General features: G+C 31.0%; 43 protein-coding genes, 9 tRNA genes, 1 other RNA gene and 2 pseudogenes. 49 read left to right on the top strand and 6 right to left on the bottom strand.

Annotated elements, in window-relative coordinates; genetic code table 11:
• Positions 1-634: 634 nt before the first annotated feature.
• The 11 genes and pseudogenes from EGD97_RS10490 to EGD97_RS10540 all read left to right on the top strand — a co-directional run bounded on the left by EGD97_RS10490 (position 635) and on the right by EGD97_RS10540 (position 10,295).
• Positions 635-1,120 carry an HD domain-containing protein gene (locus EGD97_RS10490; protein WP_078683136.1) on the top strand — a complete coding sequence of 162 codons (486 nt, stop codon included), beginning with the start codon at positions 635-637 and terminating at the stop codon, positions 1,118-1,120.
• 78 nt (positions 1,121-1,198) lie between these two features.
• Complete coding sequence (locus EGD97_RS10495; RefSeq protein ID WP_078683135.1) at positions 1,199-1,714, top strand: transcription repressor NadR; 516 nt, start codon at positions 1,199-1,201, stop codon at positions 1,712-1,714.
• 333 nt (positions 1,715-2,047) lie between these two features.
• Entirely contained in the window at positions 2,048-3,214 is a 1,167-nt protein-coding gene (locus EGD97_RS10500; protein WP_078683134.1) for a DUF362 domain-containing protein, read from the top strand.
• A gap of 2 nt (positions 3,215-3,216) precedes the next feature.
• Entirely contained in the window at positions 3,217-5,928 is a 2,712-nt protein-coding gene (locus EGD97_RS10505) for a UPF0182 family protein (RefSeq protein ID WP_078683133.1), read from the top strand.
• A 137-nt stretch (positions 5,929-6,065) separates the two neighbouring features.
• Complete coding sequence (locus EGD97_RS10510; protein ID WP_127837294.1) at positions 6,066-7,457, top strand: NAD(P)/FAD-dependent oxidoreductase; 1,392 nt, start codon at positions 6,066-6,068, stop codon at positions 7,455-7,457.
• A 12-nt stretch (positions 7,458-7,469) separates the two neighbouring features.
• Positions 7,470-7,697, top strand: a pseudogene (locus tag EGD97_RS10515) (DUF1667 domain-containing protein); the annotation flags it as partial.
• Positions 7,698-7,708: 11 nt separating this feature from the next.
• Positions 7,709-8,983 carry a serine--tRNA ligase gene (gene serS, locus EGD97_RS10520; RefSeq protein ID WP_127837296.1) on the top strand — a complete coding sequence of 425 codons (1,275 nt, stop codon included), beginning with the start codon at positions 7,709-7,711 and terminating at the stop codon, positions 8,981-8,983.
• Positions 8,984-9,249: 266 nt separating this feature from the next.
• A tRNA-Ser gene (locus EGD97_RS10525) sits at positions 9,250-9,340 on the top strand.
• Positions 9,341-9,354: 14 nt separating this feature from the next.
• Positions 9,355-9,445, top strand: a tRNA-Ser gene (locus EGD97_RS10530).
• Between the two features lie 43 nt (positions 9,446-9,488).
• Positions 9,489-9,565: transfer RNA gene (locus EGD97_RS10535), tRNA-Arg, on the top strand.
• A gap of 283 nt (positions 9,566-9,848) precedes the next feature.
• On the top strand, positions 9,849-10,295 hold the full coding sequence (locus EGD97_RS10540) for a chemotaxis protein CheX (protein WP_078683131.1): 447 nt from the start codon (positions 9,849-9,851) through the stop codon (positions 10,293-10,295).
• A 33-nt stretch (positions 10,296-10,328) separates the two neighbouring features.
• On the opposite strand, the gene EGD97_RS10545 is transcribed toward EGD97_RS10540, so the two are convergent.
• Positions 10,329-11,237 carry a phosphatidylserine decarboxylase gene (locus EGD97_RS10545; protein ID WP_127837297.1) on the bottom strand — a complete coding sequence of 303 codons (909 nt, stop codon included), beginning with the start codon at positions 11,235-11,237 and terminating at the stop codon, positions 10,329-10,331.
• A gap of 253 nt (positions 11,238-11,490) precedes the next feature.
• On the opposite strand from EGD97_RS10545, the gene EGD97_RS10550 reads away from it, so the two are divergent.
• On the top strand, positions 11,491-12,348 hold the full coding sequence (locus EGD97_RS10550) for a MurR/RpiR family transcriptional regulator (RefSeq protein WP_127837298.1): 858 nt from the start codon (positions 11,491-11,493) through the stop codon (positions 12,346-12,348).
• Positions 12,349-12,357: 9 nt separating this feature from the next.
• Here the strand turns inward: EGD97_RS10550 and EGD97_RS10555 are convergent, their stop codons facing one another.
• Positions 12,358-13,746, bottom strand: coding sequence for a pyruvate carboxylase subunit B (locus tag EGD97_RS10555; protein ID WP_127837299.1), 1,389 nt, complete (start codon positions 13,744-13,746; stop codon positions 12,358-12,360).
• Between the two features lie 239 nt (positions 13,747-13,985).
• On the opposite strand from EGD97_RS10555, the gene EGD97_RS10560 reads away from it, so the two are divergent.
• From EGD97_RS10560 to EGD97_RS10580, 5 genes are all read left to right on the top strand, one after another.
• Positions 13,986-14,062 (top strand) — tRNA-Arg (locus EGD97_RS10560).
• A gap of 61 nt (positions 14,063-14,123) precedes the next feature.
• A complete protein-coding gene (locus EGD97_RS10565) occupies positions 14,124-15,317 on the top strand; it encodes an HD-GYP domain-containing protein (protein WP_127837300.1) in 1,194 nt (397 codons plus the stop codon).
• Between the two features lie 48 nt (positions 15,318-15,365).
• Complete coding sequence (locus EGD97_RS10570) at positions 15,366-15,815, top strand: nucleoside deaminase (RefSeq protein ID WP_127837301.1); 450 nt, start codon at positions 15,366-15,368, stop codon at positions 15,813-15,815.
• Between the two features lie 190 nt (positions 15,816-16,005).
• On the top strand, positions 16,006-16,506 hold the full coding sequence (locus EGD97_RS10575) for a hypothetical protein (RefSeq protein ID WP_127837302.1): 501 nt from the start codon (positions 16,006-16,008) through the stop codon (positions 16,504-16,506).
• Between the two features lie 165 nt (positions 16,507-16,671).
• Positions 16,672-16,760 (top strand) — tRNA-Ser (locus EGD97_RS10580).
• A gap of 139 nt (positions 16,761-16,899) precedes the next feature.
• On the opposite strand, the gene EGD97_RS10585 is transcribed toward EGD97_RS10580, so the two are convergent.
• The 3 genes from EGD97_RS10585 to EGD97_RS10595 all read right to left on the bottom strand — a co-directional run bounded on the left by EGD97_RS10585 (position 16,900) and on the right by EGD97_RS10595 (position 17,152).
• Positions 16,900-16,984 (bottom strand) — tRNA-Tyr (locus EGD97_RS10585).
• A 5-nt stretch (positions 16,985-16,989) separates the two neighbouring features.
• Positions 16,990-17,064: transfer RNA gene (locus EGD97_RS10590), tRNA-Thr, on the bottom strand.
• Between the two features lie 12 nt (positions 17,065-17,076).
• Positions 17,077-17,152 (bottom strand) — tRNA-Val (locus EGD97_RS10595).
• A gap of 331 nt (positions 17,153-17,483) precedes the next feature.
• On the opposite strand from EGD97_RS10595, the gene EGD97_RS10600 reads away from it, so the two are divergent.
• The 29 genes from EGD97_RS10600 (at position 17,484) to EGD97_RS10740 (ending at position 37,336) form a co-directional block, all read left to right on the top strand.
• Positions 17,484-17,574, top strand: a tRNA-Ser gene (locus EGD97_RS10600).
• A 10-nt stretch (positions 17,575-17,584) separates the two neighbouring features.
• Positions 17,585-17,850, top strand: an RNA gene (gene ffs, locus EGD97_RS10605) — signal recognition particle sRNA large type.
• A 190-nt stretch (positions 17,851-18,040) separates the two neighbouring features.
• On the top strand, positions 18,041-19,672 hold the full coding sequence (gene dnaX, locus EGD97_RS10610) for a DNA polymerase III subunit gamma/tau (protein ID WP_127837303.1): 1,632 nt from the start codon (positions 18,041-18,043) through the stop codon (positions 19,670-19,672).
• A 76-nt stretch (positions 19,673-19,748) separates the two neighbouring features.
• Complete coding sequence (locus tag EGD97_RS10615; RefSeq protein WP_127837304.1) at positions 19,749-20,093, top strand: YbaB/EbfC family nucleoid-associated protein; 345 nt, start codon at positions 19,749-19,751, stop codon at positions 20,091-20,093.
• 101 nt (positions 20,094-20,194) lie between these two features.
• The gene (recR, locus tag EGD97_RS10620; RefSeq protein WP_127837305.1) at positions 20,195-20,791 is read left to right on the top strand and encodes a recombination mediator RecR; all 597 of its coding nucleotides are present in this window, start codon (positions 20,195-20,197) and stop codon (positions 20,789-20,791) included.
• A 1,417-nt stretch (positions 20,792-22,208) separates the two neighbouring features.
• The gene (locus EGD97_RS10625) at positions 22,209-22,688 is read left to right on the top strand and encodes a GNAT family N-acetyltransferase (RefSeq protein ID WP_127837306.1); all 480 of its coding nucleotides are present in this window, start codon (positions 22,209-22,211) and stop codon (positions 22,686-22,688) included.
• Between the two features lie 81 nt (positions 22,689-22,769).
• The gene (locus EGD97_RS10630) at positions 22,770-23,582 is read left to right on the top strand and encodes a DUF4037 domain-containing protein (RefSeq protein WP_127837307.1); all 813 of its coding nucleotides are present in this window, start codon (positions 22,770-22,772) and stop codon (positions 23,580-23,582) included.
• Between the two features lie 135 nt (positions 23,583-23,717).
• Entirely contained in the window at positions 23,718-24,305 is a 588-nt protein-coding gene (locus EGD97_RS10635; RefSeq protein ID WP_127837308.1) for an MBL fold metallo-hydrolase, read from the top strand.
• A gap of 53 nt (positions 24,306-24,358) precedes the next feature.
• The gene (locus EGD97_RS10640) at positions 24,359-25,006 is read left to right on the top strand and encodes a LysE family transporter (RefSeq protein ID WP_127837309.1); all 648 of its coding nucleotides are present in this window, start codon (positions 24,359-24,361) and stop codon (positions 25,004-25,006) included.
• 79 nt (positions 25,007-25,085) lie between these two features.
• On the top strand, positions 25,086-25,925 hold the full coding sequence (locus EGD97_RS10645) for a hypothetical protein (RefSeq protein ID WP_127837310.1): 840 nt from the start codon (positions 25,086-25,088) through the stop codon (positions 25,923-25,925).
• Positions 25,926-26,020: 95 nt separating this feature from the next.
• A complete protein-coding gene (locus EGD97_RS10650) occupies positions 26,021-26,431 on the top strand; it encodes an ArsR/SmtB family transcription factor (protein WP_127837325.1) in 411 nt (136 codons plus the stop codon).
• Positions 26,432-26,585: 154 nt separating this feature from the next.
• The gene (arsB, locus tag EGD97_RS10655) at positions 26,586-27,662 is read left to right on the top strand and encodes an ACR3 family arsenite efflux transporter (protein WP_127837311.1); all 1,077 of its coding nucleotides are present in this window, start codon (positions 26,586-26,588) and stop codon (positions 27,660-27,662) included.
• Between the two features lie 5 nt (positions 27,663-27,667).
• The gene (locus EGD97_RS10660; RefSeq protein WP_073345735.1) at positions 27,668-28,069 is read left to right on the top strand and encodes an arsenate reductase ArsC; all 402 of its coding nucleotides are present in this window, start codon (positions 27,668-27,670) and stop codon (positions 28,067-28,069) included.
• Positions 28,070-28,295: 226 nt separating this feature from the next.
• The gene (locus tag EGD97_RS10665) at positions 28,296-28,637 is read left to right on the top strand and encodes an ArsR/SmtB family transcription factor (RefSeq protein WP_127837312.1); all 342 of its coding nucleotides are present in this window, start codon (positions 28,296-28,298) and stop codon (positions 28,635-28,637) included.
• Between the two features lie 15 nt (positions 28,638-28,652).
• Positions 28,653-29,669, top strand: coding sequence for a permease (locus EGD97_RS10670; RefSeq protein ID WP_127837313.1), 1,017 nt, complete (start codon positions 28,653-28,655; stop codon positions 29,667-29,669).
• Between the two features lie 77 nt (positions 29,670-29,746).
• A complete protein-coding gene (locus EGD97_RS10675) occupies positions 29,747-30,232 on the top strand; it encodes a permease (RefSeq protein ID WP_069195227.1) in 486 nt (161 codons plus the stop codon).
• A complete protein-coding gene (locus EGD97_RS10680) occupies positions 30,229-30,768 on the top strand; it encodes a permease (protein WP_127837314.1) in 540 nt (179 codons plus the stop codon). The genes EGD97_RS10675 and EGD97_RS10680 overlap by 4 nt, the downstream gene beginning before the upstream one ends.
• 14 nt (positions 30,769-30,782) lie before the next feature.
• Entirely contained in the window at positions 30,783-31,022 is a 240-nt protein-coding gene (locus EGD97_RS10685; RefSeq protein ID WP_127837315.1) for a 4Fe-4S dicluster domain-containing protein, read from the top strand.
• 21 nt (positions 31,023-31,043) lie between these two features.
• Positions 31,044-31,247 carry a 4Fe-4S dicluster domain-containing protein gene (locus EGD97_RS10690; RefSeq protein ID WP_041714807.1) on the top strand — a complete coding sequence of 68 codons (204 nt, stop codon included), beginning with the start codon at positions 31,044-31,046 and terminating at the stop codon, positions 31,245-31,247.
• Between the two features lie 32 nt (positions 31,248-31,279).
• Complete coding sequence (locus tag EGD97_RS10695) at positions 31,280-31,507, top strand: thioredoxin family protein (RefSeq protein ID WP_014253547.1); 228 nt, start codon at positions 31,280-31,282, stop codon at positions 31,505-31,507.
• Between the two features lie 207 nt (positions 31,508-31,714).
• Positions 31,715-32,254 (top strand): RNA polymerase sigma factor SigZ, encoded by a 540-nt coding sequence (sigZ, locus tag EGD97_RS10700; protein WP_228202016.1) that lies wholly within the window; start codon positions 31,715-31,717, stop codon positions 32,252-32,254.
• Between the two features lie 80 nt (positions 32,255-32,334).
• Positions 32,335-32,892 carry a DUF2703 domain-containing protein gene (locus tag EGD97_RS10705; RefSeq protein ID WP_205693986.1) on the top strand — a complete coding sequence of 186 codons (558 nt, stop codon included), beginning with the start codon at positions 32,335-32,337 and terminating at the stop codon, positions 32,890-32,892.
• A gap of 210 nt (positions 32,893-33,102) precedes the next feature.
• Entirely contained in the window at positions 33,103-33,936 is an 834-nt protein-coding gene (locus EGD97_RS10710; protein WP_127837318.1) for an Mrp/NBP35 family ATP-binding protein, read from the top strand.
• Between the two features lie 23 nt (positions 33,937-33,959).
• Positions 33,960-34,355, top strand: a complete 396-nt coding sequence (locus EGD97_RS10715; RefSeq protein ID WP_127837319.1) for a NifB/NifX family molybdenum-iron cluster-binding protein — start codon at positions 33,960-33,962, stop codon at positions 34,353-34,355.
• Between the two features lies 1 nt (position 34,356).
• Positions 34,357-35,187, top strand: coding sequence for a nucleotide-binding protein (locus EGD97_RS10720; protein ID WP_127837327.1), 831 nt, complete (start codon positions 34,357-34,359; stop codon positions 35,185-35,187).
• Positions 35,178-36,038, top strand: coding sequence for an ATP-binding protein (locus EGD97_RS10725; RefSeq protein WP_127837320.1), 861 nt, complete (start codon positions 35,178-35,180; stop codon positions 36,036-36,038). The genes EGD97_RS10720 and EGD97_RS10725 overlap by 10 nt, the downstream gene beginning before the upstream one ends.
• Positions 36,039-36,057: 19 nt before the next feature.
• Positions 36,058-36,414, top strand: a complete 357-nt coding sequence (locus EGD97_RS10730; protein WP_127837321.1) for a NifB/NifX family molybdenum-iron cluster-binding protein — start codon at positions 36,058-36,060, stop codon at positions 36,412-36,414.
• 17 nt (positions 36,415-36,431) lie between these two features.
• Complete coding sequence (locus EGD97_RS10735) at positions 36,432-36,917, top strand: Fur family transcriptional regulator (protein WP_127837322.1); 486 nt, start codon at positions 36,432-36,434, stop codon at positions 36,915-36,917.
• Positions 36,902-37,336 carry a DUF134 domain-containing protein gene (locus tag EGD97_RS10740; protein ID WP_034844118.1) on the top strand — a complete coding sequence of 145 codons (435 nt, stop codon included), beginning with the start codon at positions 36,902-36,904 and terminating at the stop codon, positions 37,334-37,336. The genes EGD97_RS10735 and EGD97_RS10740 overlap by 16 nt, the downstream gene beginning before the upstream one ends.
• 94 nt (positions 37,337-37,430) lie before the next feature.
• Here the strand turns inward: EGD97_RS10740 and EGD97_RS10745 are convergent, their stop codons facing one another.
• Positions 37,431-37,619, bottom strand: a complete 189-nt coding sequence (locus EGD97_RS10745) for a Uma2 family endonuclease (RefSeq protein WP_228202014.1) — start codon at positions 37,617-37,619, stop codon at positions 37,431-37,433.
• A 510-nt stretch (positions 37,620-38,129) separates the two neighbouring features.
• On the opposite strand from EGD97_RS10745, the gene EGD97_RS10750 reads away from it, so the two are divergent.
• From EGD97_RS10750 to EGD97_RS10760, 3 genes and pseudogenes are all read left to right on the top strand, one after another.
• Positions 38,130-39,839 (top strand): carbohydrate-binding domain-containing protein, encoded by a 1,710-nt coding sequence (locus tag EGD97_RS10750; protein WP_228202015.1) that lies wholly within the window; start codon positions 38,130-38,132, stop codon positions 39,837-39,839.
• A gap of 315 nt (positions 39,840-40,154) precedes the next feature.
• A pseudogene (locus EGD97_RS10755) lies at positions 40,155-40,274 on the top strand (N-acetylmuramoyl-L-alanine amidase family protein); the annotation flags it as partial.
• A 284-nt stretch (positions 40,275-40,558) separates the two neighbouring features.
• Positions 40,559-41,988, top strand: a 1,430-nt coding sequence (locus tag EGD97_RS10760; RefSeq protein ID WP_127837324.1) for a PAS domain S-box protein, incomplete at its 3' end; no start/stop codon positions are given.

The following is a 41,988-nucleotide window of genomic DNA, read 5'->3' on the forward strand; positions in this document are numbered from 1 at the left end:
TCAGCTGGGAGAGCACCTGCCTTGCACGCAGGGGGTCTAGGGTTCGAATCCCTATATCTCCACCAAAAGTAGTCTTTTAGACTGCTTTTTTTTATTTATTTTATATATTATTATTCTAGCTCATTTTTTTACTTTTGGGATAAGAGAATAGATAATTTTATATTTTTAACCATTTATAAAAAATGTAGAAAAATTTTTATAATATTAGCACCAGTTTTACTGGTGCTAATATTATTTTTATATGTAACTGGAACTTCTGATAATGCCCCCTCGGTCGGCAGCTGGAAAAAGCTAATATTATTTTTATATGTAACTGGAACACGCGGAAGTAGATTATGGGTTTTGCTGAGCTAATATTAATTTTTGTACAGCTATTAATATAAATGGTTGTATATAATGTTATACTTGATATTATGTAAAGTAGGTTGTATAATAGCTACATCAAATACAAATATATGGAAAAAATAATGTTATATTTTGAAAATATTTTAAATTTATATTATTATTTATAAAAATAGCAAAAAATAATGAAATTAAAATAAATTTAAGTTATTATAATATATGAAAAATACTATAATATTTGTTTTTAATCAGCCTATTATACTTTAATAAAAATACAAAAGGAGAACAAAATATGTTTTTGTATAGAATAAAACAGTTTTATTGGGCTGTAACTTCTAAAATAACTTCAGAAGATATTACATTTATAAATAGTTATTTAGATAAAAATGAAAAAAATATTTTTAATAAATTATCTTCATATGAACAAAAACATTCTATAAATGTAGCTAAAGATGTTATGCAAATTTATAAAGGAAATGAAAATTTAATTAAAGCAGCACTTCTTCATGATATAGGTAAGATTTATAAAAGATTAAATCCTATAGAAAAATCATTAATTGTGATTTTAAATAAAATTTCAAAAGGAAAATTAAAAAAGTTTAGTAATTTTAAAAAAATAGATATATATTATAATCATGCAGAAAAAGGATATAATCTTTTAAAATCCTATAAAAAATATGATGAAAAATTTTTATATTTAATAAAAAATCACCATAATGATAAAATAACAGGAAATAAAGAGCTTGATATATTAAAAAAGTGTGATAGCATGAATTAATATAAATTAATATTTTATATAATTTTTACAAGATTTATTTCAATATAAAAAACTATTATTAGAATAGGAGATAAAATAATGGGTTCAAAAGAGAGGAGAAAATTAATTGAAGAAATTTTAAAAAATAGACCAGAGCCTCAAAAAGGTCAAAATTTAGCCCGTGAGTTTGGAGTTACAAGGCAAGTTATAGTTAAAGATATAGCTATACTTAGAGCTTCAGGAGTTGATATAATAGCAACTCCTGAAGGGTATATGATTTCCAAAGAAAATAGACAAAAAATAAAAAGAGTTATTGCTGTAAGCCATAAACCTGAAAATATAGAAGATGAGTTAACATGTATTGTAAGTTTTGGAGGTACTATAGAAAACGTAATAATAGAACATCCATTATATGGAGAAATAAGAGGCATGCTTATGGTTAAAAACTTATATGATGTTCAAAATTTTATTGAGAAAAGCAAAAAATATAAAGCAGAGCCACTTTCTGCTTTAACAAAAGGAGTACATCTACATACTATTGAAGCTGATAATGAAGAAATAATGCAAAGGATATTAAATGCATTAAAAGAAAAGAAATATTTAATTTCAGATTAAATTCATATTAAATTCAGAAAAAATTTTTATTTTATAATTTTTAAAAATAAAGTTTGTGGAAATATACATTTTCCACTTTAATGCTTTATCGTAATTAATGAATTATATTAAATATTAAGCTAATTAGTTTAAAATAAAAATATTTTATATTATAAACATAAAATAATATTATTTATTTACTAAATTAAAAAGTAATATTAAAAGTTAAATTTTATTAAATAATAAAAAATTTAACTTTTATATCATAAGGCTTATAGTATAATAAAGTTATTATTAATATTTTTATTTATTAAATTTTATATTTATTGCAATATTAAAAGAAAGGATAAATTTATGGAAAAAGTAGCATTAATAAAATGTATAGATTATGATGTAGATTTAATTGAAAAAAAATTAAGAGAAGGTTTTGAACTTTTAGGTGGAGATAAATATTTAAAAAAACTTATACCTAGTGGAAGTAAGGTACTTTTAAAACCAAATTTTTTAAGTATAGAACAGCCTGGTTCTCCTGTAATTACCCACTATGCAGTTTTTGAAGCTGTAATTAGAATAGTAAAAGAATATTCTAATGATATAATATTTGGAGATTCTCCAGGTTTTGGAGATTCAAGAAAAGCTGCAGAAAAAAGTGGACTTATGGAAGTTGCCAATAAATATGGAGTTAAATTTGATGATTTTAGGGAAACAATACATGTAAGGCTTGATAATTCAATATTATGTAAGTCATGGGATATAGCAAGAGCTCCATATGAAGCAGATGTAGTTATAACTCTTCCAAAATTAAAAACTCATGCAATGGCTTATTTTACAGGAGCTATTAAAAATCAATTTGGATGTATTCATGGTACTCAAAAGGCAGGATGGCATACAAGAATGCCTGATGCTAATAAATTTTGCAAAATGCTTTTAGATTTAAACACATTAGTAGGTACTAGTTTTGCTATATTAGATGGTATAGTTGCAATGGAGGGGAATGGACCTAAAAATGGAAACCCTCATAAAATGGATACTATTATTATGGGTGAGAGTTTAAGTGCTGTTGATTCAGTAGCAGTTAGACTTATAGGATATGATAATCCTCTTGATACTCCAACTTTAAAAGAAGTTTATGATAATAAATGGGGAGCTGTTCTTCCAGAAGAAATAGAAGTTTTAGGAGAAACTATAGAGAGTATGAAGCCTAAAAATTTTAAGCTTGCAAGAAAAAGTACTGGTTTTCATTTTTCCAATCCTACAGTTTCTAGATTTTTGACAGGTATGCTTGCACCAACTCCTTCACTTATTGAAGATAAATGTATAGGTTGTAAGAGATGTCAGGAAGTTTGTCCTGAAAAGGGTAAAGTTATAAGTATGGTTAAAAAAGGAGATAAATTAAAGCCTGTTTGGAATATGAAAAATTGTATAAGATGTTTTTGTTGTCAGGAATTATGCCCTGTAGGTGCAATAGAAACTAAAAATACCACTTTAAGCAAAATAATAGGTATGAGTAAAAGGGGATAGGTATGAAAAAAAGGAAATTAGGGTTAAGTTTTTTATTAATAATTATAATTTTAGCTATTTTATTTTTTGATAGAATAGTAAATTTTATAATAAATATAATGTGGTTTAAAGAAGTAAATTATCTATCAATTTATTTTACTAAAATTTTAGCTGTTATAAAGCTTATGATTCCTATGTTTATAATTATATTTATAGTAATATATTTTTACTGTAAGACATTAAAAACAAATATAGATAATATGTCAGATGTTATTGATGTTATAAAAAATCCATTAAGGAAAAAGAGGTTTATTTTAGCAAATATAATAATTTCTTTAATTATATCTTACACAATATCTTCTACATATTGGTATAGAATACTACAATTTACTAATTCTACTAATTTCAATATTAAAGACCCAATTTTTCATAAAGATATATCTTTTTTTATATTTAAGCTACCATTAATACAATCTTTATATGGTGCAGCTGTAGTTGTTTTAGCATTTTTAATAATAATAACTTTAGTTTTATATTTTACTATGAATACAAGAGATAAGTTTAGTGGAAAAGATTTAAAAAACATATTCAAAAAAAATACTACAATGAAAAGCAGTATTACAAAATTTGCAGGAAAACAGCTTGCTATAGTTTCAGCACTTATGGCTCTTTTAGTTTCTTTAGGTTATATAATAAAAGGATGGAATTTATTATATGATCCAACAGGAGTAGTATATGGAGCAGGGTATACAGATGCTAATATAACTTTAATTTTTTATAGAATTATAAGTATAACAGCTATTATTGCTTCAATAGTTATATTTATAAGTGTTATAAAAGGAAAGATTAAACCTATTATTATATCTATAGTTTTTATTTTCTTATTTATTATAGGAGAAGGTATAACTTCAAGTGTTCTTCAAAGATTTTTAGTTAAATCTAATGAAATAACTCTTGAAAGACCTTATATAGAAAATAATATAAATTATACAAGAAAAGCCTTTAACATAGATAATATAAATGAAAATATTTTTGAGGTAAAAAATACATTAAAAAAAGAAGACATACAAAATAACAGTGATATTATAAATAATATAAGAATTAATTCTTATATACCATCACTTGAATTTTATAATCAAGTTCAAGTTATAAGATATTATTATGATTTTAATGATGTGGATATAGATAGATATAATATTAATGGAAAAAATAATCAAGTATTTATAGCTCCTAGAGAAATAAATCAGAAAAAATTTGAAGGTAATGCAAATACATGGCAAAATAAACATCTTATATATACTCATGGCTATGGTATTGTAATGAGTAAAGTAAATTCTGTAACTGAAGAAGGACAGCCTGATTTTCTAATTAAGGACATACCTCCTGAAAATAGTACAGATATAGATATTAAAGAACCAAGAATATATTTTGGTGAAAAAACAAACGAATATGCTATAGTAAATACAGATATAAACGAATTTGATTATCCTCAAGGTGGAAATAACGAATGGAATAAATATTCAGGTAATGCAGGAATAAAAATGAATTTGATAAACAGAATTCTTTTTGCTGTTAATGAAAGAAATATTAATTTTATATTATCTCAAGCAATAAATAGTGATAGTAAAATACTTATAAACAGAAACATTATAGATAGAGTTAAAAAGATAGCTCCATTTTTAAGCTATGATAAAGATCCATATATTGTTATAAATGATGGAAAACTTTATTGGATAATAGATGCCTATACTACTTCAAATATGTATCCATATTCTCAGCCTTATAATGGTGTAAATTACATAAGAAATTCAATTAAAGTAGTTATAGATGCTTTTAATGGAGACACTAATTTTTACATTATTGATAAGAACGATCCAATAGCACTTAGTTATGCAAAGATATTTCCAAGTCTTTTTAAAGATATAAATACTTTATCAAAGGATATACAAAAACACTTTAGATATCCAGAGGATTTATTTGATATTCAATGTAATGTTCTCGGGAAATATCATATAACTGATCCAGGAGTTTTTTATAATGAAGAAGATTTATGGGAAGTTTCAACTAATCAAAAGAAAATAGAAGGAGAAAAGGAAATTAACGAAGGATATTATGTAACAATGAAACTTCCAAACAGTCAAAAAGAAGAAATGATACTTTTAGAATACTTTAATATGAGAAATAAAAATAATATGGTAGCACTTTTAGCGGCAAGAATGGACGATGAAAATTACGGTAAAATGTCACTTTATAAGTTCCCACCGCAAAAAACAATATATAGTCCTTATTTATTTAAACAAAAGATACTTCAAGATCCTTTGATTTCCAAGGAAATATCTCTTTGGAATAAAGAAGGTTCTGAAATTGTATATGGTGATACTATAATTATACCTATAAATCAATCTCTTTTATATGTAAATCCAATTTACTTAAGAGCAACTGGTGAAAAAAGTATTCCAGAAATGAAAAGAGTAGTGATTTTCGATGGAGAAAAAATAGTAATGGCTGAAAATATAGACAAAGCACTTGAGCAAATGTTTAATTATAATAAAGTAACAGAGGATAAGAAATCTTCAAATTTAAATGAAAATATAAATTCTGAATTTAAAGAAAAAATTAAATCTGCAAAAGAATATTTTGATAAAGCAGTAGAGGCTCAAAAAAATGGGGATTGGGCTAAATACGGAGAATATATAAAAAGTTTGCAAAATATTTTAGAAGAATTAAATAAATAACAAAATATATAAAAATCAAAGTAAAAATCACATAAATTAAAATATTGATAAAAAATTTTATACCTATAAATAAAAGTAGTATTATAATATATAAGAGAAAAAAGAGAACTTCTTATAATTGGAGGCATAAATACATTATGGATTATGATGTACTTATTTTGGGTGGGGGAATAATAGGTTGTGCTGTTGCCTATGAACTTTCAAAATATAGTTTAAATATAGCTGTAATTGAAAAAGATTATGATATAGCAGATGACATAGCTTTAATAAATTCTGCTGTAGTATATGATGGAATAGAAACTAAAAACACTTTAGCAGCTAAATTAGAATTAATGGGAAATAACATGTTTGATGAAATAACATCAAAATTTAATGTACCATTTAAAAGAACAGGGGGACTTATAGTTGCAACAAATGAAAAAGAAGAACAAAAAATTATTAAAATGTATGAAAGAGCTTTAAAAAGAGGAGTAGGAGGTATAAAACTTCTAGATAGTAATACTGTATATGAAATGGAACCTAACCTTAATATAAAAGTTATAAAAGCTATTCATTCAGATAATATAGGAGTTGTATGTCCTTATGATTTGGCAATATCTTATGCAGAGATAGCCTTTGACAATGGAGTTAATTTTAAATTAGAAGAAGAAGTAATAGATATAAAGAAAATTTCAAAAGGATTTAAAGTTGAAACTAATAAAAATAAATTTACTTGCAGAATGGTTATTAATACTACACCAAGAAACAAATATAGTATTGATAATAATGAAGAAGTAATAAACAATGTTTTTTATTTAAAATACTTTTTACTTGAAAGGGATTTTAAGGGTATTTTTTCTAATATACTTTTTACTATAAGCGAAGAAGGAGAAAGGGCTTTTACTATTCCTTCAATGCATGGTAATACAATAGCTGCTTTAAATACTAAAGAAAATTTAAGTTATGATAAATCTATAAAAAGAGTTTCATCTCTTATAAATGGGGTTAAAGATGAAAATATAACAAGTTTTTATCAATCCTTCTTTTATAAAAATGATGTACTAATAGATGATAGTTCTGTAGATAAAGGATATATAAAAGTTTCTGCAAAACATTATGGAGAAGTGACAATGACACCTGCTATTGCTAAAATAATATGTGAAACTGTAGTAAATAATATGAAATGTAAATTAAAAAAAGATTTTAATGATAAAAGAAGAGAATTTTATAGATTTAGAGATTTATCAGATAAAGAAAAAGATGAAATAATAAAACTTGATAAAAGATTTAGTAAAATAGTATGTCTTTGTCAGATGATTACAGAAGGAGAAATAGTAGAAGCTATAAGGAGACCTTTAGGAGCAAGAACATTAGAAGGTGTAAAAAGAAGAACAGGAGTAACTCTTGGAAGCTGCCAAGGAGCATATTGCACTAATAAAATTATATCTATACTTGCAAGAGAAACAAACAAAAATATAACAGATATAGTTAAAGATTCTAAAAATTCTAAGATGATATTAAGTAGAATAAAGGAATTTGATGGAGTGTAATATATGGAAATTAACAACAAAGATTTTTTAACAACTTTAGTTAGAATAAAAGGTTCAAAATATAATGTAGCTCCTGTAAAGAGTAGCAAACCTATAGATAAAAGTTTATGGATAGAATGTTCAAAGGCTTTAAGTAGAATTTATGTTGGAGCTCCTATAAAAATTGGAGATGTTATATGCAAAAATATTTTAAATACAGGTGTAGATATTATTTGCACTAAAAATATAAATAAAGAATAGGAGAGATAACTATGCTAGATATAAAAAAAATAAGAAACAATCCTGAAGAAATAAAAAATAAAATTTTAAAAAGAGGGGAAATTTATGTTTCTTTTATAGATGAAATATTAAATCTTGATGAAAAAAGAAGAGAAATTTTAGTTCAAGCAGATAATTTAAAAAATAAAAGAAATCAAGTTTCAAAAGAAATACCAAAACTTAAAAAATCAGGAGAAGATGTTGCTCCTATAATGGCTGAAATGAAAAAAGTAGGAGAAGAAATTAAAAAATTAGATGATTGTCTAACAGAAATTGATGAAAAAATTCAAAATATATTATTAAAAATACCTAATATCCCAAATGAAACTGTACCAGAAGGAAAATCTGATGCAGATAATTTAGAAATGAGAAAATGGGGAGATATAACTAAATTTAAATTTGAGCCTAAGGCACATTGGGATATAGGAACTAATCTAAATATTTTAGATTTTGATAGAGCAGGGAAAATAACTGGTTCTAGATTTACTGTATACAAAGGTCTTGGTGCAAGACTTGAAAGAGCAATAATAAATTATTTTTTAAATACCCATACAGAGATAAATGGTTATACAGAGATATTCCCACCATTTATGGTAAATAGAAAAAGTATGACAGGTACAGGGCAGCTTCCAAAATTTGAAGAAGATGCTTTTAAATTAGCAAACACAGATTATTTTTTAATACCTACAGCAGAGGTACCTGTAACTAATCTTTATAGTGATGAAATTTTAAATGGCTCAGATCTTCCGATAAAACATGTAGCATACAGTGCTTGTTTTAGATCAGAAGCCGGTTCTGCAGGAAGAGATACAAGAGGACTTATAAGGCAGCATCAGTTTAATAAAGTTGAGCTTGTTAAGTTTGCAAAACCAGAAAATTCTTATGATGAACTTGAAAAACTTACTAATGATGCTGAAAGAGTTCTTCAGGGGTTAGGACTTCCTTATAGAGTAGTTAAGCTTTGTAGTGGTGATTTAGGATTTTCATCAGCTTGTACTTATGATATAGAAGTTTGGATGCCAAGTTATAATAGATATGTTGAAATTTCAAGCTGCAGTAACTTTGAGGATTTTCAAGCTAGACGTGCAAACATAAGATATAGAGAAAATCCAAAGGATAAACCTCAGTATGTTCATACATTAAATGGTTCAGGAGTAGCAGTAGGAAGAACAGTTGCAGCAATACTTGAAAATTATCAAAATGAAGATGGTACTGTAACTGTACCAGAAGTTTTAAGACCATTTATGGGAACAGATATAATAAAATAAATAAAATTATAGAAATATTTTAATCATAATTTTAAACAATATATATTAAAATATATGCCAAATATTTTAAAAAATGTATCAAAATTTTTTATACTATTAGCACCAGTTTTACTGGTGCTTTTTTAATTATTTTTCTCCAGTTATCAATAAAAATTGTGGTATATTAGGATATTATCATAAATCAATCATAATTTTTAAAAATATATATTAAAATATATTGACACTTTAAAAAGCTTTTGTTATAATAATCATTGTCATTGTGATACGGAAAGATGGTCGAGTTGGTTTAAGGCACCGGTCTTGAAAACCGGCGTACGGGTGACCGTACCGTGGGTTCGAATCCCACTCTTTCCGCCATATTAAATATATTTGGAGATGTACTCAAGTGGCTGAAGAGGACGGTTTGCTAAACCGTTAGTAGGGGTAACTCTAGCCCGGGTTCGAATCCCGGCGTCTCCGCCATGAAAGCACCTAACAGAGTTTAGGTGTTTTTAATTTAAAATATGCGGCAGTAGCTCAGTTGGATAGAGTAGCTGGCTACGAACCAGTTGGTCGGGGGTTCGAATCCTCTCTGCCGCACCAAAATACCTTCAAGGCTGTTAAAATTAATGCTTTGAAGGTATTTTTTTATAATTAAAAATATTTCTATTTTAGTAGAAAAAATAATTTTGTTACATTTTAATTATAAAAATGTTGCATAATTTATTTTATTTTTTTATAATTAATAAATAAAAATGATGAATAAAATCACAAAATGTCTAAAATTTATGGTTTTTAATAGTTTTTATATAAAAAACTTGACTATAAATACAAATAGTGTAACATTTAAAGTATAAAATGTATTTGGTAAGGAGAAGTGGTAGATGTGGATTTAAAAAGTTCCATAATTGAAGCTGTAACTGAGTTGTTTCAAATGTTTGGGTTAAATTCTTATTTTAAAGAAGAAATATATGAAAAACATCAGTTTATTGGCGAACAAGTTAATGTATTAATAGGGCTTACAGAAAATATAAAAGGAAACGTTATAATAGGATTTAAAAAATCTACAGCTTCTCAAGTAATTTCAGCAATGATGGGCGGAACAGAAATTAAAGAACTTGATTTTATGGCTAAAAGTGCTTTAGGGGAACTTGCAAATATGGCTTTAGGTTCTGCTATTATGAAACTAAATACAGAAAAAGTTATTAGTTTATCTCCACCTACTGTTGTTGTTGGAGAAGATATGTCTCTAACTGTAAGTGGAAATAATTCTACAAAACTTATTTTTAACTTAAATGATGATATATTTAACATTATAATAGCAATTGATTAACACTTTAAGAGGCTTTAGCAAAACCTATAAAATTTATGAATTATTTTGCGAAAGCTTCTTAGCTACTCCAATTTTCTCTCCCATAAATACAGAAGTTTCAAAACCTAATTTTGTTTGATATATTATATCTTCATCTATTTTAACCTTATTTTTCTCAAAAAAAAGCATTATTGTAGATCCGCCAAATTTAAAATAACCTTTTTCATCTCCTTTATTAACTCTTTTATTTGGAATGAATGTTTGAACTATAGAACCTACACAAGTTGCTCCAACTTCAACATATAAAACATCTCCAAAATTTTCTGAGTGAAATAAACTCCATTCTCTTTTATTTTCACAAAATAATTTTTTTACATTTTGAATAGCTATAGGATTTACAGAATAATAAAAGCCCTTTATTTTAGAAGTTTCACTACATATTCCGCTATCAATAAAATGGAAACGATGATAATCAGTAGGACAGAGTCTTAAAATTAAACAAGTACCTCCTTTATACATATTTGCTATTGTATCATTTTTTATAAGTTCTCTAAGACTATAAGTAAATCCTTTAACTTGAACTAAATTTTCTAAATCTATATTCTCATAAGAAAATAGTTTTCCATCTGCAGGCGATATCAATATTTCTTTATTCATATTTATAGGACGAGATTTAGTATTTAATTTTCTATAAAAAAATTCATTAAAAGTTTTAAAATCTTCTTCTTTTTTTTCAAACTCTGACATATTTATATTAAATTCATTTATAAAACTTTTTATTTTTCTTTTGCTTATTTTTCTATCTAAATACCAACCATATATCTTTGAAAAACATTTTTTCTTTATAAAACTTTCTAAAAGTTTCATTCCTATTGGAGATGAATAAGTCCAATTTAAATATTTTTCTCCAGCTACTTTTTCTATTTCATATGATTTTTTTTTTCTATCATAATATTTTATCATTACATAAATCTCCTTATACAATAAAAAATTTCAATAAAAATCTAGTAACTACTATTAATCAAAAAATAAAAATACATACCTTTATCAATAAAATAAATTAAAACTTTATATTTTGTATTTTATCATTAGCTATATTTTTTATCCACTTTTTAATTTATAAATACATGGTAAATAAATAAGAATTTTAAAAAACTATGAAAGTTTTTTTCATATTGATATAATAATATATATAAACCAAAGGAGGAAAACAAAAATGCCTGGCAGTTTGATAAAAATAAAAGAAATATTAGATAATATAAGTCCATCTGAAAGGAAAGTAGCAAAATATATAATTGAAAATCCAGATAGTGTATCAAATCTTCCTATAGGAGAGCTTGCTAAAAGGATAGGAACAAGTGAAGCAACTATTGTAAGGTTATGTAAAATTCTTGATTTTAAAGGTTATAAAGATTTTAGAATAAGCATTACAAAAGATATAGCCTCTATGAAAAAAGAAGATGAAGAAGAACAATATACAGATGTAAAACCTGGAGATTCTTTAGAATCCATAATACAGAATATAAGTTATAATAATAAAAAATCCATTGATAATACTTTAGAGATAATTTCTTTTGATGAAATAAATAAAGCAGTAGATGCAATTGTATCAGCAGATAGAATTGAGTTTTTTGGTATAGGGGCTTCATTTATTATTGCTTATGATGCTATGCAAAAGTTTTCAAGAATAAATAAAATAGCATTAAGTTTTCCAGACCCACATCTTCAAATAGCTTCTGCAGCTAACTTAAAAAAAGAAGATGTTGCTGTTGCTATATCTTATTCAGGAGAAACTAAAGATACATATGATTCTATAAAAATGGCTAAAGAATCGGGAGCAACTACTATAAGTATAACAAAATTTGGTCAAAATCCTATAAGTAATATTTGTGATATAAAACTATTTGTATCAGCACCAGAAATAAGTATAAGAAGTGGTGCTATGTCTTCAAGAATTGCTCAGCTTAATGTTATAGATATTTTATTTTCTGCTGTTACAAGCAAACAATTTAATGAAGTAAAAAAATATTTACAAAACACTAGAAAATCTATAAGAGAAAAGAAAATAAAGTAAAAAGTCAGCTTATATTGGCTGACTTTTATATTCACTTCTTATTTGATCTGTTGTAGGATTTAAATGCTTATTTCTTATAAATTCTTCTGCTATTTGAGGAAATAAAATATAAGTTAGTACATCTTCTTCACTGTTTGTTATATATTTAAGCTTTTCTTTTGTATTTTCAAAAATAGGCTTAAGTGTATCTGCAAACCTTGTAGTTATTCTTTCATCTCCTTGAAGAGCTTTATTTAAAAGATCTTCATTAATTTTTCCAGGAGATTTTCCGTACTCTCCTCTGCAATAAGCCTTTACCTCTTTAAGTATCATTTTATATCTTTCTCCTGTAAGAACATTTATAGTAGCTTGAGTACCAACCATCTGACTCATAGGGGTTACAAGTGGAGGGTAACCTAAGTCTTCTCTTACTTTTGGAACTTCCTTTAAAACTTCTTCAAGTTTTTCTATAGAATTTTGACTTTTAAGCTGTGATATCATATTAGAAAGCATTCCTCCAGGTATTTGATAAGTTAAAGCTTCTGGTTGAGGACTTAAAACCTTAGCATCTAAAATACCAGATTGTATAAAATTTTCCCTTATAGGTTTGAAATAATTATTTATAGATTTAAGTTTATAACTTTCAATGCCTGTATTAAATCCCATATTTTTCAGTACTTCATTCATAGTTTCAGTTGGAGGCTGAGATGTGCCGCTTGAAAAAGAAGAAATAGCACAATCAATTCCATCAACTCCTGCCTCTATAGCTTTTAAATAAGACATTTCAGCTAATCCGTTTGTAGAATGTGAATGAATATATACTGGAATTTTGACAGCTTCTTTTATTCCTTTAATTAAACTATAAGCAGTATTAGGCATTATAAGTCCTGCCATATCTTTTAAACAAATAGAATCAGCTCCCATATTTTCAAGTTCTTTAGCTAAACTTATATAACTTTCTGTATTATGAATAGGGCTTATAGTATATACTATAGTTCCTTGTGCATGAGCCCCTTGTTTTTTAGTTTCATAAATAGCAGTTTCTATATTTCTAAAATCATTTAAAGCATCAAAAATTCTTATTATATCGATTCCATAATAAACTGCCATTTTAATAAATTCCCTAACTACATCATCTGGATAATGTTTATATCCAAGTAAATTTTGACCTCTTAAAAGCATTTGAAGTGGAGTTTTTTTTACTACAGATTTTATCTTTTTTAATCTTTCCCAAGGATCTTCATTTAAATATCTTATACATGCATCAAAAGTAGCTCCTCCCCAGCATTCTATAGAATAATATCCAGCATCATCTAATTCTCTAAGTATAGGAGCAAATTGATTAAAAGAAAGTCTTGTAGCAATAAGAGATTGATTAGCATCTCTAAGAACTGTTTCAGTTATATGTATGTTACTCACTAAATTCACTCTCCTAAATTTATAATAAAAAATGGTATTGTTTACTTATATTAAGAATATATCAAAAATAATAATTTTAAAAGTATTATTTGTAATAAAAATAATTTTACATATAAAGTATTAAATTTATGTATATATATAATGAAATAATATTTAACATATTAAGAAAAAAATAAGAAATTATAGAGCTATTGACTTTAAAAATAAACTATAATAAAATATTATGGTAAATAAAATATGTTTCCGTAGCTCAGAAGGATAGAGCGACCGCCTCCTAAGCGGTAGGCCGTGGGTTCGATTCCCGCCGGGAACACCAAAGTGGCAGTGGATATTTAGATATTCATCTGCCACTTTTTTTAAAAAAGGGGGTATAAAATTTGGGTGAATTTTTAGAAATAAATACTGTTTTTGGACAATTAAATAGTTTAATAAATCTTATTGAAAATATAAATAAAAATGTTCCTTTTAAACAGATTTTAGAATATATATTTAATACATTTTCTAAATATATACCTTATACTCATATAGGTGTTGCACTTATTGAGTATGATAAAAAAATGGTAAGAGCTTCTTATGGTATAAGTAGTGATAATCATAAAAATTTAGTGTCTAAAATGAAAGGAATTGAAGCATATTTAGATAATACAAGTCTTAGTAAAATTGTTAAAAATGGTGAAGAAAGAATTATAAATGATTTAGAAGAATATGTAAAAGGAAAACCGCTTAAAGAATATAATAAGATACTTATTGAAGAAGGAATAAAATCTTCTATAACATTTCCTTTAAAAAGTAATAATAAAGTCATAGGAATAATATTTTTTTCAAGTAATTTAAAAAACATATATAAAAAAGAACACATAATATTTTTAAGAACATTAGCTAATAGTATTGCTTTAAGTCTTGAAAAAGATATTTTAATAAAAGATATGATTATAAGTTCAACTTTAGCTTTAGCTAAACTTACTGAAGAAAGAGATTCTGAAACAGGAGATCATATTTATAGAATAAAAAAATATTCTAAAATGATTGCTGGATTTTTATCTAAAGAAGATAAATATAAAGATATAATAGATATAGAGTATATAGACAATATTGAAAGATTTAGTCCTCTTCACGATATAGGAAAAGTTGCAATTCCTGATGAAATATTATTAAAATCAGGTAAATTAACATATGAAGAATTTGAAATAATGAAAAAACATACTATTTATGGAGCAAAAGTTTTAAAAACAGCAGATGAAATTTTAGAACGAAATGGTATGAGTATATATAAAATGGCAATAGATATAGTAGAGGGACACCATGAAAAATGGGATGGCTCTGGGTATCCTTATGGCAAAAAAGGAGAGGATATTCCTCTTAGTGCAAGAATAGTTGCTGTGGCAGATGTATTTGATGCATTAACCAGTAAAAGACCATATAAAAAACCTTTTAGCTTTGAAGATACTATAAAAATAATAAAAGAAGGTTCTGGAAATCATTTTGATCCATTTATTGTAGATGTATTTATCAAAAATATTAATGCTATAAAATCAAAATATCAAAATTTTAAAAACAATAATATTTTGTAAAATTTAATTATTAAAATATATAAAGTATTCAAGTTGAAAGGAATAAAAATGCAAGAATTGTTTATAAAAGAAGCTATAAAAGAAGCCTATAAAGCATTAAAATTAAACGAAGTTCCTGTAGGTGCGATTATAGTAAAAGATAATAAAATTATTTCCCGGGCATTTAATCTTAAAGAAAAGTTAAAAGATCCTACAGCTCATGCTGAAATTTTAGCTATAAAAAAAGCTTGTAAAGTTCTAAATAATTGGAGACTTTCAGGATGTAGCTTATATGTTACATTGGAACCATGTCCTATGTGTGCTTCGGCTATAGCTCAAGCTAGAATAAGTAATTTATATATAGGAACATTTGATCCAACTTCAGGAGGCTGTGGTTCTGTAATAAATATTATAGAAAACCCATATTTAAATTACAAAGTTAATGTTAATTGGATTTACAGCAGTGAATGTAGCAGAATATTAACAGAATTTTTTAAAACAAAAAGAAAAGATATATAATAAATAATAGCTAAAACTTATGAGAATATGTTAATGAAGAATCAATTAAAAATTATAATAATTGAAAAACATTATAATATATATTAAAATGTTTTTATAACGAATTTTATACAAATTAAAAAATATAGAAAATAACCAAATTCATATATAAACATTAAAAGCAGTATATTGATTTAGTGAGGTGTTTTAAGTGGAAAATGAAATATTAGAAATTTTAAAAGGAATGCAAAAAAATATATCATTAATACAAGAAGATATGTCAGATCTAAAAGAAGACATGTCAGGCTTAAAGAATGAAGTAACAGGGTTAAAAGAAGATATGTCAGGCTTAAAGAATGAAGTAGCAGGGTTAAAAGAAGACATGTCAGGATTAAAAAATGAAGTAACATGGTTAAAAGAAGGCATGTCAGGATTAAAGAATGAAGTAGCAGGATTAAAAGAAGACATGTCAGAATTAAAGAATGAAGTAGCAGGATTAAAAGAAGATGTAGCAGTACTAAAAAATGATGTAATAGAGTTAAAAGAAGGTCAAGAAAGACTTGAAAAGAAAGTTGATTCTATATTTGAACAAACTGTTGATTTAACTGAGTTTAAAACAAGTGTGTTAGTTAAATTAGAAGATTTAAAAGAAGTTAAGGAAGTAACTAAAACTAATTGCTATGAAATAGCTAAACTTAAAGCAGTAAAATAATTATATTTTAGTTATTATATATATTTCACAATCATAATTGATTTATTTATATATTTCATAGTATAATTATATAGAATTTAATTAGGAGAGATATATGAGAGGTCTATGGTACCTGACTCGAAATAATGTTACTTGCTCCGAAAACTTAATAATTAATTATTAAATGGAAGCGTATCGAAGTGGTCATAACGAGCCGCACTCGAAATGCGGTAGTCCTCAGGGGCTCGTGGGTTCGAATCCCACCGCTTCCGCCAAAATGGAGGGTTCTAGCAGATTTTGCTAGAGCTTTTTTGTATGGATTTTTTATGAGAAATAGGTATGCATCGCCTGTTTTACGACGAAATATTTTGGATTAATTATAAAAAAATAAGGCATACAATTTGTATGCCTTATTGGTGGAGGAAGATGGATTCGAACCATCGAAGTCAGAGACAACAGATTTACAGTCTGCCCCCTTTGGCCACTCGGGAATTCCTCCACATATGGAGCTGGCAATAGGAATCGAACCTACAACCTGCTGATTACAAGTCAGCTGCTCTACCGTTGAGCCATGCCAGCATATTGATTTTATGGTGGGCACAACAGGGCTCGAACCTGTGACCCTCTGCTTGTAAGGCAGATGCTCTCCCAGCTGAGCTATGCGCCCTTAATTTAAAAGATTAATATCGGCTCATCCGACGAAGATTATTATATATTGAATATGTAATTTAATCAAATACATAAAACAGCGATTATTTCAAATTATATCTTATTTGCTTTAATTTTTAGCTTTTTTTAAGCATTTAAACATATATACAAAAACTATAATATTATAATTATTAAAATATAAAAAATAAAAAAAGAATAAATTTCATAACTTTCCACAAATAAATATAAGAATAACTATTGATTTAAAATTAAAATCATAGTATAATCAATCTTGTCGTTAATAAATATATAAATTATAAAAATTTAATAGTTTGTTTCATGAGTGATATGGAGAGATGTCCGAGTTGGCTTAAGGGGCACGCCTGGAAAGCGTGTGTAGGGGAAACTCTACCGAGGGTTCGAATCCCTCTCTCTCCGCCATTTAAACTTTCCGTGCTAGATGGGGAACTAGCGGTGCCCTGTAACCTGCAATCCGCTACAGCAGGGTTGAATTCCTCGCCTAGGCTATAACGTGTGAAGTCTGGTCTATAAAAGTGGCGTTGAGAATTGGGTCCCACGCAACGGAAACTCATGAACCCCGTCAGGTCCGGAAGGAAGCAGCGGTAAGTGATCATTTTCGTGTGCCGTGGATTAACCTGGTTTGAGTTAACTATATAGATAACGTTCATATGTTATCAGTCGAAGCGAGGTGCACGGTTTACATAATAGAAATAAGAGGTGCTAATTAAGCATCTTTTTTTTATACAAATTTATAAATAATTAAAGTATATATAGTATACTACATATTATATTTCTTGTTAAAATTATAAATATTAATGTATAATTAAATATATGCTTAATTTAAATAAAATATTTATATGCTAATTTATAAAAAGAAGGTGAAACTATGGCATATACCGCTTTGTATAGAGAATGGAGACCTAAAACTTTTAATGATGTAGTTGGACAAAAACATATAACTACAACACTTAAAAATCAAATAAAAAACAATAGAATAGCCCATGCATATCTTCTTTGTGGAACTAGAGGAACTGGTAAGACTTCAACTGCTAAAATACTTGCAAAAGCGGTAAATTGTCTTAATATACAAGATGGAGAGCCATGTAATGAATGTGAATCTTGTAAAAAGATAAATGCAGGACTTTCTATTGATTTTATAGAGCTTGATGCAGCATCATATAGAGGAATAGATAAAATAAGAGATATAATAGATGAGGTTCAGTATCCTCCAAGGGAATCGAAATATAAAGTTTATATAATAGATGAAGTTCATATGCTTACAAAAGAAGCTGTTAATGCTTTTTTAAAAACATTAGAAGAACCTCCAAGCAATGTAATATTTATTCTTGCAACAACAGATCCTCAAATGCTTCCTATAACTATACTCTCTAGATGTCAGAGATTTGATTTTACAAGAATAAAGTCTCAAGATATGTTTGAAAGACTTAGAAAAATAGTAAAAGAACATGGAGTTTTTGCTGATGATAGAAGTCTTAATTTAATTGCAAAAATGTCTGATGGTGCTATGAGAGATGCTTTAAGTATATTAGATCAAGCAATATCTATGGGTAATGGAAAAGTTGAATATGATGAAGTTGTAAATATGCTTGGATTAGTTACAAATGAAAATTTATTTAAACTAATTGATGCTATTATAGAAAGAAATGTAGAAAAATCCATGAAAATAGTTGATGAAATTGTTTTTTCAGGTAAGGATATTTATAACTTTATAAAAGATTTAATAATGCATCTTAGAAATCTTATGATGGTTAAAATAAGCAAAAATCCAGAAGATATACTTGATATGTCTTATGAAAATATAGAAAATCTAAAATCTCAAGCTCAAAAAATAAGAATTGAAGAAATAATGAGGGATATAAGAATACTTCAAGAAGCACAAGAGCAGTCTAAGTGGAGCAAACAAAGTAGAATTTATTTAGAACTTGCAGTAATTAAACTTTGTAAAATTGAATACGATACATCAAATGAAGTTATACTATCAAGGCTTAATAGATTAGAAGAAAATTTAAAGAATGGTCAAATTTCTATAATAAACAATGAAAATATAAATGTTTCTAATAATTCTTTAAAAAAGCAGCCTTTAAAAACTGAACCAAAAACTAAAAATATAGAAAAAACAGAAATTAAACACTTAGAGGAATATAATACTAATTCTAAGCTAAACATAGATATAATAAAAAAAAGTTGGAGAGATATTCTTGAAATGCTAAAGGCTAGAAATTCAAAAGCAAATGCTGCACTTTTAGACACAGGAGAGCCTGTATCTTTTAAAAACGGAATTATTGAAGTAAGATTTGATGAGCTTCATGCTTTTAGCAAACAAAGACTTGAAGGTGAAGAAAATAGAAAAATAGTTGAAGATGTATTTTCCCAGGCACTAAAAGAAAAAGTTAGAATAAAATATACTGTAGACAAAAAACAAAATTCAATAAAATCTCCCGAAGAGATAATTAAAGAAACTTTCGGAGAAGATGTTGTAGAAATTATTGATGAATAGGTATATAATTTTGTAGTACATTATTATCTATATAAAGTAAATTAGAATAATAATATATTTTGAGGAGGTATTTTTTATGGCTAAAGGTGGTTTCCCAGGTTTCGGCGGAGGAGCTAATATGAATAATCTTATGAAAACAGCACAAAAATTTCAAGAACAAATGCAGGAGATGCAAAAGGAACTTGAAAATAAAAAATATGAAGAAAAAGCAGGAGGCGGTGCTGTAACAGTAGTTGTCAGCGGTAAAAGACAAATTTTAGAAATTAAAATAGATAAAGATGTAGTTGATCCAGATGATGTTGAAATGCTTCAAGATCTTATTTTAACTGCTTGCAATGCTGCTTTAAGAAAAGCTGAAGAAGATACAGCAAACCAAATGGGTAAATTGACAGGTGGATTAAATATACCAGGAATGTTTTAGAAATAAAAACATTATTAATAAGAATGAAAAATTAAGATAAATTCTTAGTTTTTCATTCTTTCTTTATAATTTATAGGCCCATTATAGAATGGAGGAATAACATGGATTTTTATCCAATTGCTATAGAAAAACTTATAGAAGAATTTGCAAAGTTACCTGGGATTGGCTATAAAACAGCACAAAGATTAACTCTTTATATTTTAAATCTTCCAAGAGAAGAAGTAAAAGAATTTGCAGAGGCATTAGTAAAAGCTCGTGGAACTATAAAATACTGTTCTATATGTGGAAACTTTACAGATACTGATCCATGCAGTATATGCAGTAACCCAAGCAGAGATAAAAGTACCATATGTGTAGTAGAACAGCCTAAAGATATTATGTCTATGGAAAAGGTAAAAGAGTATAATGGCATTTATCATGTTCTTCATGGAACTATTTCTCCAATGTCAGGGAGAGGTCCAGAGCAGATAAAACTTAGAGAACTTATAAGAAGAATTAATGGAGAAGTAAAAGAAGTTATTGTAGCTACAAATCCAAACATAGAGGGAGAAGCCACAGCTATGTATATATCAAAAATATTAAAACCTTTAGACGTAAAGGTTACAAGAATAGCTCACGGAATTCCAGTAGGTGGAGATTTAGATTATGCTGATGAAGTTACACTTTCAAAGGCACTTGAAGGAAGAAGAGAGATATAGGTGTAAAATTTTGTTGTCTACATCAAATAAACTCCTTTCATTTTTCAAATGTATGAAACGGAGTAAATAAAGTTGTATCAGAAAACATGGTTTATTAGGGCAAAAGAATGTCCTGTAGGCCATGTTTTTTATGTATTAGTTTTAAGGGATAAGGAATAAGGAGCAAGGCCGAAATTAAGATAAATCAATGGATTGGAAGATTGAATGGAAAAGAAAATGGAATGAAAAATGGGTAAAATCTCTCCTTAACCCTTCCCCCTTAACCCTCAATCCTAAAAGCACTTTATTTTCATTTTTTGCCCTAAAAATTGAGGAATGAAAGGACTTTAGGAAGTAAGGAATAAGGAAAAAGGAATTAAATGGGAAATTGGAAGAGAATAACAAGCCAGTATTTTCAAGGGTTTGAGGGGGATTTGTGAAAGGAGTTTATTTGAAAAAGGAAAGAAGTTTGTTTGGGTTACATATAGTTAGGATTAAGGAAAAAGGGGTAAGGAAAATAGGAAATATTTTAGGCTTAAAATAGGGCTTAATTAGTTGTTGCAAAAATAAAATAAAGTAGTATTATCTAAAGGGATAAGGAATCAGGGAAAGTATTGAGAATATTGGCTTTCATGTATTTTTAGGTTTTAAGGGAAAAGGGAAATAAAGGAATTTTATGAAAGGACATTATTTACTTTTACTATACAACATAGGACTTTTTTTCTGTTTCTAAAAATGATATGTTTAAAATTATCAGAAACAGAAAAGTTGTTTCATAAGCGGTAAAGTTCTATCAAAATGAAAATAAAGTCCTTATATTAAGGTTTTATCCACATTTCTTGATACAAGAATGGGGATAAAGTATAAAAAATATTAGGAAGATGTGGATAAAAGGGTAAAGGGATAAGGACATTATTTACTTTTTATAAGAACTTGACGTATTTTTTCTGTTTCAGAAATGATGAAGAAGAAATTTTAGAAAAAGAAAAGGTATTTTTACGGATGTTAAAGTTCTTTTATAATAAAAATAAAGTTGTGGTATCAGAAGGTAAAAGGGGCAAGGGGAAATATTGAAAATACGGGGTTTGGTAAGATTTTAAGGTATAAGAATATTGGAAATTGTAGGGAGTTCATGCAATGACTTTATTTGCATTTACTATAGAACATGCTCTGCTTTTTCTGTTTCTAAAAATAATATAATGATAATTCTAAAAAAAGAAAAACAAAATTATAACTGATAAAGTTCTATCAAAATAAAAATAAAGTTGTATTATTTATGTTAAAGCATAATTGGTTATTTTGAGTTTATTTATTGGAGTTCGGGAATTTTGAATATGGGTTATAAAAATGTAGATGTTTTTATAGATGATATGGTGTAAAATAAAGGTATATGGTACAAATTGGTAAAATAGGACGAAACATTAAAGGGGGACTTTTTATGAACTTAAAAATAAGAGAAGGAATTGCAAATGATTATATTGATATTAAGAATTTGGTTATAGAGGTACATAACTTACATGTAAAAAATAGACCAGATGTTTATTTAGATGTTGATAATCCTTTCGAAAAAGAAAGGTTTGAAGAATTATTAAACAGTAGTGACACAAAGTTATTTGTAGTTGAAGATACCGATAGTAAAGAGTTAGTAGTATATAGTATAGTACAAATTATGACTCCAAGAAAAATTCAAATTCTTATCCCGTCAAAATTTGCCTATATAGATGACTTTTGTGTTAAATCTATTTACCAAAAGAAAGGCATTGGAAGATTGTTGTTTAATCATGTTGTAGATTATGCAAAAACAGAAGGGGCTTCATCTATTCAGTTGACTGTATGGGAATTTAATGAAAATGCCATTAAATTTTATGAATCATTGGGAATGTCAACGAGAAATAGAAGAATGGAACTAAATCTATAATTTTGCTTCACATTTTTTATATTTTGTGTCACAAAAGTAGAATAAGGTGAATTAAAATAAGTATTTTAGGGGGGCGATATCATGGTTTATGATACAAAGAAAATTATAGATACATTAATAAGTAATATTTCAGAATTGAGTGAAGTTCAATCAATCGGAATAAGTGGTAGTAAGACTTATCTTCCAAGGGCAGGAGAAGGGGATATTGATATTTTTATATATTGCGATATGATACCTAATCTTGAAAAAAGACAAGCCATAATAAATCAGTTGGGTAACCAGATACAGGAAAGTAAAATAAATATCTTTGAAGGGGGACATTGGGGAATAGGAGATTTCGTGCTTGTAAACGGTATTGAAACTTGGTTAATGTATTTTACAGTAAACGAAACCTTAACTGATGTAGAATCTATACTCAATGGCGAATATCCAGATAAATTGGATAATTACTACTATCCAATAGGGCGATGTGCCATGTTGAAAAATATCAATGTTTTATGCGATAAAAGCAATTTTTTAGATGACTTAAAAAAAAGATTATCCAATTACCCAGATAAATTAAGAAAGATACTTATACAATATCATTTGGATGAACTTGAAGATACCGAAGATTTACAACGTGCTGTAGCCAGAAAAGATGTACTGTTTTATCATTTTGCAATGGATATAGCAATTGACCATTTCCTTCAAGCGTTATTTGCTATTAATAGAACCTATTTTCCAAGCCGAAAAAGAACACTTGATTTTATTGAAATCTTCAATATTAAACCCGAAAGATGTAATGAAAAATTATTAGAAGTTATTAAGTTAGGTAGTTTTTCAGAAGGAATTAATCAATCTTTTACAATATGGAGCAACATGGTTAATGAACTAAAGAAATTGAGTAATATTTAGTGTGATTAATTCGCCATCTTCATATTTTGTGTCTAAACTGTATTATTATACGAAATAAAATCTTCATAAAAAATACTGCTAATAATGATATACATATATATGAGTACGATGATTAAACCTTCGAGGTGAGTATAGATGAAAATACTGAACTTAATTTGTAAAAGGACAAATTGTTATCTCCTTGAATCCAGTTGCGGTTGGATAATGATAGATACTGATTTTCCTGGTACTCTTTATCGGCTTATGAACTTATTGAATCAGCATAATATCAAAATAAGTGATATCAAATATTTAATTGTAACACATTTCCATCCGGACCATGCTGGGATTGCTCAAGACTTAAAGAATTTAGGAATAAGATTAATTTTACATGAATGTCAGGTTGCTTTTGTAGACAATTTAAACAACTTTTACAAAAAGAATAATCAATTTAATTTTACAGATATTCTACCTGAGGGTAATATCGTAATTTCCAGCAAAGAAAGTAGAGACTTCCTCAAAAGTATGGGAATAGAAGGGGAAATAATCCAAACGCCTGGTCATACAGATGATAGCATAAGCCTCATTATTGATGGATGTTGTGCATTCACAGGCGACCTTCCGGAATTCAGTCTTATGGAAGCCTATAACGACCAAACAATCAAAAACAGTTGGAAATTAATAAAGGATTATAAAATAACAAAAATATTTCCAGGTCATGGAAACCCGTACACAATAATTTAGTGTACACCGATGTTGATAGTAAGATATTTTGGCTAAAAGAGAGGTTAATTAAAGTGGTTTTGTGGGGAATCTTCATCAGCGCTTTTTTAATAGGCTTTTCAGGAGCAATGATGCCTGGGCCTATGTTGGGGGTTACAATTGACGGCAATCTTAAAAAGGGGTGGACAGCAGGCCCTTTGACAGTATTAGGGCATGGAATACTGGAACTTATATTAATTATCATTATGACATTCGGACTTAAAGATTTCTTTTCTAATCCGACAGTTGCAGGACTTATCGGATTATTTGGCGGTGCTTTTCTTGCATGGATGGGGTATGGAATGATAAAGTCCAGTATAAATAAGTCGGTTTCTCTGGAGAACCAAAAAGCAGGGAATAGTGCAGGAATAAGAAATCTTATATTGGCGGGAGCGCTTGTAAGCACTACTAATCCTTACTTCATTCTCTGGTGGGCGTCAACGGGGATGGAATCAATTCGCCAGTCTTATACTTCAGGGTTAATTGGTGTTTTGTTCTTTTTTATAGGACATATTTTATCGGACTTTGTATGGTATTCAGCAATTTCCATAGCATTTTCCAGAGGCAAGAAACTGATAAGTGGTACTGTATATCGCTGGATTATTTTATTGTTAGGCATATTTATTGTAGCATTTTCAATCTATTTTATAGGCAGCGGATGGAAGATGCTTCGGATGTCGTGATATAATTTTAATATGGATAAGATGAAAAAAAGTTATTACCTCGTAATAGATTTAAAATTTAAACTGGAGGTCAAACTCTATGAAATCAATGCTTTTTGAAATTAACAAGAAAAAATGGTTGACACTATTTTTAGTAGCATTATCAGCAACAATATTTAGATTGATACTGCAGGCTTTTATCCCTTCAAGCGGTAGTAATCCTTTTCCTCCGAGTGTAATCGTCAAAGCAGGATTATTAATCCCCTCATTTACGATTTATGCACTAATAACCTATTTTTTATTAGCGGTAGTATTCGTTATAATACAGGGTCGTCTACCAGGAACAAAGATTAAAAAAGGTTTAATGTTCGGTTTTTTATTCTGCATGATGTGGTGTATATACTTATTTGAGCCTTTACCTCACGTTTCAAGCACATCACTGACCGAACTTTTTGCTTATCCAATAGTGGACGGAATATCACTTGTATTTTTAGGATTGCTGTTAGGAAAATTCGTTGCTGTAGATTCTCAATTGTCAGGGAAAGTATACATTAATCTTAACATTGTACCGTTAATGGCAATACCTGTATGTTTCCTGGTACTGAGAGTATTTTGTTATAGTATAGTTCATATTTATTCCTCTTTTACTGCCAATCCGTTAGGAACAATGATATGGGCAGTTGCATCAGGTATCTGGATAGGGGTTTTGTATTTATTTCTCGGACAAGGCATTAAGATAGAATCTCCGATGGTGAAATCACTATTTTTTGGCATTGTAATCTTTGGAATTAACCTTTTTCTTTTCAATTTTTTCATTACTTTGGTGTTTGAATCAGATATTGCTGATATAATCATAAGAACTATGGCAGACATCATATCTGTAACGATAGGAGTCTATATTTATGAAAAAGTTCGTTTCCTCATAAGTGTTAGGAATTGAGTTGCGAATAAGGGAATAACATTTTTATTGACAAAAGTGCAAATTTACACTATTATATGAGTATAAGTGAATATAATCATTTGGAAGGTGATAAGTTGGATTTGATAGAAATATTTAAAGCATTGGGAGATGAAAACAGGATTAGAATACTCAATTTGTTAATAAGACAGGAACTCTGTGTGTGCGAAATAGAAACAGTGCTGGATATGACGCAGTCCAATGCTTCAAGGCATTTAAACAAATTAAAAAGTGTGGGTGTTATAACCAGTGAAAAGAAATCACAATGGGTCTATTATAGAGTAGATAACAAGTTTATTGAAGAAAATAACCTGCTGTATGAATTTATTAAAAACAAAATGGATGAAAATACGCAATTGCTAAAAGATATAGAAAGACTTAAAAAATATAAAAACAGTAACTTTACTTGTGAGCAACTGCGGGAAGATAAAAGTCAGGTTTTAAAGTATCTTCAAGGGCAGTGTGAGAAGATGAAAAATGAAAATTAAAAGGATATTTTTTAGAGAATACAAAATATTATTTTGCTTAATGTCACTCTCAAAATATTGACAGAATGTCGTTGTTAGAATATTATATGAATATAATTGAATATAATCATACAATTAAAACAAATTAATATTAAATAAATTGGAGGCGTATAACTTGAGTAGTAAAGAACCAATACAAGAAAAAAAGGGATTGGGTTTTTTTGAAAAATATTTAACACTGTGGGTAGCAGCATGTATTATAGTAGGAGTTGCCATAGGACGATTAATTCCTGTAATCCCTGAAACTTTAAGCAAATTTGAATATGCAAATGTATCAATTCCTGTTGCTATTCTCATATGGCTAATGATATACCCAATGATGCTGAAAATTGATTTTTCAAGCATTGTCAGGGCAACAAAAAAACCGAAGGGACTAATAGTTACTTGTGTAACAAACTGGCTTATCAAGCCTTTTACAATGTATCTTATAGCAGCGTTTTTCTTAAAAGTGGTATTCAGCAGGTGGATTGGTTCGGATTTGGCGACAGACTATCTTGCAGGTGCAGTATTATTAGGAGCCGCACCATGTACCGCTATGGTGTTCGTATGGAGTTATTTGACAAAAGGCGACCCTGCTTATACATTAGTGCAGGTAGCAGTGAATGACTTAATTATATTGTTTGCATTTACACCAATTGTCGCACTCCTGTTAGGTGTAAGTAATGTAAGCGTTCCTTATGACACGCTGGTATTATCAACAATCCTGTTTGTTGTTATTCCATTGGCAGGAGGATACCTTACTAGAAGGAACATCATTAAACATAAGGGTATAGAGTATTTTGAAAACGTTTTTCTCAAGAAATTTGATAATGTAACTATCGTAGGTTTGCTTCTTACTTTAGTAATTATTTTCTCTTTCCAGGGTGAAATAATTTTAAGCAATCCTCTGCATATTATATTAATTGCGGTACCATTAATTATTCAGACGTTCTTTATATTCTTCATCGCATATGGGTGGGCAAAGATATGGAAACTTCCCCATGATATAGCAGCCCCTGCAGGAATGATTGGAGCAAGCAACTTCTTTGAACTTGCTGTTGCAGTGGCTATTTCACTCTTTGGTCTGGACTCTGGAGCCGCCCTTGCAACAGTTGTGGGAGTACTGGTTGAAGTTCCAGTAATGCTTACACTTGTAAGGATTGCCAACAACACAAGGCACTGGTTTAAACAAACTGATGAAAGGGGAATATAAAACATATGAAAAAGAAAGTGGCATTTGTATGCGTACACAACTCTTGCCGCTCTCAAATGGCAGAAGGCTGGGCAAAGAAATTGGGGAGTGATGTATTGGAAGCATATTCCGCAGGAACAGAAAATTACCCTGAAGTAAAACCATTGGCAGTACAGGTAATGGAAGAAGCAGGAGTGGATATGAGTGGCCATCATCCAAAACTATTAAGTGATATTCCAGCAGAATTAGATATCTTAATAACGATGGGATGCAATGTAGAATGCCCTTATGTGCCATGCAGGCACAGGGAAGATTGGGGGCTTGCTGACCCGTCAGGTGGCCCGATAGAGGATTATAGAAAAACAAGAGATATTATCGAAAAGAAAGTAGAGGATTTGATACAGAGGGTAAAAAATAACCAGATTTGATAAGCAGAGTGTAATTAATCTAAATAAAAAGGTGCAGTGAAGAGAAAACTTCATATGCACTTTTTTCTTTTTTTAAATATTGAAGTGACTATTGACAGATATAAAAAACAGGAGTATTATACTAATATACTTATATGAGTATATAAGCATGAATTAAAAATTGCAGTTGTTTAAAGTATAAAGTATGTCTGATACAAAGCCAAAATTTTAACGAAAGGAAGATTTTATGAATAAATTAACTGATTTTTTCAAAGTGTTGTCTGATGAAACACGTTTGAGAATACTTGTACTGCTGTATCATAAAAAACTTTGCGTATGTGAGATGTGTGGAATAACAGGAGAGTCACAGCCCAAAATATCAAAACATCTTGCTAAACTTAGGGATATGGGATTTGTAAAAGATGAAAGGCAGGAACAGTTTATTTTTTATGATTTAAATCTTAATGAGCAGGTGTACAAAGAGATATTGGAGAAAATAGTGGATAATATCAACGATTATCCAGAACTGAAAAGTGATATTGAAAAGTGTAAATATGCTGAAAAGTATCTTGAAGCGTGCAGAAGGTAAGGAGGAGGTTTTCATATGAATATATTGGCTATGGTATTCGGTTGGTTAAATGACCAACTATTAAAAATGAGATGGCTTTCAGAACTGGTAAGACTTCTTGTGGAGAAAGTATTTGGTTTGTCTGTTAGCGAAAGAATAGGTGGAAGTATTCACTTTTTTATATATGATACAATAAAAATATTTATATTATTATCACTATTAATATTTGTCATATCCTATATCCAGAGTTATTTTCCGCCAGAGAGGACAAAGAAGATTCTCGGAAAGATAAAAGGCATTAAAGGGAATATACTTGGTGCACTGCTTGGTACCATAACTCCATTTTGCAGTTGCTCCAGCATACCGATTTTTATCGGTTTCACATCTGCTGGCTTGCCTTTAGGCATAACCTTTTCTTTCTTAATATCTTCGCCAATGGTGGATTTGGCGTCATTAATGTTGTTAATTTCATTTTTCGGTCCTAAAATTGCCATAGCCTATGTTGTTGTAGGCTTGATTTTGGCGGTTATCGGAGGAACTTTGATTGACAAGTTGGGACTTGAAAAATATGTAGAAGGATATGTAAGAGAAATCGAAAATGTTGATGCCGAAGTGCCTGAAATGACCCGCAAGGAAAGAATATCTTATGCAAAGGAACAGGTCAGGGATATTATCCAGAGAGTATGGCTATATGTATTAATCGGTGTTGGAATAGGGGCAGCCATTCATAACTGGATTCCTCAGTCAATCATAGAAAATGTGGTTGGAGGCAATAATCCATTTGCAGTGTTGCTTGCTACTGTAGTGGGCATTCCAATGTATGCTGATATATTCGGCACTCTGCCTATAGCCGAAGCATTATTTGCAAAAGGAGTAGGCGTGGGAACGGTATTGTCATTTATGATGGCGGTAACAGCCTTGTCGCTGCCTTCCATGATTATGCTCAGCAAGGTAGTAAAGCCTAAACTTTTAGCAATCTTTGTATCCATTGTATCAGCAGGAATTATTATCATTGGATATTTATTTAATGCTTTTTCATATATTTTTGTGTAAGCAGGTTTGATAAAAGAGTAGGGGTTTATCTATGTGTTTCAAAAGAGGTTTAAACGTAGGGGAAGGTGTGCTTAAACATGGGAAATTATATTCTTTATGCTGTTACGCTAATATTGTTAGTAATATCTTTTCTCAAAGATGAGAGCAAAACAAAGAATGCTCTAAAGAAAGCCTGGAAGTCATTTGAAAATATATTGCCAGAATTCCTTGGAGTCATTATGCTGGTAGGGATACTGCTTGCCGTACTTAACCCTCAAGTCATATCTGCTGTCATAGGAGCAGAATCAGGATGGTTTGGTGTTATTCTTGCAGCCCTTGTTGGAGCAGTTACCCTTATCCCAGGGTTTGTGGCATTTCCTACGGCTGCCATGCTGCTTCAAAATGGTGCAGGGTATATGCAGATTGGAGCCTTTGTATCTACGCTTATGATGGTAGGAATTGTTACGGCTCCTGTAGAGATGAAATACTTTGGTAAAAAACTAACCATTGCAAGAAATGTTTTAGCGTTTATATTTTCTTTCCTGGTAGCATATATAATTGGGAAGGTGGCGGGTGGTATATGAAGTTTATAAAAAGATACAAATTTTTTCTAATTACTATAGGTATTATAGGGATTATTACTTTAATAAATAGAAGCATTGGGCTAAAAGCCATTGGTGTTGCAGGGTATAGTTTTAAGGAAATGGCCCTTGTTATCCCACCTGTATTTATTCTTTTAGGATTACTGGATGTATGGGTTCCGAGAGAAACGATGGTGAAATACATGGGAGAAGGTTCAGGGATAAAAGGCATAATCCTGTCCATCATTTTAGGCTCTGCAGCAGCAGGCCCGCTTTATGGAGCATTCCCAGTGGCGGCAGTTTTTATGAAAAAAGGCGTTAAATTCAGCAATATACTCATATTCATTGGCGCATGGTCCACTACAAAGATACCAATGTTTTTATTTGAAATGTCAGCATTGGGTGCTAAATTTGCTGTAACAAGACTGGTGGTTGATATTCCTGGAATAATTCTTATAGCCTATATACTGTCTCAATTAATTCCAAAAGAAGAGATAAGGGAAATATATCGGAAAGTTGAAAATATGTGGTATTTGTAAAGGAGAGGGTTTAAATGTCAAAGAACTGGTATCCAGTAATTAACTATGAAAATTGTATTGAGTGCGGGGCATGCTTTAACAAGTGCTCACATGGGGTTTACAAGAAAGAAGGTGAACGGCCTGTAGTGGTATATCCTGAAGGCTGTGTTGATGGATGCAGAGGATGTCAAAAACTATGTCCTTCAGGTGCAATAGAGTATGTTGGCGACACAGGTGAAAAGGGGAATTGCAGTTGCGGATGCTGCAGTTGCTAAATTTCGGGGGAGGTGGAAGGTGTGAGGCCAGTTATTTTAAAGGAGAAGTGTTCTGCACAGGCCAATATCTGCAAAGCGATAAATGCATGTCCTAATCATGCAATAAGTTATGTCGAGGATGATGATGAACCTTTAGGTGGCAGAATTGAAATTGACCATGCAAAATGTACAGCGTGTGGAACCTGTGCAAAGGAATGTTGTGGAATGGCGATAATAATGGAATGAAAAAATATCAGTTGATGAAGGAGGATTTTACTATGGTAATTAAAGTTTTAGGTTCAGGATGTGCTAATTGCAAGAAATTAGAAGCCAATGTCAGAGAGGCTGTAAAAGAACTAGGGATTGAAGCCACTATTGAAAAAGTACAGGACTTCAAAGATATTATGGCCTATGGTGTAATGAAAACACCCGCTCTTGTAGTGGATGAACAGGTAAAAGTGATGGGAAGAGTTCCGTCAGTAGAAGATATTAAAAAGTATTTGTAAATCACATCATTTAACATTTTTAAAGGTAGTGGATTTGGAACATTGATTAATGGCCAGATATTAAATGTTTTTGGTATTGGTCAGATATTTGCTGTTGCAGGATCAGTGATGTTTGTAGTTGCTTTTATCGCAGCGAAAGTCGTACTGAAAGTACATCAACCTTAAACCGCGTCTTAAAGGGGGGATTGAACCATTAAGGATGATATTATTGCTTTATGGAAAGAGTTAAGTTCCAACTTAAGAATCTTTATCCGCAAAAAGGTGACAAATGAGCAAGATGCGGAAGATATCCTTCAAGATGTATTTTTAAAAATATATTCTAATATAGACCAGGTAAAGGATAATGACAGAATATATGCATGGGTGTACCGAATAACAAGAAATTCGATTGCTGATTATTATAGAAAGAAAAGAGATACTGCTGAATTTTCGGATTTGCCTGATGAGAGAAAAACCGATAATGATGAAGAAGAAATAATAAATGGATTGGTTTTATGCCTGAAAAATATGATTGACAGCCTTCCAGATAAATATAAGCAGGCTATCATGCTAACAGAATTAGGCGGTTTGACACAAAAAGAACTGGCTCAAAAACTCGGTATGTCAATATCAGGGGCTAAATCGAGAGTTCAGCGTGGGAGAAATCTGTTAAAAGAGAAGTTTTTTGAGTGCTGTAAGTTTCAATTCGATGTGTATGGAAATATTGTTGAATACCAGCATAAAAAAGATAGTTGTAAATATTGCTAAAGCATATATGTATTTTGCGTCCTTTTTAAAAAACCTCCGTCTATAAAAGTGAAGTTAAATTTTATGATGGAGGTTTTATTATGGGATGTTGTGAAACTCAAAGAAACATTTGCTGCAGTACAAGTTGCGGCTGTGAAGATGAAATTCATAGTACTGAAAAGAGGAAAGTTGTTATTGATTTTATGTATTTGGATTTAAGCATATGTATGAGATGCCAGGGTACGGAGGACAGTCTTGAAGAAGCAATTGCGGACGTTGCCAAAGTGCTTGAATTAACAGGCGCCGAAGTTGTTGTAAATAAAATTCATATTGATAGTAAGGAAAAGGCCATACAGTACCGGTTTGAGAGTTCACCTACTATCCGTATTAATGGAAAGGATATACAACTGGAAATAAAAGAATCTCTTTGTGAATCGTGTGGTGATTTATGCGGAGATGAAGTGGACTGTCGGGTATGGGTGTACAAAGGTAAAGAATACAATGTTCCTCCAAAAGCAATGATAATTGATGCAATACTTAGAGAAATATACAGTAACAACGAATTATCAGGGAATGGTAAACAAAGTAAAGAAAAGGAATATGAGATTCCTGAAAATCTCAAGAGATTTTTTGACTCTATGGGCCAAAAAGATGTATGAATATTTAAAATGTAATTTAGGAATATATATAAGGTAAAGCAATTTGTTTATAAACCTTACAGTAAATGTGGATATATACCTCATTTGCTGTAAGGTTTTCTATTTTACATTATCCATATAAAACTTTCATGAATAAATGGCATTTGACAATAACATAATATGGATGTATAATGTAATTGGCATATGACAAAAACAAAAGGAGTGTTTAAAGTGTCTAACTGTGAAAATTGTCCTACAAAAGAGGATTGTAAAACAAAAGAGGGATGCATGATAGAAAACAATCCTTATAACTTTGTAAACAAAATAATCGGTGTTATGAGTGGGAAGGGAGGTGTTGGCAAATCAACGGTATCTGCTCTTATTGCAGAAGAATTAAATAAAAAAGGTTATAAAGTAGGTGTCCTGGATGCGGATATAACAGGACCGAGTATTCCAAGGCTTCTTAAAGTAAAAGACAAGAAAGTCCAGTCAAATGAACTGGGAATTTTACCAGTGGCAACTGAAAATGGAATAAAGGTAATGTCGCTGAACTTATTGATGGAAGAGGAGGAGCAGCCTGTTATATGGCGAGGGCCTTTAATTGCAGGGACAGTAAAGCAATTCTGGACGGATGTTTTCTGGGGAGACCTTGACTATTTGGTTATAGATATGCCTCCAGGAACGGGAGATGTTGCGCTGACGGTGATGCAGTCCATTCCCATCAATGGAATTGTAATGGTGTCTGTACCCCAGGATTTAGTGTCTATGATAGTCGCAAAAGCAGTGAATATGGTTAAAACAATGAACATTAAGGTTATTGGTGTAGTAGAAAATATGAGTTATATTATATGCCCTGATTGCAACAAAAAAATCAGAATATTTGGTAGTGAAAACACAGAAGAGTTTTTAAGCAAATTAGACTTAAAACTTCTTGGGGAATTGCCTATGTGTAGTGATATAGCCAATCTTTCCGAGAAAGATAAAACAATACAAAATGCATCATTGGATGAAACAGTAAGCATTATTATCGAAAGGATAATGCTTTCAGTCAATGAAAACAAATAAAAAGATAATTGGAGGGGTATTTCATGAATATAGCAGTTTCTTCGATGGGCAAGGATTTAAACAGCATGATGGATGTGAGATTCGGAAGATGTAATTACTTTGTAATCTATGACACAGAAGGAGGTTTGGTAAAAGCAATTGAGAATAAGGGTCAAATGTCAGGAGGAGGGGCAGGAATTGCAGCAGCCCAGCAAATCATTGATGAAGATGTGGATGTTGTCATCACTGGAAATATGGGGCCTAATGCCTTTAACCTGTTTAAAAATTCGGATATTAAAGTCTACCGATGTGCAAGTATCAAAATTGATTCGGCTATACAGTCATTCAAGGAAGGGAAATTAGAGGAATTAACCGAGGCAGGTCCAACCCATGCCGGGATGGGTATGGGAGCAGGCAGGGGATTCAGAGGGGGAAGATAAATTGAACATAGCCATATTAAGCGGAAAGGGAGGTACGGGGAAAACCACCATATCCACCAATCTTTCTGTTATTACAGGTGCTAATTACATCGACTGCGATGTGGAAGAGCCTAATGGATTCATATTCTTAAATCCCTCTCAAATAAAAAGAGAAGAAGTTAAGGTGGATTATCCTGTTGTGGACAGCAGCAGATGTACCTTATGCGGACAATGTGCAAAAGTATGCCAGTTTCATGCCTTGGTAAGGACAAAGAAAGATATCATGCTCTTTGAAAAACTCTGTCATGGCTGTCATGCCTGCGGGATAGTGTGTAAACAAATTGCTTTAACCTTTGAAAAAAGGGAAATAGGAATAATAGAAGAAGGACGATATGGCAATTTAATTTGTAGAAGAGGAATTTTAAATGTAGGAGAGCCTATGGCAGTACCAGTTATTAAAAAGTTACTGAAAAATCTTCCTGCTGGAACAAATCTTATTGATTGCGCCCCGGGGACCTCCTGCAATGTAGTGAATTCCCTTCAATATGCAGATGGTGCAATATTAGTAACGGAACCTTCTTCCTTTGGGCTTCATGATTTAAAAATGGCAGTACAACTGGTGAGAAATTTCAATCTTCCCTTTGGCGTTATTATCAATAAATATAATGCCGAGGATGACAGGATTCAGAAATACTGTGAGCAAGAAGATATAAACATATTAGGAATTTTACCTTACCGTAGAGAAGCAGCAGAGGTCTATTCCTTGGGGAAAATGATTGTGGAAATGCCTGAATATAAAGAAATATTTGAGGAGATTGCAAAGAGATTGAGGGAGGTGTTCCCTTGGAACTGACAGTGATAAGTGGGAAAGGCGGCACGGGTAAAACCACAATAGCCTTAGCCCTGTCTGAACTTGCAAAAGATGCAGTAAAAGCAGACTGTGATGTGGATGCACCCAATCTGTACCTTTTTTACGATGGAAGAGATATAAGAAAGGAATACTTTTATGGAGAAAAGAAAGCAGTTATTGATAAAAAGTTTTGTTCAGGCTGCAAGGAATGTGAAAAAGTATGCCAGTTTGACGCAATCAAAGACGGTATAGTGAATCCCTTTAAATGTGAAGGCTGTGGTGCTTGCATATTGGTTTGCCATCATAATGCCATCAGTTTAAAAGAAAAGAAAACTGCTGATGTTTATATCACCCAAACCGATAAAGGAATTATTTCAAGGGCACAGATGGAGGTGGGTAGCGAAGGGTCGGGAAAACTCATAACTATGCTTCGCAGTAATGCCAGAAAGTTTTCGGATGAGAATATCCTTATCATTATAGACGGTTCTCCAGGAATAGGTTGTCCTGTAATATCTTCAATTACGGGAAGTGATGCGGTATTGATTGTCACAGAGCCTACCCAATCGGGTCTGGAGGACTTTATGAGGGTAATGGAGTTATGCAGGCATTTCGGGGTCCTTACTCTCGCCTGTATCAATAAATACGACATCAATGAGAAAGTAGCAGAGGAAATTGAAAGTTTTTGCAGAGAGAATGATGTTTATTTAATAGGGAAAATACCCTATGATGACACAGTTATGAAGTCAATTAATGAGTTGAAGCCTATTGTTTATTATGAGGGCAGTAAGGCAAATCAGGCCATAAGACAGATGTGGGATAACATTTGTAAGTATATAAAATATTTAAATCAATAATTTTAAGGAGGCATTAATAATGAAAATAGCAATTGCAAGTGAAGGGAAATTTGTTAGCGGACACTTTGGACATTGTGAAGGATTTACAGTGTATGATGTTGATGAAAGTAAGGGGCTAAAGAAGGATTTCATACAAAATCCAGGCCATAGACCAGGATTCCTACCTAACTTCCTAAAAGAATTAGGAGTAAACGTTGTCATCTCTGGCGGCATGGGAGAAACAGCCCAGCAGTTATTTGCCCAAAACAATATAGATGTGATTGTAGGAGCAGAAGGTTCTTGTGATGATGTTGTCCAGCAATATTTAAAAGGAGAGTTAAAATCCACAGGAAGCATATGCAGAGAACATCAGCATGAAGGTCACTGTCATGAATAAATAACAGAGGTGTCCTTATGGATGGGGTAAAGAATAATACTCTGACAAAGGATAAGTTCTCTCTAATCAGAAAATTGGTAGAGAAAAACGGTTATAAATTTACGAAGCAAAGAAAATTGATACTGGAACAGTTTTTCCTTGCTGACAGGCATTTGAGTGTGGAAGAGATATACCAAAGGTTGAAAAAAACCAGTATGGGTCTTGCTACTGTATATAGGAATGTAAAGATATTTAGTAGTATTGGTATAGTAAAAGAAATTGTTGTAGATGGAGTAAGTTATTATGAACTGAAAATCTACAGCAAAAAGCCCCTGCATATCCATTTCCAGTGTGTCAAATGTAATGATATAATAGACATTGATGAAAGAAAAGTTGCTTTAGAATATTTAAAATTAAACAAGGCTATAGAAGATATAAATGATTTAGAAATTTATGATATAGATATAATGTTCATTGGATTATGTAAAAAGTGCAGGGAGGTAAATAAATGCCAAGACCGGTAAAATGCAGAAGAGTTGAATTTTTTCCAGAGAACACTTATTTCATACCATTAGGCAAAAGAAAGTGCGAGGTGGAAGAAATTACTCTCAAGGTTGAAGAACTTGAAGCCATGAGGTTAAAAGATATTGAAGGGCTTAGTCAGGAAGAGTGTGCGGAGAGGATGCAGGTTTCAAGGCAGACTTTTCAAAACATCATAGACAGTGCAAGAAAGAAAGTAGCGATAGCACTAACGCAAGGCAATGCAATACACATAAGCGGAGGGAATTATACTTCAGGTTTATGCCAATTTAAGTGCCTAAATTGTGGTGAGGTTTATGATTTGAATTATGAACATGATAAGCATACTTGCCCCTCCTGTGGTTCAAACGAAGTAGTTTGTGAGAAAATGAAAAGGTTCTGCCATAGATGGTGCGGGAAATAGATTAAATTTTAATATTAGAGATATCAGGGAAGCGGTTCTTGTGATATACAAATATCATAGGAACTGTATTTTTATAATTATGAATTTAATCTTATCATTCAGGAAAAATATCTTCCAAGCGAATCTCAAGTCCATTAAAACTTTGAGATACTGCACTGTTGCAACCCTTATAAACGCCGTTCTGTTTGTATTCACTCTTTTCGAAAACATAGATTTCAATAGTTTTAAGTTTTGGATTTATCATCCAATATTCTTTTACGCCAAAATCATTGAAAGAGTTCAAAACTGGATTAATCATCTTCCACGTAAATTATTGAGCTATAAAACACCTGAGGAATACTTCTATGAGGAATTAGTTAAAATTTCTTAAGCTCATATTTTATCTATTGTAGAGCTAACTTGTGATTTGTCAAGGGTAAAGACTTTGCCTGCTCCGCAGCCCTTGATAAATCTCTGTATTCGCTCAATTTTAGTAATTAAGATGGGCTTAAGGTTAAGTATGGTTTACACTAACTCTATTCTACATGATTTTTTCACGGGGTGTTGCATTTAATATTGCAATTTAAGGTATGCCTGCAGCAGTACTACTGCACCGCAAACAAACACTAGTTCTCAAACATCAGTAAATAGCCAATCCAGTGTAAGTACTATTGGCGACAAAGATATCAGCAAGGTTATAAGTGAACTGATTACCTATGATAAAGATGACTACTACAGTGACTGGGAAAATGAAAATCCAAATCACATTGAATTGAATGGAAACAGTGCGGCTGTAAAAGGTTCAGGAGCAGAAGTGAAAAACAGTAAAATTACAATAACGAAAGCAGGGGTTTATGTAGTTAGCGGTAAATTGGATAACGGTCAAATTATTGTGGATGTTCAAGATAAGGGCACCGTTAGATTGGTTTTAAATGGGGTGCAGATAAACTGTGCTGACAATGCACCTATTTATTTAAAGAATGCAGGAAAAACCATTATATCTTTACAGGAGGGAACAGAGAATATAATATCTGATGGAACAAAATATGTTCTTTCTGATGCTTCCACTGATGAACCTAATGCAGCAATCTTTAGCAAGGATAATCTTACTATAAACGGAACAGGAAAATTGACTGTATACGGTAATTATAACAATGGTATAACAAGCAAGGATGATTTGAAAATTACAGGAGGTAACATTCGGATTTATTCAGCTGATGATGGAATAATGGGACGAGATATAGTGGCTGTTAAGGAAGGAAGCATCACAGTTGAGTCTAAAGGAGATGCTATCAAATCCACAAATGACACGGATACAACTTCTAAAGGATATGTAGCCCTTGAGGGAGGAACCTTTGACATAAAAGCTGGAAAAGACGGAATACATGGAAAAACCTCAGTACTTATTACTGGTGGAGAATATACTATTTCCTCTGGTGGAGGAAGTGCAAATGGTGTTACCAAAATTAGTGATGACAGACAAGGCCCTTGGGGAAAAAATCAGCAAAATACTGCTATAGCAAAGACTACGGAAGAGGAATCAAATAGTGCAAAAGCAATTAAGGCTACTGCAGATGTAGCTATTAGTGGAGGTACCTTTAAAATTGATTCTGCTGATGACGCTATACACAGCAACAACAGCGTAACCATAGCAGGTGGAGATATTACTATTACTTCTGGTGATGATGGAATTCATGCAGATTCAGCAATATTAGCTAAAGGTGGAAAAATTAATATTACTAAGAGTTATGAAGGTATAGAGAGTGCAGTAGTAACAATTTCCGAGGGTGAAATTCATGTTACCGCCAGTGATGATGGCATAAATATTGCTGGAGGCAATGACGGATCCTCCATGAATGGGCGTCCAGGTCAAAATAATATCAATTCCACCTCAAACAATAGGCTTAATATAGATGGCGGATATCTTGCAGTTAATTCTATGGGAGATGGTCTGGATGCCAATGGATCAATTTATATGACTAAAGGTACAGTTGTTGTAAGTGGTCCAACAGCCAACAATAATGGTGCTTTAGATTATGATGGAACCTTTGAAATGACTGGCGGCTTCCTTATCGCTGCTGGAAGTTTAGGAATGGCTCAGGCACCTTCAGAGCAATCGACACAGAACTCTATAATTATGACTTATCCACAGACACAGCAGGCAGGTACTATTGTTAATCTTAAAGATAGTAAAGGAAATACATTAGCTACCTTTGCGCCTAAAAAGAATTATCAAACTGTAGTTATCAGCTCACCTGAACTTAAAAAGAATTCAGTTTATACACTGTATTCAGGTGGAAGCTCAAGTGGAAATGAAAATGATGGGCTGTATACTGATGGAGAATATAAGAATGGAACAAAAATAGTAGATTTTACCATTTCGAATTCTGTAACCTGGCTCAATGAAAGCGGGGTAACCACCAGCAGAAGCTCTCATCCAGGGACAGGAAGGACAGGAGGACCAAATAATCCTGAATTTGGCGGAAATCAAAATAGACTTGAAAAAGGAAGACCTTCATATTAGGTATCCTCATTCCAACCAATGATGATTAATGAAAAGTATAGATATGTTTAGTTACTTAAAGGCAAATTTGAATTAATAAAAAATTTTTAAAAATATGTTGTTAACAATAGAGTTGATGTGTATAAAAAGATAAAAAAAGTCGGTAAAACCTCGGCCGTATAAATGAGGAACTAAAAGGTTTTAGAGTAGCATCCTTGCTGCTCTATTTTGCTGTCATGGGGATTTTAAATGATTATATATGTAATTTTGATCTGATAATCTTCTAAAAAATAAAGGATATCGAAAACTTATCATTGAAAACTATATCTGCATTCTCTTGTAACTTTAGGCTTTACAGATAGAGGAGTAAAGAGTGCTAACTTTCATGTATTAGGAGAAACCAAGACTCCTGCAGTGCTAATTGAGATAGGTTTTATTGATAACACAGAAGATAATAATTAATGTAAGTAAACAGTAGTGCAAGAGAGTTATGGAAACAAACTTTAATATATATGAAAATAAGTGACGAAAAATCCAAAATTGTGTTAAAAAAAAGAAAAAAATAGTATAATAATATTATTATACAGATAAAATTATAATGGTCTTAGCTATATAATGCATATAAACAGATAATTAAAGGCAAACCTGTTAAAAAACACATCGCCCGGTGGTGAGGTTTAAAGTATAATGTATAATGTGTTATGATATTAAAGCAAAGGGATATTTTAAGGTGATAAAAAATGCGTGAAAATATATCAGGTAAAAAGAAAAAAATATTGCTGGTTGAAGACAGCCGCTTAACTGCTATGGTTTTAGCGGAACTTCTGCATAAAAACGGTTATGATGTGGAAAACGTCGCTACAGGGGAAGAAGCAGTAGAAAAGATAATGGGTGGTGTGACGTTGGATCTAGTTCTGATGGACATCGAATTGGCGGGGGAAATGAGCGGGATAGCGGCTGCACGTAGAATAATTAAATCCCGGGATATTCCCGTTGTATTTCTTACTGCCAACACCTCCGGGGGAATTATTGAAAAAATAAAAGAAGTTAAGGCCTATGGGTTTGTGCTAAAAGGAACAGATAAAGCAGCCTTGCTGTCCACAGTGGAAATGGCTTTGAAACTTCATGAAGCAAATATCCATGCTAGGATGTTTGAGCGGCTTTTTGAAAACTCTCTGAATGAACTTTATATTTTTCATCCCGAGTCGTTGAAATTTGTTGCTGTAAATCGTGCTGCCAGAAAAAATCTGGGATATACAACCGAAGAAATGAACGTTATGACACCCCTTGACCTTAATCTAGAATTTAATATGGAGAGTTTCCGAAGACTCCTTGCACCTTTGGTCAGTGAGGAACAGGAGCAGGTTCTGTTTAACACGGTACATCGCCGGAAGGACGGTTCTCTGTATCCTGTGGAAATAAATATACAGCTTTTCGACTATGAGGGAGCAAAATTATGTATGGCGCTGGTTGTTAACCTGACCGAACGCATAGCAATGGAAGAGGAACTAAAGGAAAAGGACACGACAATAAGAGCCATTATGGACTCGGCGCGAGACGCTATTATCATGCTTGATGGGCAGGGAAAAGTCATTTTTTGGAACCCTGCAGCTGAACAGTTCTTCGGTTATTCCAGGGAGGAAGTACTGGGGAAAGACCTGCATCGGCTGGTGGTACTTGATGAACGTCTTTACCAGATTTATACTCAAGCTTTCCAGCACTTTCAGTTGACCGGAGAAGGGAATGCCATAGGGAAAACAATTGAGATGAAAGCAAAACATAAAGACGGGCGGGAATTTGATGTGGAGATTTCCATGTCTGCTTTGAGGAGCAGGGACGCTTGGCATGCTGTGGGAATTGTGCGGGATATCAGTGAGCGTAAACAGGCACAGGAAGAACTTGAAAACAGCCGTAAACAATATATTGAATTAGCTGAAGAAGCCCCCATTGGAATTTTAAAATGTGATCTAGAAGGCAATATTGTTTATGTTAATCAAAAAACTTTGGAAATACTTGGCTCACCAAGTATTGAGGAAACAAAAAAGATTAATCTCTTAACTTTCCCCTTATTGGTCAGATATGGTCTTTCAAGAAAACTTGAAGAATGTATTAATGTCAAGATTATTTTGTACGATTGTGCCAATATTTTTATGTACAATTGTGCTAAGTA

Source organism: Clostridium prolinivorans (genome assembly GCF_004011155.1).
Lineage (GTDB): Bacteria > Bacillota > Clostridia > Clostridiales > Clostridiaceae > Clostridium_AT > Clostridium_AT prolinivorans.

Excerpts from the sequence above, each read along its gene's own strand:
- EGD97_RS10490 (WP_078683136.1), top strand. The coding sequence starts at position 635 with ATGTTTTTGTATAGAATAAAACAGTTTTATTGGGCTGTAACTTCTAAA.
- EGD97_RS10495 (WP_078683135.1), top strand. The coding sequence starts at position 1,199 with ATGGGTTCAAAAGAGAGGAGAAAATTAATTGAAGAAATTTTAAAAAAT.
- EGD97_RS10500 (WP_078683134.1), top strand. The coding sequence starts at position 2,048 with ATGGAAAAAGTAGCATTAATAAAATGTATAGATTATGATGTAGATTTA.
- EGD97_RS10505 (WP_078683133.1), top strand. The coding sequence starts at position 3,217 with ATGAAAAAAAGGAAATTAGGGTTAAGTTTTTTATTAATAATTATAATT.
- EGD97_RS10510 (WP_127837294.1), top strand. The coding sequence starts at position 6,066 with ATGGATTATGATGTACTTATTTTGGGTGGGGGAATAATAGGTTGTGCT.
- serS (WP_127837296.1), top strand. The coding sequence starts at position 7,709 with ATGCTAGATATAAAAAAAATAAGAAACAATCCTGAAGAAATAAAAAAT.
- EGD97_RS10545 (WP_127837297.1), bottom strand. The coding sequence starts at position 11,237 with ATGATAAAATATTATGATAGAAAAAAAAAATCATATGAAATAGAAAAA.
- EGD97_RS10550 (WP_127837298.1), top strand. The coding sequence starts at position 11,491 with ATGCCTGGCAGTTTGATAAAAATAAAAGAAATATTAGATAATATAAGT.
- EGD97_RS10570 (WP_127837301.1), top strand. The coding sequence starts at position 15,366 with ATGCAAGAATTGTTTATAAAAGAAGCTATAAAAGAAGCCTATAAAGCA.
- dnaX (WP_127837303.1), top strand. The coding sequence starts at position 18,041 with ATGGCATATACCGCTTTGTATAGAGAATGGAGACCTAAAACTTTTAAT.
- EGD97_RS10615 (WP_127837304.1), top strand. The coding sequence starts at position 19,749 with ATGGCTAAAGGTGGTTTCCCAGGTTTCGGCGGAGGAGCTAATATGAAT.
- recR (WP_127837305.1), top strand. The coding sequence starts at position 20,195 with ATGGATTTTTATCCAATTGCTATAGAAAAACTTATAGAAGAATTTGCA.
- EGD97_RS10625 (WP_127837306.1), top strand. The coding sequence starts at position 22,209 with ATGAACTTAAAAATAAGAGAAGGAATTGCAAATGATTATATTGATATT.
- EGD97_RS10630 (WP_127837307.1), top strand. The coding sequence starts at position 22,770 with ATGGTTTATGATACAAAGAAAATTATAGATACATTAATAAGTAATATT.
- EGD97_RS10635 (WP_127837308.1), top strand. The coding sequence starts at position 23,718 with ATGAAAATACTGAACTTAATTTGTAAAAGGACAAATTGTTATCTCCTT.
- EGD97_RS10645 (WP_127837310.1), top strand. The coding sequence starts at position 25,086 with ATGAAATCAATGCTTTTTGAAATTAACAAGAAAAAATGGTTGACACTA.
- EGD97_RS10660 (WP_073345735.1), top strand. The coding sequence starts at position 27,668 with ATGAAAAAGAAAGTGGCATTTGTATGCGTACACAACTCTTGCCGCTCT.
- EGD97_RS10665 (WP_127837312.1), top strand. The coding sequence starts at position 28,296 with ATGAATAAATTAACTGATTTTTTCAAAGTGTTGTCTGATGAAACACGT.
- EGD97_RS10670 (WP_127837313.1), top strand. The coding sequence starts at position 28,653 with ATGAATATATTGGCTATGGTATTCGGTTGGTTAAATGACCAACTATTA.
- EGD97_RS10675 (WP_069195227.1), top strand. The coding sequence starts at position 29,747 with ATGGGAAATTATATTCTTTATGCTGTTACGCTAATATTGTTAGTAATA.
- EGD97_RS10680 (WP_127837314.1), top strand. The coding sequence starts at position 30,229 with ATGAAGTTTATAAAAAGATACAAATTTTTTCTAATTACTATAGGTATT.
- EGD97_RS10685 (WP_127837315.1), top strand. The coding sequence starts at position 30,783 with ATGTCAAAGAACTGGTATCCAGTAATTAACTATGAAAATTGTATTGAG.
- EGD97_RS10695 (WP_014253547.1), top strand. The coding sequence starts at position 31,280 with ATGGTAATTAAAGTTTTAGGTTCAGGATGTGCTAATTGCAAGAAATTA.
- EGD97_RS10705 (WP_205693986.1), top strand. The coding sequence starts at position 32,335 with ATGGGATGTTGTGAAACTCAAAGAAACATTTGCTGCAGTACAAGTTGC.
- EGD97_RS10715 (WP_127837319.1), top strand. The coding sequence starts at position 33,960 with ATGAATATAGCAGTTTCTTCGATGGGCAAGGATTTAAACAGCATGATG.
- EGD97_RS10730 (WP_127837321.1), top strand. The coding sequence starts at position 36,058 with ATGAAAATAGCAATTGCAAGTGAAGGGAAATTTGTTAGCGGACACTTT.
- EGD97_RS10735 (WP_127837322.1), top strand. The coding sequence starts at position 36,432 with ATGGATGGGGTAAAGAATAATACTCTGACAAAGGATAAGTTCTCTCTA.
- EGD97_RS10740 (WP_034844118.1), top strand. The coding sequence starts at position 36,902 with ATGCCAAGACCGGTAAAATGCAGAAGAGTTGAATTTTTTCCAGAGAAC.